This is a genomic window from Nocardia sp. NPDC005746, assembly GCF_040630785.1.
Classification (GTDB): domain Bacteria; phylum Actinomycetota; class Actinomycetes; order Mycobacteriales; family Mycobacteriaceae; genus Nocardia.
Genome location: NZ_JBEXYE010000009.1, coordinates 167371 through 222892 on the forward strand (window position 1 = coordinate 167371; position 55522 = coordinate 222892).

A 55522-nucleotide genomic window follows, 5' to 3' on the forward strand; every position below is an offset into this window, starting at 1 on the left:
ATGCCCAGCGCGATCAGGATCATGGCAGGCAGCAGGGCGGTCGCGTAGCTGTCGCCGTACTCCAGCCGCGACAGCCACACCAGGCCCGCCGCGCCCAGCACCGAACCCGCCAGCATGAGCGGCCGCGGCCCGATCTTGGGCAGCACCGCCGAGGCGATACCCGCCGACACCACGATGCCGGCCGGGAACGGCAGGAACGCCACACCCGTCTTCAGCGCCGAGTAGTGCTCCACGATCTGCAGGTAGAAGCTCAGGTTCAGGAACATGGCGAACATGGCGATCGGCACCAGCAGCGCGATCAGATACGACCCGCCGCGGTTGATCTCACCCGGAATGCGCAGCGGCAGCAGCGGATTCGCGGTCCGGGCCTCGATGGCCACGAATGCCGCCAGCAGCGCCACACCCACCACGAACAGGGCCAGCGTGGTGGAGGCGGTCCAGCCGTCGGAGGCCGCGCGGCTGAAGCCGTACACGATCGAGATCAGGCCGAGGGTGACGGTGACCGCGCCGGGCAGGTCGTAGCCGCCGGTGCGGGGCGCCGGCACGTCCTTGACCACGAAGGCGAACGCGCCGACCAGGGCCAGCAGCGCGACCGGGGTGTTCACCAGCAGCGACCACCGCCAGTTCGCGTACTCGACGAGCGCGCCACCGGCGATCAGGCCCAGCGCGGCGCCCGCCGCCGACACACCGGCGAACACGCCGAAGGCCCGGGCCCGTTCCTTGGCTTCGGTGAAGGTCACCGAGACCAGCGACAGCGCGGCCGGGGCCAGCAGCGCGCCGAACGCGCCCTGCAGCGCGCGGCCCGCGAAGAGTTCGGCCTGGTTCTGCGCGAGACCGGCCAGCGCGGAGGCCGCGGCGAAGCCGATCAGGCCGACCATGAGGATCCGGCGGCGGCCCAGATAGTCGGCGAGGCGGCCGCCGAGCAGCAGCAGACCGCCGAAGATGAGGGTGTACGCGGTGAAGATCCACTGCTTGTCACCGTCGCTGATGTGCAGATCCTGCTGCGCGAACGGCATGGCGATGGTGACGATCGTGGCGTCCAGGACCACCATCAGCTGCGCCATGGCGATCACGCCGAGCGCCCACCAACGCCTGGAATCTTTTGCGGGACTTGCTTTTACGTCTGTACCGAGAGCGTCCGTCGCTACGGTCATGAGCCTCTCCTCTGGAGTTCGAAGGCAGCATCACCATAGTGACCCCCACTGACAATTGGCGTCAAGGGAAAAATGTCGCACCGCGACAGTTGTCATACTGGGACAGGAAAACGCATCAAGGATCTACGATGGAGGGATGTCGGAGTTGTCAAGTCACATCGGTGTGATCTCGCGTCACCGCCCCGGCCTGCGTGAGCGCAAGAAGCAGCAGACCCGGACCCGGATCATCGACGTCGCCCTGCGGTTGTGCGACGAACAGGGCTTCGACGCCACCACCGTCGAGCAGATCGCCGACGCCGCCGACGTCTCCCCGCGCACCGTGAACCGGTACTTCGAGAGCAAGGAGGCGATCGTCATCGCCCCCATCGAAGGCTGGGGACAAGCCCTCGCCGATCAGCTGCGCGCCCAGCCGATCACCGGCGACGAGATGCAGGCGCTGTTCGGCGCGTTCCTGGCGGTCGTGGACCAGATCATCGACTCCGACACGCCCGTGCCGTTCCGCTGGTTCCAGCAGATGCAGCGCATCACCCGCGACAGCGTCGCCGTGCGCGCGGTCAGCATGGAATCGGCCGACACCAAGACCCGGGCCGTGTCCGCGGTGCTGGCCGAACGCCTGCGCCTGCCCGAGGACCACCTCACCGTGCGACTCATCGCCACCACCTGGCACGGCATCGTGCGGGTCGGCATGGAGTGCGAGACCGACGAGGACGAGTTCCCGGGGTGCACGACCGCCACCAGCGCCCGCATGCTCGCCGACAGCGTCCAGGCGGCATTCGACGAATTCCGGCGGGTCTGTTGCGGTGCGGCAACGGTATTTCCCCCCGTAAACGGGGGAAATCCCACGAAGAATGCGACAAACCCCACTGCGTAGATCGGGCCGGACGGCCGCTAGAATCCCGCATTAGGTCAAGAGCATCAGCGTTAAGGCCCCGGCTTGCTGATCGGCAACCCTCCAGCTGCGGTGGGGTGCTCCGGGTGCAGACCGGGCGTTCGAGGGCCGAACGCAAGCGCAACTAGGAGGTCTACCGAAATGTGTTGTTGTCGAAGCCCATTCGCTTCTCGATAACGTCAAACTTCCGCCATTCGGCGACCTTGTTTTTGGAGCAGAACACATGAGTGACTCGACCGCGCCCGCGGCCGTCTCGGCTGACGACACCCTGGATCCGGCCAACTGGTCCTTCGAGACCAAACAGATTCACGCCGGCCAGGCTCCCGATTCCGCCACCGGAGCCCGCGCCCTGCCCATCTACCAGACCACGTCCTACGCGTTCCGCGACACCGACCACGCCGCCGCGCTGTTCGGACTCGCCGAGCCGGGCAATATCTACACCCGCATCATGAACCCCACCCAGGACGCGGTGGAACAGCGCATCGCCGCCCTCGAAGGCGGTGTGGCCGCGCTGCTGCTGGCCTCCGGGCAGGCCGCGGAGACCTACGCGATCCTGAATCTCGCCGAGGCCGGGGACCACATCGTGGCCAGCCCGCACCTGTACGGCGGCACCTACAACCTGCTGCACTACTCGCTGCCCAAGCTGGGCATCCAGGTCAGCTTCGTCGAGGACCCGGACGACCTCGAGCAGTGGCGCGCGGCGGTGCGACCCAACACCAAGGCGTTCTACGGCGAGACCGTCGCCAACCCGAGCAGCTCGGTCCTCGACATTCCGGGCATCGCCGAGGTCGCGCACGCCGCCGGGGTGCCGCTCATCGTGGACAACACCGTCGCCACCCCGTACCTGATCCAGCCGCTGGCGCTGGGCGCGGACATCGTGGTGCACTCGGCCACCAAGTACCTGGGCGGGCACGGTTCCGCGGTCGCGGGCGTGATCGTCGACGGCGGCTCCTTCGACTGGACGGTGCAGAACGAAGCGGGCGAATCCCGCTTCCCCGGCTTCACCACCCCCGACCCGAGCTACCACGGCGCGGTCTTCGCCGACCTCGGCGCTCCGGCCTACGCGCTCAAGGCCCGCGTGCAGCTGCTGCGCGATCTGGGCGCGGCGGTGTCGCCGTTCAACGCGTTCCTCATCGCGCAGGGCCTCGAGACGCTGAGCCTGCGCATCGAGCGGCACGTGGCCAACGCGCAGGCGGTGGCCGAGTTCCTCGCCGGGCAGCCCGGCGTCGAGAAGGTCTACTACGCCGGACTCCCCACCTCGCCCTGGTTCGAGCGGGGCAAACAGCTGGCACCGAAGGGCGTGGGCGCCATCGTGTCCTTCGAGCTGGCCGGCGGGGTCGACGCGGGCAAGAAGTTCGTGGAGGCGCTGGTGCTCCATAGCCATGTCGCTAACATCGGGGATGTGCGCTCGCTCGTCATCCATCCGGCATCCACCACGCATTCCCAGCTGACCCCCGCCGAGCAGCTGGCCTCCGGTGTCACGCCTGGCTTGGTGCGGTTGGCCGTGGGCATCGAGGGCATCGACGACATCCTGGCGGACTTGCGTGCCGGACTGACGGCGGCGGCAAGTTGACCGTGAACATCGAATCGCGAACGTCCCGGCACGCGGCGGAGCTGTTGCTGCCGCCGCCCGACGGGACGCTCGGGAGCATCGCCATCGGCGATGTGGAACTCGAGAGCGGGGCCGTGATCCCCGACGCCACGCTGGCCGTCCAGCGGTGGGGCGAACTATCGGCGAACGCGGACAACGTGGTGCTCGTGGAGCACGCGCTGACCGGCGACTCGCACGTGGTGGGCCCCGCCGACGTGCACCACAACCAGGCCGGCTGGTGGGACGGCATCGTCGGCCCCGGCGCGCCCGTGGACACCCGCGAATGGTGCGTCATCGCCACCAACGTGCTCGGCGGCTGCAAGGGCAGCACCGGCCCGTCCTCACTGGCCCCGGACGGGAAGCCGTGGGGCACACGGTTCCCCGCGCTGTCCATCCGCGACCAGGTGACCGCCGAGGCCAAGCTGTTCGACCTGCTCGGCATCGACCGCCTGGCCGCCGTGATCGGCGGCTCCATGGGCGGCATGCGGGTGCTGGAGTGGATGATCGGCCGGCCCGAACGGGTCGGCGCGGCCCTGGTGCTGGCGGTCGGCGCGCGCGCCACCGCCGACCAGATCGGCACCCAGACCACCCAGATCGCCGCCATCCAGGCCGATCCGGACTGGCAGGGCGGCGACTACCACGGCACCGGGCGCGCGCCCATGACCGGCATGGGCATCGCCCGCCGCATCGCGCACCTGACCTATCGCACCGAGGGCGAGCTCGATCACCGCTTCGAGAACCACGGCCAGGGCGACGAGGATCCGCGCGCGGGCGGCCGCTACGCGGTACAGAGCTACCTGGAGTATCAGGCGGACAAGCTGATCGCGCGTTTCGATCCGGCCACCTACGTGCTGCTCACCGAGGCCATGAACCGCTACGACGTCGGTCGCGGCCGCGGCGGCGTGGCGGCGGCGCTGGCCTCGACGCCGGTGCCGTGCGTGATCGGCGGGGTGGACTCGGACCGGCTCTACCCGCTGCGTACCCAGCAGGAGCTGGCCGATCTGCTGCCCGGTTCCAAGGGGCTCGAGGTCATCCACTCCAAGGACGGGCACGACGGGTTCCTGACCGAGACCGAGGCGGTCGGCAAACTCATGCTGGAGACCATGGAACTGGCCCGCGCCCAGCGCGTGTCGGGTCACTGAACCAGCGCTGCCCGAACGGCGGCGCCACCGCTGCCACTGTGCCGGTGTCGCCGCTGCCCGAATGCCGTATGTCCGCTGCCCGGCCGCTGCCACAGCCGACGGCGCGTTACGCCACGTATCGCGCCTGTTTCCAGTGAATTGTCCTGACGCGCTTTCGGTTTCGCGCGCATGACGCCTCCGTAACCGGTGTTCCGGAATACGTGTGCAGCGGGCATATCAGCCGTAATGTATTCGGCATGACCGCCGCATTCGATGACATGGATCTCCGCGATCTCGTCGATCTGCTCTCCGAGGACGAGCAGCGTGAACTCCGCCCGGCCATACTCCGTGTCCTGCACAGACTCCCGGACCAGGAAGTGCTGCGGCGCGAACTCGGCCGCCGCATAACCTCGGTCTAGCTATCCCCCAGCGCCGCCGGTTCACCCCGGCGGCAGAACAACTCGCTCATCTTTCCAGCGCCGCGACTCCGGTCGCGGCCCCGGCCCCGCGACCCGCGAGGCCCCACGGCTCCGGCTACGTGACGCCGAGACTGCTGATGGTCGCCGCCAGCACGATGATGGCGACACCCAGCACCGTCAGCCAGACGACATCGAAACCCTTGCTGCGCACCGCGAGCAGACCCACCCGATCAGTGGGCAGTGCCAGCCGCAGCGCCGCCGCGAGCAGCGTCGCGCCGCCGAAGAAGAACGTTCCGCGCCGCCAGCGGTCCCAGGCCAGGAAGACCACGGCCACCACCAGCACCGCGCCCACCAGCAGCATGGGCAGATTCTCGCGGGCGAACTCCCCCGCACGACTGCTGCGACTCTGGGGTGCGGCATGGGCTGGACTCACCGCACGAGCTTAACCGCCGCTCTGCAATGCTGGATCCCGTGTTCCATCTCGTGTTCTTCGAACCCCGCATCCCGCCCAATACCGGCAACGCCATTCGACTGGCCGCCGGTACCGGCTGCGCACTGCACCTGATCGAACCGCTCGGCTTCGACCTATCCGAGCCGAAGCTACGCCGGGCCGGGTTGGACTATCACGACCTGGCCGTCGTCACCGTGCACGAGAGTCTCGACGCCGCCTGGAAAGCCATCGTCCCCGAACGGGTCTTCGCCTTCACCGCCGCCGCGACCACCCGCAACACCGATATCACCTACCGCGACGGCGATGTCCTGCTCTTCGGCCCCGAACCGACCGGCCTGCCCGACGAGGTGCTCGCCGATCCGCGCGTCACCGACCAGCTCCGCATCCCCATGCTGCCCGGCCGCCGCTCCATGAACCTCTCCAACGCCGCCGCGGTCGCGGTATACGAGGCCTGGCGGCAGATGGGCTTCCCGGGCGCGGTCTGACTAGTCGTCGACCTCGAAGCGTTTGAAGCGGGAGGTCGCGCCACCGGTGAGGCGGACCGCGGACTTGGGGACGCCGAAGTGGGCGGCCAGCAGTTCGATGGCGGCCTTGTTCGCCTTGCCCTCCACCGCCGGGGCCCGGACGTACAGCTGCAGCGCGCCGTCGTCGAGGATCTCGACGAGCGGGCCCTTCTTGCTGCCGGGTTTGATGGTCGCCCGGACCACTGTCACGCCACTCTCCCTTCCCCCGCTCCCGCCGGTGATTCTCCCGTAGCGCCGCGGCTACCGCGGTGCCGGGGCACCTCAGCGGAAGTCGCGGGAGCGGCCCTCGATGCGCAGGTCCATGCGTTGCAGATGGTCGGCGACGATGGTGACCGCGCCCTCCGCGTTCTGCACCCGTCCGCGGATGAGCAGGGCGGGGGCGGTGGTGGCCAGGCGGCGGTAGCGGGCCCACAGGCCGACCGAGCAGACCACGTTCACCATGCCGGTCTCGTCCTCCAGGTTGAGGAAGGTGACCCCGCCCGCGGTGGCCGGGCGCTGCCGGTGGGTGACCGCGCCGCCGACCAGCACCCGGGTCCCGTCGCGAATGTCGAGGAGCCGGTCGGCGGGGACGACGCCGAGCGCGTCGAGCCGCTCGCGCAGGAATTCGGTCGGGTAGCTGCCGGGTGAGACGCCGGTGGCCCACACGTCGGCGGCGGCCAGTTCCAGCGCGCTCATACCGGGCAGGGCGGGGGCCGCGGTGGCCGCGCCGGTGCCGGGCAGCCGGTCGGACCGTTCCCCCGCGGCCGCGCCCGCCGCCCACAGCGCCTCGCGGCGAGTGCCGCCGAGACTGTCCAGCGCGCCCGCCGTGGCCAGCGACTCGGCTTGCGGCACGGTCAGTTCCACGCGTCCGGTGAGATCCAGGAACGAGGTGTAGGACCCGAGCTCGCGGGCGGCCACGATCTGCTCGGCCAATTCGGTCCCGATGTGCCGGACCGCGGCCAGCCCCAGCCGGATCGCCATCCCCTTCGCCTCCAGGGTCGCCTCGGCCAGGCTGTGGTTGATGTCGGGACCGTGCACCGTCACCCCGTGCCGCCGCGCGTCGGCGACCAGCGACTGCGGCGAATAGAACCCCATCGGCTGGGCGCGCAGCAGCCCGGCGCAGAAGGCCGCCGGGTGATGCAGTTTGAACCACGCCGAGTAGAACACCAGCGAGGCGAAACTCTGCGAATGGCTTTCCGGGAACCCGAAATTCGCGAAGGCGTACACCTTCTCGTAAATGCGGTCGGCGACTTCCCCGGTGATGCCGTGCAGGTCGCGCATGCCCTGATAGAAGCGGGCCCGCAGCCGCTCCATCTTCTGCGTGGACCGTTTGGATCCCATGGCGCGGCGCAACTCGTCGGCTTCGGCGGGGGTGAATCCGGCGACGTCCACGGCCATCTGCATGAGCTGTTCCTGGAACAGCGGCACGCCGAGGGTGCGTTCCAGCGCGTTCTTCAGCGACGGATGGTCGTAGTCGGGTTTCTCCCGCCCGTTGCGACGGCGAATGTAGGGGTGCACCGATCCGCCCTGGATCGGTCCGGGCCGGATCAGCGCCACCTCCACCACCAGGTCGTAGAAGGTGCGCGGCCGCAATCGCGGCAGGGTCGCCATCTGGGCGCGCGACTCCACCTGGAAGACGCCGACCGAGTCGGCGCGGCACAGCATGTCGTAGACGGCGTCCTCGCCCAGGTCCAGCCGGTGCAGTTCGACGGTCTGGCCCTTGTGCTCGGCCACCAGGTCGATCATGTAGTGCAGCGCCGACAGCATGCCGAGTCCGAGCAGATCGAACTTGACCAGCCCGGCGGACGCGCAGTCGTCCTTGTCCCATTGCAGGACACTGCGATTCGCCATGCGCGCCCATTCGGTCGGGCACACGTCGGCGATGGGCCGGTCGCAGATCACCATGCCGCCGGAGTGGATGCCCAGATGCCGGGGCAGCCCCTCCAATTCCCCGGCCAGCGCGAGCACGTCGTCCGGGATGTCGGTGTGCTGTTCCCCCGCGACCCCGCTCCAGCGGCTCACCTGTTTGCTCCAGGCGTCCTGCTGCCCGGTCGAGAAGCCCAGCGCGCGTGCGGCATCGCGCACCGCGGAGCGCCCGCGATAGGTGATCACATTGGCCACCTGCGCCGCGTAGTCGCGCCCGTATTTGGCGTAGACGTGCTGAATGGCCTCCTCGCGCCGATCCGATTCGATGTCGACGTCGATATCGGGCGGCCCGTCCCGCTCCGGCGACAGGAACCGTTCGAACAGCAGCTGGTTGGCGACCGGATCCACATTGGTGATGCCGATGGCGTAGCAGACCGCCGAATTCGCCGCCGAACCCCGGCCCTGACACAGGATGTCGTTGTCACGGCAGAAGCTGACGATGTCGTGCACGACCAGGAAGTAGCCCGGGAAGTTCAGCGTGGCGATGACGTTCAGCTCGTGTTCGAGCTGCCGGTAGGCGGCCGCGTTCCCGGCGCGTGGGCCGTAGCGGCGGGCCGCGCCCGTGAAGGTGAGCTCCCGCAGCCACGAGTTCTCGTCGTGCCCGTCGGGCACGTCGAAGGGCGGCAGTTGCGGCGCGATCAGCCGCAGGTCGAACGCGCAGTCCCGGCCCAGCGCAACGGCATTGGGCACGGCCTGCGGGCAGGCCGCGAACAGTCGTGCCATCTCGTCGCCGGAGCGCAGGTGCGCGCCGCCGGTGGGGGCCAGCCAGCCCGCCATGTCGTCGAGGCTGGAGCGGGCTCGCACGGCGGCCAGCGCCATGGCCCGGCGGCGGTGCGGCGGGGCCGCGAAATGCGCTCCGGTGGTGGCGATCACGGGCAGCGCGGCCCGGTCGGCGAGGGCGAGCAGCCGGGCATTGCGCTCGTCGTCCTCGGGGATGCCGTGGTGGGTGAGTTCCACGCTCACGTGGTCGCGGCCGAAGCGGTCGATCAGTTCGCGCAGTGCCGCCTCGGCTGCCGCGTCGCCCTGTCGCAGGGCCTGTCGCACAGTGCCTTTCCGGCAGCCGGTGAGGATGTGCCAGTGCCCGCCCGCGGCCTCGGTGAGCCGGTCCAGGTCGTAGCGCAGGATGCCCTTCTCCCCCGCCGCCATGTGCGCGGCGGCCATCTCCCGCGACAGCCGCCGGTAGCCTTCCTGCCCGCGCGCCAGCACCAGCAGGTGCGGTCCCGCAGGATCGGGGGTGCCGGTGCGGGGTTCGGAATTCAGTGCGTCCGCGTCGTTTTCGCGACCGCGCCGCCGAGAACCCGGGCCGCGTCCGCGCGGCGCGAGATGCGCTCCGGCGCGGGCGGCGGTGCCGATGGACAGCTCGGCGCCGAAGATGGTCGGCATCCGCCATTCCCGGGCCGCTTCGGCGAACCGGACCACCCCGTAGAACCCGTCGTGGTCGGTGAGCGCGAGGGCTTCCAGCCCGAGCCGCACCGCCTCTTCCACCAGTTCCTCGGGCTGGCTGGCCCCGTCGAGGAAGCTGTAGGCGGAGTGGGTGTGCAGTTCGGCGTAGGGCACGGTGGACCGGGCGGTCCGCTCGATGTCCCCGGCCTCGTACTTCTCGCGTTTCCGCGACCAGGCCGGGCTGTCGCCGCCGTCGCCCTCGACCTGTTTGCGCGCGGGGTCGGGTCGCCCGGACAGCACCCGTTCCATCTCCGCCCACGTCGGCGGGCCGTTGCCCCAACCCATCGGCCCACCTCCTCCACAATCCGACCGGTCTCGAGTATCGAACATACATTCGAAACCGATCGGTCTCTACGGCGGCTCGCCAATCCATCGTGGCGCAGTAACTTACTTTGGAGTAAGTTCGAGGCAATTCCACCTGCAAGGGAGCAGAAATGGCCGACCAAGACACCGGTTACCTGGCCCGTCGGCGCGCCCGCCGCGATCTGACCGGCAAGCACGTCGTGATCACCGGCGCCTCCTCGGGCATCGGACGCGCGGCTGCGCTGACGGCCGCGCAGAAGGGCGCGCTCGTCATCCTGCTGGCCCGCCGTGCCGAAGAACTGTCCACCGTGGTGGACGAGATCACCGCCGCGGGCGGCGCCGCCTTCGCCTACCCGTGCGACGTCACCGACCAGGACTCCGTCGACCGGACCATCGAGACCGTGCTCGCCGCCCACGGCCACGTCGACATGCTGGTCAACAACGCGGGCCGCTCCATCCGCCGCGCCGTGCACCGCTCCACCGACCGCATGCACGACTTCGAACGCACCATGGCCGTCAACTACTTCGGCGCGGTCCGCATGACCCTGGGCCTGCTGCCCGGCATGCGCGAACGCAAGGACGGCCACATCGTCAATATCTCCAGCGCCGGCGTGCAGGTCGCCACCCCGCGTTTCGCCGCCTACCTGGCCAGCAAGGCCGCCCTCGACAAGTTCGCCGAGGTGACCGCCGCCGAGATGCGCTCCAGCAACATCACTTTCACCACCATCCACATGCCGCTGGTCCGCACCCCCATGATCACCCCCAGCGGCGACCAGGGCACCGGCACCCAGTCCCCGGAATGGGCCGCCGCCCTCATCGTCCGGGCCCTCACCGAACGGCCCCGCCGCATCGACGTCCCGCTCGGCACCCTCGCCGAATACGGCAACCTGGTGGCCCCCGGCATCAAGGAGCGGGTCCTGCACCGGTACTACCGCGCCATCCCGGACTCCCCCGCCGCCAAGGGCGAGACCGCGCCCGAGCCGGCGACCACCGACGTGGAAATCGTCGTCCCGCAACGCCATCGCCGCACCGTGCCCCCGGCCGTCCGCGCCACCGGCACCGCCCTGCGCCGCGCCGCCCGCCTGGTCCCTGGAACGCACTGGTAGTTCTCGCCCGCAGCGGCCCCTATTCCGGCCGGATCGATCGCCGCGCGGAGTAATTCGAGCCCGCCGAAACAATTGCACTCACAGCGCAGTACCTGGGCAGGAACCATTGCCGCTCAGGCGAGTTGCCGGAGACGGTCCAGTACCACCGCGGTGGCGGGTTTGGGGGCCGCACCGCAACTGGCCTGCCGCGGCGAGTAGGCGGCGGTACGGGCGGTGACCAGCCAGCGGCGACCGTCCCGATGCGTCACCATGGCCGCACCCGCGAACGTGGCCGGATCGGTCGGGCTTCCGGCGTCGGCCGGGGCGGCCTCGACGACGAGGTCGTCGATGCCGGCCGTCGGGTCGACATCGCCGGACACGACGGTCCGGCCGGTGCTGTCGCCGGCCGAGGTGACCCGGGTGAACGTAGCGTCGGCGATGCGCTGTCGGACCGCTATTTCCGCCACCTGCTCGACCGGGCCGTAGCAGCTGCGGCCGCGCAGGCCGGTGAGCGAGACCTCACCCTGGTCGGCGGCGGCGAGCATGGCGTGCGCCGAATCCTCGTCCAGGCGGCCGTAAGTGAGACCCGTGGGCAGCACGATGACCGCCGGGGCGAAACGGTGGCCGCCGGTGTGGGAGCACTCCCACACCCGCTCGGGGTGGGCGGCGGACAGGCTCGCGGCGATGGGACGGCCCAGCAGGGCACAACACTGGTCGCGCTTACCGTGCGCGCAGACCAGCACCAACGGATCCGTCACGGCCGCACCGATTCCCGGCGCGGGCCCGTCGACCAGATGCAGATCGATATCCAGCAGTTCCCGCAGGTCGGTGATCTCGAGCCGCTCGCACCACGACCCCTCGGGCCGCGAACTGGCGAGCAGAACCGTTCGGACACCGGTGAATTCCCGCCGCCCCGCCCGCCGGATCAGGGTGGGCCGCACATGCGCCGCCTTGGTGCGCGCGGCCAGTTCGGGGGTGATGTGGGGCCCGAGCACCTGGTCGCCGATCACGTCGCGTCCCCACGCCCCGGGCTGTTCGACGCACAGCCAGCCGGTGATGCGGGTCGCGCTCCCGGGTAGGGGAACCTCCAGTGCCGCAGCCGAACACGACAATCCTTCGAACCCCGTCACAGCCGTCCCTCGGTCACAGTGGCTTCCCGTCGATCAGTTTCGCGATCACCTGCTCCAGCCGCCGCTGCCGGGCCTCCGGCCGCACCGCGCTGCCCAGGTGGTAGCCGACCGCGATGCGCGACTGCATGGGCAGGGTCTCGAAGAACACGGCCGCCTCCGGATACCGGGCCAGCGCGTCCAGGAAGTCCTGCGGCAGGTCGTGTCCGACGGCGTTGTCCCAGCGCCCGTCCGCCTTGGCCCGGTCGATCTCGGCCTGCCCGGCCGGATGCACGATCCCGGCCTCGACCAGTTCGCCCGCCAGCCCCACATCGCGCTGCGACCACTGGCTGCGCGGGCGGCGCGGGGTGAATCCCATGACGAGGAAATCGTCGTCGAGTTTCCTGGCCTGCCCGTCGATCCAGCCGAAGCACAGGGCCTGTCGCAGCGCGCCGTCATGGTCGAGTGAGGCGTAGGCCGAGCCCTTCCTCGCGAACTTCAGCCAAATGCCGTCCACCGCCGCGTGATTGGCCGACAGCCAGTCCCGGAACGCGGACTCGTCGGGAAACCACAGCGTGGGTCGCTCGGATGCGGACACCGTTCAACTCTAGATACCGGCAGCTCAGTGCCCCAGGAAGGGGAGCACTTGGGCCTCGAAGGCGGGGTAGCGGTCGCGGTGGATGCTGTGCCCGCAGTCGAAGGCGCGGACGGTGCAGTCGGCGAGGCCGGCGCGCAGCTGTTCGAGCTTGTCGGGGTCGACCATGCCGCCGGGGCCGCCGCGCAGGAACAGGGTGGGCGCGGTGATGTCGGACAGCCCGTCCCACCATTCGGGGTAGGGCTTGCGGAACTGTTCGAGCGCTTCGCCGGTCATGGATCGGTCGAAGGCCAGCACCGCGCGCGGGTGCCGCAACAGGCTGGTGGTGGCGTGCCAGAGTTCGGGGATCGATGGCAGCCTGCGGGTGAAGCTCACCTGTTCGTCGCCGGAGCGCAGAGGCAGCGGCTGTTCCTCGATCACCAGGCGCCGGACCAGTTCCGGGCGTTGCATGGCCACCCAGGAGATGGCGTAGCCGCCGAGGGAATGCCCGACCAGGTCGACGGTGTCGAGGCCGATCCGGTCGCACAGCGCGAGGATGTCGGCGCCGAATTCCTCGAACCGGTAGGACGCGGTGTGCGCGCTGCGCCCGTGCCCGCGCAGGTCCGGAATGATCACCCGGCGGCCGCGGCGCACCAACTGGGTCGCGAACCGATCCCAGGTGTGCCCGTCGCCGCCCATGCCGTGCACGAGGACCACCGGCGTGTCGCTGTAGAGATGTCCACCCGTGGCGCCGGAATCGCGATAGGCGATCGACACGTCATCGAACTCGACCCGGGTGACCGTTGACTCCACGATTGTCCAGAGTACGGATCGCTGGGTGGTCGCCGCCGCAATTTGTGCGCTCCGCCATATCGAATACAGATACGGTTGCCTATTCATTCACTTGACGAATGAATGCGGAACTGCGCAGGTCCAGGCGTGATACCAACCGGTTTGACCTGTGAAATAGATCACTTTCACATTTTTCGGTAATCGGTCAGCCCTGACGGTAGCGTGATCCCCGATTTAGCAATACTTGTTTGTCGGGGAAATATGGTTCTCAATGCTGCCGCCCCCGCGGTCGAACTCGATGAACCGAGCCCGCCGCGGCCGACCTTCGCTACCGCCTGGGTCCTCCTACTAGCCGCGCTCTGCGGGACCTTTCTCGCCGTCCCGACACTGCGCTACGACTTCTTCGGTGACGAACTGTATTTCATCGCCGCCGGAGCCCACCGTAGTCTCACCTACGCCGACCAAGGCGTCCTGATCCCACTGGTCGCCCACCTGGCCGACGCCGTCGCCCCCGGCTCCGCGCCGATGCTGCGATTACCCGCGGTCCTGATGACCGCCGCCGCCGTCGTGATCAGCGCCGCGGTCGCCTACGAACTCGGCGGCTCCCGCACCGCCCAACTGATCGCGGCCGCCGCCTACGGCATCTCCCCGCTCGCCGCCACCCAGGCCGTACAGCTGAGCACCTTCTCCTTCGACGCCACCCTGCAGGCCGCCATCATCTGGCTGCTCATCCGCTGGATCCGGACCCGCGAGGACCGGCTGCTCATCGCGGTCGGCGTGGTCGCGGCCATCGACCTCCAGGTCAAGTGGTTCATCCCCACCATCCTGCTCACCCTGGCCGCGGGCATCATCGCCGCCGGACCGCGGGAACTACTGTGGCGGCGCGGACTCTGGATCGGCGCGGGCATCTTCGCCACCTCCGCCCTGCCCGGCCTGTGGTGGCAGAACCAGCACGGCTGGCCCGCGCTGGCCATGAGCAAGGTGATCGGCGCCGAACAGGACGCCGCCGGCGGCGGACCGCTGGCCTGCCTGCCGCAGATGATCGGACTGGCCGGACTGCTCGGCGGCCTGCTCGCGGGCTGGGCGTTCTGGAGCCTGGCCCGGGAACGCTGGCTGCGGCCCTACATGTTCATGCTCGTCTCCTCCGGCCTGCTGGTGGCCGTGGTGCTGTTCGGGCACGGGCGGCCGTACTACACCGCCGGATTCCTGCCGGTGCTGTTCGGCATCGGCGCGGTCGCGCTGCCCTATTACCGCGGCGAACGCGGCAACCGGGTGCTGCGGGTGGTCGCGCTGCCGGTCATCGGGTTGTCGCTGGTGATCATCGCGGCGCTGGTGGCGGCCCTGCCGCAGCCGCCGTCGCGGGTGCACACAGCCATTCGCACCCAGGCCGACTTCGCCATGCGGACCAGCATCTACGGCTACTCGGGCTGGTCCGAGCTGACCGCCGAGGTCGCCGACGCCTACCGGCAGCTGCCCGAATCCGAGCGGCCCAAAGCGATCGTCGCCCAGAACTATTGGCAGGCCGCCGCCCTCCAGAACTTCGGCCGCGACTACGGCCTGCCGCCCGTCTACAGCCCCAACCGCGGCTTCGGCTACTTCGGCCCGCCGCCCAGCGACATCGGCGCGGTGCTCTACGTCGGCCTCGACAGCACCGAACCGACCCTGCGCCGCCAGTTCGGCAATGTCCAGATCCTCGACCACCTCGACAACCCCAACGGGTTCCCCGGCGTGAACACCGGCATCGCCATCGCGATCTGCCGCGGCCCGCTGCACCCCTGGCCGGAACTCTGGCCGGACATGATGGATCTACACCTGCCGCTCGGCATCTGAGACCACTACTCGTACAGCCCCTCCACATGCCAGACGTTGTCGTAGCCGATCAGCAGTAGCGCGCGCAGCCGTGCGGCGTCCTCCGCGTCCAGCTGCACCTGGGCGCGCGCGGCGAAACCGTCCTCGAACCGGTGCGTCCACCACCGGTCGTCCACCGGCCACGGTCCCGCCCAGCCCGACAGCCGCCACGAACTACTGCCCCAGTGCAACTGGACCGGATCGGCCGTGAACATGCCACGATCACTGACCCAGACCGGCGACCCGTCGGCACCTTCCAGCCGCACCTCCGGATGATGCGTGAGCACCAGCGCCGGAGCGGGCTCGGGCAACCGCCCCGGCCACGGCTGCGCCGGATCGTTCGCCGGCACCGGCTCGTCCCCGAGCGTCACCATGGTGATCCGCTCCTCCGGCCCCCGCCCGCCACTGAGCACCCCCATCCGCACGGCGTCCCCGCCCAGCAGCCCCTGCACCCGGATCAACGCCCGCCGCGCCCGCTCCTCGTCGTCCCCGACCCCACCCCACAGCCCCAGCTGCAAGGCCCCGGCCGACACGACTTCGACGGGTTCCAGCCGCAGCAGCACGATGGCCGCGTCCGCCCCGGAATCCCACGCCTCGATCGGATCCGGCTCATACGCATCGGCCTTCGCACCGCCCGGCCGCCACGCACCACGATCGCCCCGATAGACGGTGCGCCCGTCTCGCTGTGTGCCGCGCCCGTCTCCGCGCACGGCACGACCGCCCCGATGCTCGGCCCGGCCGTCGCCACGCGCGCTACAGTCCCGATCGGCCGCGCGGTAAGCCCGGGCGCGGTCCAGGGCGCGGCGGGTGAGCCAGCCGTCGAGCTGCCAGCGGATACGGTCGGCGGTGCTGTCGGGGGTGAGGGGTTCGGCGCAGCGCCAGATGCGTGAGAACTCCTCGCCCGACTCGGTTTCGGCGTGGATCACCAGGCGGGTGCAGGCCACCGCGGTCGCGGCGAGCTTGGTGTGCAGTTCGGCGGCGAGCATGCGGCCCGCGAAGGCCGCCATGTCGACGCGTTCGATCGGCGGGTCGCAACGCTGTTCCACGGTGAGGTCGGCGGCGGGCAGGCGAGCCGCGGGCGGCCGCTCCGGCAGCGCGCGGGCACACCGGTGCGCGACGATCGCGTCCGCCCCGAACCGCGACGCCACCTCGGCGGGCGTGAGCGCCGCGAAGTCGCCGATCCGGCGCAGTCCCAGCCGGTGCAGCAGATCCACCAGTTCGACCCGCTGCGGCGCGGCCAGCACCGGCTCCCCCGCCAACTCCGAGATCGGCATGGGCGCAAGGAATTCCGCCCCCTCGCCGGACGGCACCAGGGTGGCGCGGCGGGCGGCGAAGACCGCGGTGGACAACTCGTCGGCGATGCCGATCTGGCATTCCACCCCGACCGCCGCCACCGCGTCCACCAGTCGTTCGGCCGCGGCCTCCTCCGATCCGAAGAACCGCGCCGCGCCGCGCGCCGACAGCGCCAGCATGCCCGGCCGCAGCACCTCGACGCCGGGCACCGTCGCGTCCACGGCCGTCACCACGGGCTCGAACAGCCGCGCGTCCCGATCCGGATCGTCCTGCGCCACCAGCAGTTCCGGGCACCTCCCCTGCGCCTCCCGCTTGCGCAGCCCGCGCCGGATCCCCTCGGCCCGCGCGGTGGCGGTACACGCGATCACCCGATTGGCCGTGAGCACCGCCACCGGCCGGGTGGCCTCCGCCCCCGCCTCGGCGGCGGCCGCCACCGCGGGCCAGTCCGGGCACCACACCACCAGCACCCGCCGCGGCTTCACGACCTGCCCCCTCTCCCGGCACGGCCACATGATCCAAAACTCTTGTCACGTGGGCGGTTCCTCGCGGTCCGGTCAGGACGCGGCATGGCGGGCGAGGCGCAGCGGCGGTTCGGCCGGGGCGGCGGGGTCGGCGGTGGAGACCCATTCGACGCGGCCGTCGGCGGGGCTGAGGGACAGGTGGCCGAGGCGGGGTTGGGCGGAGCGGCCGCGCACGGAGACGTCGAGGCGGACGGTCCGCAACCGGCCGCAGCCCCGGCCCAGTCCGCTGTACCCGGCGACCCGGGTGTCGATGTGCAGTGCGGACCCCGACCAGGAGCCGTTGGTCACCATCAGCGTGGAGTTCTTGCCGCGGGCGCGGGCGGCCAGGACGCGGGCGCGGGACATCGGCACCGCCAGCCCGCTCAGCCCGAGAACCACCAGGTCCAGGCCATCGAGCAATACCGAGGCAACTTCGAGGGGATCGGGCCCGGGATCGGAGACCACGGCCAGCCGGTCCAGTCGCGCTCCCATCTCGGCGGCGGCCAGCAGGCCCAGCCGCGGCAGCCCGACCACGGCGGCATGCCCGCCGGCGCTCGTCACCGCGGCCAGCAGCCCGGAGATCAGCGAGCCGGCGCCGTTGTAGACGACCACCGACCCCTTGGCCAATCCGCCGTCGGGCAAAAGGTTTTCGAGTGCCGCGGGCACCGGCAACGGCTCCCGCCGCGGCTCCGGCGCCACCGGTACGCGCGCCGTGGCCTCGGCGCCGCGCGCCGGGACCGCGGCCATTCGCCGCCGCAACTCCGCCAGCTGTTCCCGCCTGGCTTCCGCCGCCGCACCCATCCAGTGACCACCTCTCCCAGTCGACGGGCTAGCACCGATCCAGCTACCTGACATAATCGAACTCATGTTCGATCAATGCACAGTAGAACTCGAGTCTCGGGACACGTCAAGAGTCAGTGGCCCCCACCACGGCCGCACAACCCGCACGACCCCTCCCCGCCCGCCGCCCGGCCCGGCGGCAACCGGCTGTCCAGAAGGGAGCGCGGGCGGGTCACGTGTCGTTTCGTCCGGAAGATCCCCGGACCTCCGAGAATCTCCCACCGCTCCCCCAGGACCGGAGGGCGTGCGAAACACGGTGTGTCCGTATAGGTCTGGAAAGGAATCCGCGAGACCGCGCCGCAAGACCCAGCAAACCCCGGGTTTCGAACCAGGCCAGTCAGGATGGTTTTCCGATACCCTGCACCCGTGACCGAACGCGCTCGTCCCATTGTCGGCCCCGATTATCTGGTGGCCGGCCGCTACCGTCTGCAATCCAAGCTCGGCGGCGGCGGCATGGGCGCCGTCTGGCTGGCGACCGATCGCCTGTTGCACCGCGATGTCGCCATCAAGCAGGTCCTCACCACGCAGGGCCTGAGCGAGGACGAGGCGCGCGAGGTCCGCAGCCGGATCATGCACGAGGGCCGGGTCGCGGCCAAGCTGTCGCACGAGCACGCCATCGCCGTCTACGACGTGGTGCTCGAGGCCGGTGAACCCTGGCTGGTCATGGAGTACCTGCCCTCACGCAGTGTCGCCAAAGCCCTTGCGCTGGTGGATCAGTTGTCCCCGATCGAGGTGGCGCAGATCGGCGCGCAGGTGGCCGACGCGCTCGCGGCCGCGCACGTCGCGGGCATCGTGCACCGCGACATCAAGCCCGGCAATATCCTGGTCGCCGACCGCGGCGACGAGGTCGGCATGGTCAAGCTCTCCGACTTCGGCATCTCCAGCGGCGCCAACGACACCAGCGAGGAGATCGGCGACGTCATCACCGGCACCCCCGCCTACCTGCCGCCGGAGGTCGCCCGCGGGGCCCGCCCCACCACCGCCAGCGACGTATTCTCGCTCGGCGCAACGCTGTACACCGCCATCGAGGGTCAGCCGCCCTACGGTTTCGACGAGGACAGCAATGTCATCGTGGAGCGCGCCGCCATGGCTCAGATCACCCCGCCCGCCCGCAGCGGCCCGCTCACCGAGGTCCTGCTGCACATGATGGAGCCCGCCCCGCAGCGCCGCCCCACCATGACCGAGGCCCGCAACGAGATCCTCACCGCCGCTTTCGGTCCCGGCACCGCGCCCTACATCCTGAACGCGCCCGTCCGCACCGAGGACGGGACGATCCCGGCGTGGGCGGCCCGCAATTCCGCGGCCGGACTGCGCAGCCCCAATTCCAGCCCGCTGCCGCGCCCGCAGCGCACCACCCCCGCGGCCCCGGTCGCGGCGCAGCCCAAGCCGAAGGGCTTCGAGTTCGATTTCAGCAAGCTGGGCCCGAACGCGGGTCCGCTGGCGGTGGCGATCGGCCTGCTCATCGGTCTGCTGATCATCATCGTCGTCGTGATCGCGCTCTAGCCGCCTCCGCGCGACTGCCGAACAGATTTCAGACGTCCCCGAGGAGTTACCCTCGGCGCACGAAATCAGTTGTCACCGTGGATATCTCAATCGATCCGGCGGCGGTGCGCCCACCTGGTCAGGGCGTTCCGGTTCGACTGCTGGGTCTTGCGCAGCACGTTCGAGGCGTGCGTCTCCACCGTCTTCACCGAGATGAACAGCGTCTCGGCGATCTCGCGATAGGTGTAGCCGCGCGCCAACAGCCGCAGCACCTCGAGTTCGCGCGGGGTCAGCGAATCCAGTTCCGGATCCAGCGGCGGTTCGGGCACCTGCGACTTGCCGGTGAACGAGTCCAGCACGAACCCGGCCAGCCGCGGCGAGAACACCGCGTCCCCGCCCGACACCCGCCGAATGCCGTCGGCCAGCTCCGGCCCGGAGATGGTCTTGGTGACGTATCCGCGCGCGCCCGCCCGGATCACCGCGATCACGTCCTCGGCCGCGTCGGACACGCTCAGCGCCAGGCACACCGGCCCGGCGTCGATGCCCTGCAGCACCGCGACCCCGCCGCCGTCGGGCATGTGCACGTCGAGCAGCACCACGTCCGGCGCGGTCGCCTTGATCCCGGCAATGGCCTCGCCGACGCCGCCCGCCTCGCCGACCACCTCCATATCGGATTCGCGGCTCAGCTCCGCCCGCACCCCGGACCGGAACACCGCATGGTCGTCGACCAGAAAGACCCGGACGCTCACCTAGTTCTCCTCACCCTGACGAACCCTGCCCCCATCGGTACCACAATCCCCAGCCCACGGCCCGCCCACGACTCATGGTTCACGGGCGCCCCGGAACTCACAGCTGCGCGGCGTCTTCCGGACTGTCGGTCTGCACCACCAGCCGCTCGTCGCCGCCGTCCTTGCGCGGCATGAAGATTCGCACCTCGGTGCCATTGCCGGGCGACGACTTGATCTCCACGTGCCCGCCGCGCCGGTCGATGCGGGCGTGAATGGACTTGGCCACGCCTTGACGGTCCTTGGACACCGCGTCCGGGTCGAAGCCCTTGCCGCGGTCGCGCACGAAGACACTCACCTGATGCGGCTCCACTTCGGCGTACAGGTCGATGGTCGGCACCCCCGCATGCTTGGCGGCATTGACCAGCGCCTCCCGGCTGGCCCCCAGCACCGCGGTGAAATGCTCCTTGGGCAAACCGATTCCGCTGTCGTCGAGGTCCATCGACACATCGCCCACGGTGACCGGGGTGACCTTCACCCCGTGCTGATCCTCCACCTCACCCGCGATGGTGCGCAGCGCCGCGGCCAGGCTCGACTGCGCGGGCCCGGCATCCTCGAACAGCCACTTGCGTAGCTCGCGTTCCTGACTGCGAGCCAGCCGCACCACTTCCTGCGGATCGTCGGCCTGGCGCTGGATCAGGGCCAGCGTCTGCAGCACCGAATCGTGCAGATGCGAGGCGATCTCCTCGCGTTCGTCATTGCGAATCCGCGCCGCGCGTTCGGAATTCAGCGCCCGCACCATGCGCAGCCACAGCGGCACGGTCAGCAACCCGGCGCCCACCAGGGTCACCGCCACCGCCAGCAGCGCCGACCCGAGCGAACTCAGATTGATCCGCCCCAGCACCACCACCCCGAGCCCCACCACGATGAGCGTGGCCCCGCCGACAATGCGCGCCCACGTCACCACCGACGGTTTGGCGGGCAGCCCGATGACCGATCTCGGCCCGTCCGCATCGAATTCGCGCCACACCAGCGCCGCGCCGACCGCCACCACGATGATCGGCCCCACCACGTGCGCGGCCGTCCCATTGAACAACCACGCGGTCGATACCGACAGCGCCATGCCGAGCAGCGCCATACCGATGGCCTGCCGTCGTTCGGAACCGGTCGGCGGGGCCGCGTCGGCGCCCGCGGGCGTGAAGATCCACAACATGCCGTAGGCGACGATCCCGGCCCCGGCGAGCGCGGACAGCAGCACGAACGCCATCCGCACCTTGAAGACGTCGATCCCCAGATGATCCGAGAGCCCGCCCGCGACCCCGCCGACCACGCGCCCACCCGTGCGCCGCACCAGCTTGGGCTGGGTCGCCACGGTGGCGGCCCCCCGGGCAGGGTCGTACAAGGGCGCGGACGGATACATGCCTTCGATCCTGGCACGGGTATCCGACACCCCGCATCGGGAAACACCCCGATTCGACCCCTGAGCGTGACGGCAGGTTTCTCAAACGGCGGGTTCCGCAAGCATCGGCACGATCGGGGTACCGGCGACGTCGAACAGGTTCCGACCGCACGAGTCGCACTCGCCCGCATCCGGCTTCGGGTCCGACGCGGGTAGCTGCCACACGTTCATGCCACCGCACGGGCAGTCGAGGATGTAGAGCAATTCGGAAGATGGCCGATCCAGACCCCATAGGTGACTCGATGCCTCCGTGCGACGCATGACGCCGACGCGGTATGTGTCATCGCCGGAGCGCAATTCCCCAAGCGCCAACCCCGCAGGAGCCAAGGCATCGTCCACAGCACGCAGAATCGCCGGCACATGTTCACCACGCGCCAGGTCAGCCCCGGCCGCGTCCCTGACCGCGGACTCGACGGCAACGACAACCGCTCCGTCCTCCCCGAAAGCTTCCACCCGACGGCCCACGAACTGTGAGATCTGCCCGGACCACTCCTCACCAGACCAGTCGACCGCCAGGAGAACCCCCTTCCCGATCAAGAAATCCACCACATCGTCCATCTCGAGCGGAAACCCCCGCTCAGCCGCCGCAAGAAAATGCGCAATATCGCTCACGCTGCCAGCATATGAAGCTGCCTTCGAGCTCACACTGAGCCGCAGAATTGTCCGGACCGGAAGGAGGATAGGCGCTGACTTGGGCTGCATCACCGACCCGACCCACCCCGCCCCCACCGATGCCCTGGCCGAATCCGGTCCCGCCTCCATCACCGCCACCTTCTCCCCCGACAACCGCCACCTGGCCATCACCACCGCCTACGGTCCGATCAAGTTCTGGGACACCGACCTCCCCCACGCCGTCGCCCGCGCCTGCGACACCACCTCGGCCGGCTGGACCGAAGACCTCTGGCGTCACCATCTCCCCCAGCTGCCCTATCGTCCGCCCTGCTGACGCCGCCGGCGGAATACCGGCCGGCCCCTGACCGGTTGTCGTCCACGACATTCCGAACAGGACAGGTGAGATGAACGCATTCAACGAATCCGTGATCGCGGAGTTCCGCGCCAACAACGGCAAGGTCGGCGGCCCCTTCGAAGGCCGCACCAACATGGTGCTGATCACCACCACCGGTGCGAAGTCCGGCCGCCCCACCACCAATCCCCTGGTCTACGTCCCCGACACCGACCGCATCGTCCTCATCGCCTCCAACGGCGGCGCCGACAAACACCCCGCCTGGTACCACAACCTCCGCGCCAACCCGGAACTCACCGTCGAACTCGGCACCGAAACCTACACCGGCAAAGCCGAATTCCTCCCCGCTCCCGAATCCGACGCCCTCTACGCCCGCATGATCGACCTCATGCCGGTCTTCGCCGACTACCGAGCCAAGACCACCCGCCACATCCCGGTCATAGCGGTGTACCGCCAACCCGCGTAAGGGTTTGCGCCCGAATCAGCCGTTCGACGGTTGAACCCGCAGCCCATCGGACAACAAGGTGAGCAATCGGCGCCAGTCGCCGCTGCCGGAGCGAATGGTGGCGGACAGTGCGCCGACAACCATGTAGACATCGGCGACGGTCAAGTCCGGTCGCACTGTTCCAGCGGCCCGATCGGATTCGATGAGCGTGCCGATGATCTCGGCGAGCTGTTCCAGCGCGGCGCCGCGCGGTTCACTACCGCGCGATTGACGGGTGGATTCGATGGCGGCGGACAATCCACTGTCGGCCGCCAGGATTTCGCCGACATGGGTCAGGTAGTCCAGCACCGCCCGGCCGGGCGCGGCGTGGTCCAGACATTCGGTGCGCGCGTATTCCTCGATCTCGGCGAAGCGTTGCGCGGCCGCGGCTTCGATCAGGTCGGCCTGGGTCGGGAAGTGCCGGTACACGGTGCCGATCCCGACACCGGCGGCCCGCGCCACCTCCGGAAGTTGGACCTGACTTCCCCTCTCCGCGAACAAATTACGCGCGGCTTCCAGGATGCGGTCGCGATTGCGGGAGGCGTCCGCGCGCGGCTTGCGCGACTGCGACGATGGGCTTGACACTCGGGTTCCCTTCCGGCCTACACTCGAAACGGATCCGGATTCCGGTTCCGATTCTTCTGATTCGAAAGGGTACCACCATGTCCCACAATCGATTTCTGCTGCTCGAAGCCGGCGCGGCCCGCCCCGGCCGCCTCCCTCTACCGCCCGCGTTCGCAGTGAAGGCCACCACCGCCGATACCGAAGACCGCTTCTCGCTCCTGGAAGTCACCCTCGCCCGCGATATCCCCCGCCACACCCATGACGTGGCCGACGAATCCATCTACGTGCTCGACGGCACCCTCGAGGTGGAATTCGACGACCGCGTCGAGCACGCCACCGCCGGGATGTTCGTCCTACTCCCCCACGGCATTCCGCACGCCCTGCGCTGCGCCTCGACACCCCCGCCACGCCTCATCCAGATCTCCTCACCGGGCGGCTGGGAGTGCTACCTGGAGGATCTGTTCGAGGCGGGTCCGGCCGTACTCACCGCAGGCGCCCTCGACCCGGCCAAGATCAACCCGATCGCCGCCAAGCACCACATCCGCTACGAGGAACCCACGGTGGCCTAGCACGGCCCGGGTCCAGCCACCGACGTGACAGGCTGAACCAGCCGGCGCAGCAGGCGAAGACCACCGACTACCCGAGCCGATCCGACGTCGCGGAACGTCGCGCAGGGATGCCGATGAATTTCGGGTGGGCCCACCGTCGATAACTCTGGATGCACCGACGGCGGTGGGTCCGGGCAGGAGCACACGATCCGGGCAGTGATCCGGGCGGGCGAGAGGGAGGCGCAATGAGTGGGATCAAGGTGTTGGTGGCGGGGGCGAGTGTCGCTGGGCCCGCGTTGGCGCATTGGTTGCGGCGGCGGGGAGCCGAGGTGACCGTCGTGGAGCGGGCTCCTGGGTTGCGGCCCGGTGGCCAGGCGGTGGATGCGCGCGGGGTGGCCAAGGAGATCATTCGGCGGATGGGGCTGGATGCGGAGGTGCGGGCGGCGCGCACCCGGACCGCGGGGGCGTACACGGTGGACGCGGACGGGAAAGTGCTGGAGACGTTTCGCGCGGACGATCATGACGGGGACGGGTATATCTCGGAGATCGAGATCCTGCGCGGGGACCTGTCGCGGGTGCTGCACGATGACACTCGCGACGGTGTCGAGTACATCTTCGGCGACCGGATCGCGGAACTCACGCAGGACACGGACGGGATCGACGTGGTCTTCGAGGGCGGTGACCGGCGGCGGTTCGATCTGGTGATCGGGGCCGACGGGCTGCATTCGGGGCTGCGCGCCATGGTTTTCGGCCCGCACGAGCGGTTCGTCCACCATCTCGGGCACGCGCTGGCTTTCTACACCGTGCCCAACGAATTCGGGCTGGACGGCTGGCTGATCGACTACCAGACGGCCGGCCGTTCGGCGGGCCTGCGCCCCATCCAGGACGCCACGCAGGCGATGGCCCTGTTCTCCTTCGTCGCCCCCGACCTCGACGTCGATTACCGCGACATCGCCGCCCAGAAGCGCCTGCTGCGCGCGAAGATGACCGGCATGGGCTGGCTGACCCCGCGCATCCTCGCCCACCTGGACGACACACCGGACTTCTACCTCGACCAGGTCGCCCAAGTGGTGATGGACCGCTGGTCGAGCGGACGCGTCGGCCTGCTCGGCGACGCGGCCTTCAGCTCGTCCCCCTATTCCGGACAGGGCACCGGCCTGGCTCTGGTCGGCGCGTACATCCTGGCCGGAGAGCTGGCCGCCGCCGACTGGAACCCCGAAGCCGGATTCGCCGCCTACGAGCGGCGCATGCGCCCGTTCGTCGAGGCCAACCAGGAAATCGGCCGCCTGCACGCCCACAGTCGCGACATCCCCGACCCGAACGCCGAGCCGAGCCCCGAACCCGACTGGGACCTCGACCTGATCGACCGCGCACTCAATGGCATCGAACTGCCCGACTACGCGGAACTGCCCGACTCCCGCCCTGCCGCCGAACCGCCGATCACCTCATCGGCAAGCAATTAGGCGTCCCAGCACATTTCACGCTTCACGGAACGATGGCTGGTAGGGGGCCAAGTTCAGGTGGGGGTTCAGGGTGATCCCCGATGTGCCTGAACAGCCGTCGACAGCACGATGGATGGCATGACGAGAACGAGCGACTGGTCCAAGGGTGCTGGGCGTACCGGCTTCTCCGATCAGATTCAGGATCTGTGGCAGACGCGGCCGGTGCGGTTTCCCAAGGACGGGCCGATCGCCGGCGTCGCTGTCGGGTTCGGCCGGCGCTACAACGTGGACCCGGTGCTGGTGCGGGTGGCGTTCGTGGTGTCGGCGCTGTTCGGCGGGGCGGGGGTGGTGCTCTATCTGCTGGGGTGGCTGCTGCTGAACCAGGCCGGAGACCAGTCCTCGGCGGCGGAGTCGCTGTTCGGGCGCGGCCAGGCGTCGCAGCCCTCGTCCAAGACCATCGTGCTCATGGTGGCGTTGGGGATCGCTGTGAGCACGATGGGTCCCGTCGGGGTGGGACTCGGCGGGTCCGGGGTGATCAGTTTCGCGCTCATGCTGGGCGGGTGGTGGCTGCTGTATCAGCGCCAGACGCAGCCGCCCGCAGGTCATTTCGAGCAGTCGGCGGTCACCGATCCGTTCAACACCGGGTATCCGGGCACCGCGAGCCCGTACTGGACCGGGTACCCGGGCACCAATGCGGTGACCTTCCAGACGTACGGGCCGTACACGACACTGCCCGATCACTACGAGCCCGACCCCAACCAGCCACCCGCCGCCGCACCGGAGCCGGAACCGGTTGATACGCAGAAGATTCCGAACACCGAGCAGGTCACCGAGGTGCTGGAGACCCGGTACGCGCCCGCATCGTCGGTGTCCGACACCGTGGTCCTGCGGAAGTCCGAATCCGCATCGGGCCCCGGCACGCCGGAACAGCCGGACGAACCGGCGGACACACCGGCGACAGCTGTCGATCTCACCAAGCCGAAGACCGGCGGCGATGACGGCGGCGCCCCCGAGACCCCGTCGACCCCACCGAGCGACGTCGAACCCCCTACCCTGCACCGGATTCCGCCGGCCACCGACCGCCCACGCGCCGGATTCGGCCCCGCCCCCATCTCCCCCGACTTCGGCCCCACCCCGCCCGGCTGGGATCCCCTGGGTGTGGCCCCGCTGGCCTGGCAGCTGCCCGAGCCGGCCGCGCCGGTCCAGCAGCAAGTCGTCCAGGCTCCCCCGGCCCGCCCGCGGTCCCGCCTGACCCCCGTCACCATCGGTCTCGCCATCCTGGCCGCCGCCGCGGCGGGTTCCATGGCCGCGGCGGGCGTGGAGTGGATGACGCCCGGCCGGATCGGCGCCGCCGCACTGGCCGTGGTGGCCGTGGGCCTCATCGTGGGCGCGTTCCTGCGCCGCGGCTACGGCCTGATGGTGGTGCTGGCCCCGCTGGCCGGTTTCGTGATCCTGGCCTCGCTGATCGGCCCGATCCAGTTCGACGAGGGCGCGATGGGCGACCACAAGTGGTCCGCCGCAACCGATTCCGAGCTGCTGCCCGTCTATCACATCTCGATGGGTTCGGGCACCCTCGACCTGAGTCAGCTGAAGCTGACCGAGGATCGCGCGGTCGAGGTGAAGGTACGCATGGGCGACGCCCGCGTGATGCTGCCGCCGAACCTGCGCGTCAATACGACCTGCAATGTCCGCATGGGTGATTCGAACTGCCCGAGCGGAATCTCGGGCCCGGCGACGGGCCCCGTCCTGAACCTGACCGTCGACGTGCAGATGGGAAACGCGGAGGTGAACCGTGGCTGAGAACAAGAACCGCCGACCCTCGTTCGCGCTACTGCTGGCCGGCCTGCTGGGCTTGGGCGTGAGTGTGTGGGCCTTCATCGGCCCCCACTTCTGGCCCGTCTCCGGCGGTCTGTCGCTGGGCTGGATCGTGGTGATCGCCGCCATCGTGGTCGGCGTGATCCTGGTGCTCAGCCCGAAGAAACACCGGGAGTAGACCGCACGCGCCGCCCCCACCCCCTCGCCGGGGACGGCGTCCCTCCTTCCCGGAACTGCCCTTCCGAGAAGGCCGAAGGCCCCGCACCTTTCGCAGGTGCGGGGCCTTCGCGTTCAGCGGGGAGTGCTCACTCCCATTCGATGGTGCCCGGCGGCTTGGAAGTCACGTCCAGCACCACGCGGTTGACGTCGGCCACCTCGTTGGTGATGCGGGTGGAGATCCGCTCCAGCACCTCGTAGGGCAGGCGGGTCCAGTCGGCGGTCATGGCGTCCTCGGAGGAGACCGGGCGCAGCACGATCGGGTGGCCGTAGGTGCGGCCGTCACCCTGCACGCCGACGCTGCGGACATCGGCGAGCAACACCACGGGGCACTGCCAGATCGACTTGTCCAGCCCGGCGGCGGTGAGCTCCTCGCGCGCGATGGCGTCGGCCTGGCGCAGCAGCTCCAGCCGGTCGTGGGTGACCTCGCCGATGATGCGGATGGCCAGTCCCGGACCCGGGAACGGCTGGCGCGCAACGATTTCCTCGGGCAGACCCAGCTCGCGGCCGACCGCGCGCACCTCGTCCTTGAACAGCAGCCGCAGCGGCTCGACGAGCGCGAACTCCAGATCGTCGGGCAGACCGCCGACATTGTGGTGCGACTTGATGTTCGCGGTGCCCGCGCCGCCGCCGGACTCGACCACGTCCGGGTACAGGGTGCCCTGCACCAGGAACTCGACCTTGGTCTCGCCCTGCTCGCCGACGACCTCGGAGACCGCGTCCTCGAACGACCGGATGAACTCCCGGCCGATGATCTTGCGCTTCTCCTCCGGATCGGTGACGCCCTTCAGCTCACCCAGGAATTTGTCGACCGCGTCGACGGTGACCAGCTTGGCCCCGGTCGCGGCGACGAAATCACGCTGCACCTGCTCGCGCTCGCCCGCGCGCAGCAGACCGTGGTCGACGAACACGCAGGTGAGGCGGTCACCGATGGCCCGCTGCACCAGCGCGGCCGCGACCGCGGAGTCCACACCGCCGGACAGGCCGCAGATGGCGTGGCCGTCGCCGACCTGCTCGCGCACCTGGGCGATGAGCGCCTCGGCGATATTGGCGGGCGTCCACGCGCCCGGGATGCCGGCGATCTCGTGCAGGAACCGGCTCAGCACCTGCTGGCCGTGCGGCGAGTGCAGCACCTCCGGGTGGTACTGCACGCCGGCGAGCTTGCGCGCCCGATCCTCGAACGCGGCGACCGGCGCACCCGCGGAGGTCGCGGTCACCTCGAACCCGGCGGGCGCATCGGTGACCGCGTCGCCGTGGCTCATCCATACCGGCTGCCGGGTGGGCAGGCCGCCGTGCAGAATGCCGCCGTCGACGCTGAGCTCGGTGCGCCCGTACTCGCGAGTCCCGGTGTGCGCCACCGTGCCGCCGAGCGCCTGCGCCATGGCCTGGAAGCCGTAGCAGATACCGAAGACCGGCAGGTCCAGATCGAACAGCCGCGCGTCCAGCTGCGGCGCGCCCTCGGCGTACACGCTGCTGGGTCCGCCGGAGAGGATCACGGCGAGAGGCTGCTTCTCCGCGATCTCCTCGACGGTGATCGTGTGCGGCACCACCTCGGAATACACACTCGCTTCGCGCACCCGGCGCGCGATCAGCTGCGCGTATTGCGCGCCGAAATCGACAACAAGGACTGGTCGCTGGGTTTCTGCCACCCGCACAGTCTAGTGAGCGAGATAGGACACACTCTCCCCGGGCGACCGCCACCCCGCCTCCCCGGAACTCGGCGGACAGCTACGTGCCGTTGGCCGTCGAACACCCGTGCCGGCGGTCGGTGCCGAACCGATTTCGGCCGTCCCCGACGAGTTACCCCGACCGGCACGAAATCAGGCGGCACCCAGAGGATCGGGTTCACCGTGGACCGCCACCCCGGGCCAGGGTGCGCCGCGGCCTCGGAAGCGGTTGCCCGCCCGGCCCGGAAGTGGTGGCATCGGGACGGTATTCGCGTCGGAGTTGTCCCGGATAGGGACTTCCGCCCTCGCGTGGACGGTAATTCCTACCCGGCCGAATGGGCCGAGCGACACCCGGTGTGCCGGTGGGCAGGAAAGCTCGCCGGTTTGTCACCGGTGCTGGCTATCCTCTACCTCGTGCCATTCGCCCGTGCGATCGATGCCGAGATCCACTACGAGGACAGCGGGGGCGAAGGTCCGGTTGTGCTGTTGGGGCACGAATTCCTCATGGACCGAACGATGTTCGCGTCGCAACAGGCGGCGTTGACTCCGGAGTTCCGGATCGTGACCTGGGATGCGCGCGGACACGGCCGCACCCGCGACGAGGGGCTGCCGTTCACCTACTGGACCTCCGCCCGCGACGCGCTGACCGTACTGGATCAGCTGGGCGCGAAACGGGCCGTGGTGGGCGGAACCTCCCAGGGCGGTTTCATCGCTCTGCGCACCGCGCTGCTGGCCCCCGACCGGGTCGCCGCCCTGGTGCTGCTCAGCAGTGAGGCGCACGAGCCCACCACCGCCGAACTCACCAATGCCCGAAAGTTTCTGGACAAGTGGCACGAGGACGGCCCCCGCCCCGCACTCGCCGAATACCTGGCCCGCTGGCTCATCGGCGACGACGACTGGTACCGCGCCGTCTGGGTGAAACGCTGGCTGGCCCGCGACCCGTCGGCCACCGAGATCGCCGCGGGCGCGCTGCTGGGCCGCGACTCGGTGCTGGAGCGACTACCCGAAATCACCTGCCCCACTTTGGTCATCCACCCGACCCGCTCGGGCGTGCCCCGCTCGCACGCCCGGGAACTGGCCGAACGCCTCCCCCGCGCGCACTATCTGGAGATCGACGGCGCCCGGCAGACGGTGAACATGACCCACCCGGTGGCGGTGAACTCCGCGATCCGAGAGTTCCTCCGCGATATCGCGGTACCGCCGCTGCGCGATTTCAGTGCCCGGCCGGGCAGCCGCTGACCGACCCGGATACGACTCGCGCCCTTGCGCATTCGAGTGAATGCCCAAGGGCGCGAGTGCAGGGTCTGATCGCTAGCCGCGCACGTTCAAACCGACCTTCTGGAATTCCTTGAGGTCGCTGTATCCGGTCTTGGCCATCGAACGACGCAGGCCGCCAACCAGATTCAGCGAACCGAACGGGTCGTTGGACGGGCCGTTGAGGACCTGGTCCAGCGGGACCCGCTCCTCGTCGACCGCGTACGGCAGCACCGCGCCGCGCGGAACCGACGGATGCGCGGCGGCCGAGGGCCAGTACCAGCCATTGCCCGGGGTTTCGCGGGCCATGGCCAGCGGCACGCCCAGCATGACCGCGTCCGCGCCGCAGGCGATGGCCTTGGCGACGTGCCCGGAGGTCAGGGTCTCGCCGTCGGCGATGACGTGCACGTAGCGGCCGCCGGTCTCGTCCAGGTAGTCGCGCCGCGCGGCGGCGGCGTCGGCGATGGCGGTGGCCATCGGCACGCCGATGCCGAGCACCTCACCGGTGGTGGTGGAGCCCTGCATCGAGCCGTAGCCCACGATGACGCCCGCCGCGCCGGTGCGCATCAGGTGCAGCGCGGTGCGGTGATCGGACACGCCGCCCGCGACCACCGGCACATCCAGCTCGGCGATGAAGGTCTTGAGGTTCAACGGCTCCCCGTCGCCCACGTGCTCGGCGGAGATGATGGTGCCGTGCACGACCAGCAGGTCGATCCCGGCCTGCACCAGGCTCGGAGTGAGCGCGCGCGCGTTCTGCGGGCTGACCCGCACAGCGGTGGTGACCCCGGCGGCGCGCACCTCGGCGACCGCGGCGGCCAGCAGGTCGGCCTTCATCGGCGCGGCGTGCAGCTCCTGCAGCAGCGCGACCGCCGCCTCGGTGCCTTCCTTCTCCGCGACCTCGGTCAGCTGCTGCACCTTGGCGTCGACGTCGGCGTGCCGGGCCCACAGGCCCTCACCGTTGATGACGCCCAGGCCGCCGGCCTTGCCCAGTTCGATGGCGAACTTCGGCGAGACGAGCGCGTCGGTGGGATGCGCGAGGAACGGGATCTCGAAGCGGTACGCGTCGAGCTGCCAGGCCAGCGACACCTGCTTGGAGGAGCGGGTCCGGCGCGAGGGCACGATGTCGATATCGTCCAGCTCGTAGGTGCGCCGAGCCGTCCGGCCCATGCCGATCTCGACCATATCGCGCATCGTGTTTCAGTCCTCTCTGGAGTTCGGTTGCCAGACATGACAAAACCGGTCCGCGGCCAAGCGCGAACCGGTTCGGTCCGGCTACGAACGGGTGGTGTAGTTGGGAGCCTCGACGGTCATGGTGATGTCGTGCGGGTGCGACTCCTTCAGGCCCGCCGCCGTGATCTGCACGAACTGGGCCGCCTGCAGATCCGGAATGGTCTGCGCGCCGGTGTAACCCATGGCCGCGCGGAGACCGCCGACCAGCTGGTGGATCACCTGGTCCAGCGGGCCGCGGAACGGCACCCGGCCCTCGATGCCCTCGGGCACCAGCTTCTTCTCCGACAGCACGTCGTCCTGGAAGTAGCGGTCCTTGGAATAGGACTTGGCCTCGCCGCGACCCTGCATGGCGCCCAGCGAACCCATGCCGCGGTAGCTCTTGAACTGCTTGCCGCCCACCAGGATCAGATCGCCCGGCGACTCGGCGGTACCGGCCAGCAGCGAACCCAGCATGACGGTGGAGGCGCCGGCCGCGATGGCCTTGGCGATGTCACCGGAGTACTGCACGCCGCCGTCGGCGATCACCGGCACACCGTGCGGCTTGCACGCCGCGGTGGCCTCCAGAATCGCGGTGATCTGCGGCGCGCCGACACCGGCGACCACGCGGGTGGTGCAGATGGAGCCGGGGCCCACACCCACCTTCACCGCGTCCACACCGGCTTCGACGAGCGCCAGCGCGCCCGCGCGGGTGGCGACGTTGCCGCCGACGATCTGCACGCGGTCGCCGACCTCGGCCTTGATCTTGGAGACCATCTGCAGCACGCCCGACTGGTGGCCGTGCGCGGTGTCCACGATGAGCACGTCCACGCCGACCTCGGCCAGCGTCATGGCACGCGACCAGGCGTCCTCGCCGACACCGACGGCCGCGCCGACCAGCAGCCGACCGTCACGGTCCTTGGTGGCGTTCGGGTACTGCTCGGTCTTGACGAAGTCCTTGACCGTGATGAGCCCGCGCAGCTTGCCGGAGCCGTCGACGATCGGCAGCTTCTCGATCTTGTGGCGGCGCAGCAGGCCCAGCGCGGCCTCGGCGGTCACGCCCTCCTGCGCGGTGATCAGCGGCGCCGGGGTCATCACCTCGGCGACCTTGCGGTCCTGGTCCACCTCGAACCGCATATCGCGGTTGGTGATGATGCCGACCAGCATGCCGCGCTCGTCCACCACGGGCAGACCGGAGATGCGGAAACGAGCGCACATGGCGTCGACCTCGGCGAGGCTGTCGTCGGGGCGACAGGTGACCGGGTCGGTCACCATGCCCGCCTCGGACCGCTTCACGGTCTCGGCCTGCGCGGCCTGCGCCTCCACCGACAGATTGCGGTGCAGCACGCCCATACCGCCCGCTCGCGCCATGGCGATGGCCATGCGCGCCTCGGTGACGGTATCCATGGCCGAACTCACCAGCGGGGTCCGCAGCGAGATGTCGCGGGTCAGCTTGCTGGAGGTGTCGACCGAACTCGGGATCAGATCGGAGGCCGCGGGAAGCAGCAGCACATCGTCGAAGGTGAGGCCGAGCATGGCGATCTTGTTGGGATCGTCGCCGCCCGTATGGGGGCGGCCTGCGTTACGTTCGCCCGTCACGGGACTGCTCATTCGGATCGACCCCTCCTGGACCTCGGCAACACCCACCGGGCCGGGTCCCGGCGGATGCGTAGATGAATGGCAATGCCGGCGATTGCTACCCGGCCTTTGGTCAACCATGGTATCCGTCCATGATGCTGTGCCGGATTTGCCCTCCGCTTCGCTCCGGCCTGTTCGCGGATGTCATTGGCGCTGCGAATTGTCGGCTCTGCCATTAACGTGTCGGCTGTCACTACATCACTGTCCGCCGTACCACCAGCGAAGTGGAGGCAAATCCCCTTCAGCGCTGGCGCACAGGGGGTGGTTCTGCGTACCGTGGGACTGTGCGTGACCATCTACCACCTGGCTTGCCGCCGGATCCATTCGCCGGAGACCCCTCCGACCCGTCGGCCGCGCTCGATGCCATCGAGCCGGGGGAACCGCTGGATCCTCACGAGCGCCTAGCGGTCGAAGAGGATCTCGCCGACCTCGCGGTATATGAGGCACTGCTGGCCCACCGCGGCATCCGCGGTCTCGTGGTCAGCTGCGAGGACTGCCGGCAGGATCACTACCACGACTGGGACATGTTGCGCGCCAACCTCCTCCAGCTACTGGTGGACGGCACGGTGCGACCGCACGAACCCGCCTACGACCCGACGCCCGAGGCCTACGTCACCTGGGACTACTGCCGCGGCTACGCGGACGCTTCCATGAACGAGGCGCTGCACGGCGACGGATTCGACGGATTCGACGTCTGATTCATCGGAAAGGGCCTGCATCCCCTGGGGATGCAGGCCCTTTCCGTTTTCGACTGATGAAACACCGATGGCCGCAGGGCTATCGGGAACCGCCTAGTGGGTTCCCGGCACCGAGGGGATTCCGGGCGGCACAGCGAGCGACGAAGGCAGCACCGGCGGAATCGTGATCGGCTGTTGCTGGGTGGGCGGCTGGTGCTGAGTGGGCGGCTGCCCCACGCCCGGGGTCCCGGGCTCAGGGTTGCTGACGGTCGGCACCACGACCGACGTCGGATTGCCCGCGGTCGGGGGCGCCGTCTGCGGCTGGGTCTCCACCGGCGGCACGGTCGGCACCTGGGTCACCGGCGGCACCACGGGCTGCGTGGAGATGCCGCCACCGGTGGCCGGATTCGGGTTCGGGTTGGTGCCGCCGAGGACCGACGAATCGATCGAGGTCGGCGGATTGCCATCCGTCTTGGTCGGCGGATTGACCGGCGGCACCGACACATTCGCGGTGCTCGGCACGACCGGGGCCTTGGTCGTGGCCGGGGCCACCGCCGCCAGCGACTCGGCCACCTTGGGCGCCGTCGCCTGCAGTTGGGTGTAGAGCTGCTGCCAGCGATCGGTCAGGCTGTCCTTCTTGCCCGAGTCGTTGACCTGCGAAGCATTGTCCGCGGCCCGCTCCATCAACGGCTTGGCCTCTTCGGCCTTGCCCTGCGCGATGAGCTCCTTGGCCTGCTCCAGGTCGCTGTCCGCCCGCGAGACCACGGTGGACTGGGCCTGCTCGCTGAACACGACGGTCTTCATCCGCCAGAGCGGATCACCGGGGCTCGCGTTGTAGGAGAACGCCGTCAGGCCACCGAAGATGAGCGCCAGGGCCGCCGCGGAACCCAGGATCGGCCGGACGAGCCGCAGTCGCCCGCGGTTGCCCGCGCCGATTCTGGCCTGTCGTGCACCGATCTCCTGATTGACCGCGGCGACGATGGCATCCAGGTCCGGTCCGGCCGGCAAAGGCTCGGCCATGATCTCCGCACGCCAGTCGGCCAAGAGGGCCGCCAGCTGGTATTCCTCCGAAGTACCCGTCTGCACGGGACCGTCACCGGAGATGGCGTCGATCAGCGCATCGTCGCGTCGCACCGCGGCGATATCGACCGGCCCGGTATCACCGGACGCCTCGGCGTAGGGACCGCTGTTCTGCGATCCAGGTCGCGCCTTGAAGTCGCCCTGACCGCGCTCGCCATCCCTAGCCATACATTTCACCTGCCCTCGCCACTTGAGACTTGAGTTTCGCGAGTGCCCGGTGCTGGGCGACTCGTATAGCACCCGCCGTACTGCCCACGGCGACTGCGGTTTCTTCAGCCGACAGACCCATGACCAGGCGAAGGATCAGGATTTCTCGATGCTTCTCCGGCAAAGTCGCCAACAGTGCGTTCATCTGTCGGCTCGTTTCGGATTCGAGAGCTCGCTGCTCCGGTCCCTGGTCGGTGGATATGACATCCGGTACTTCGGCCATGGCGTCCGCCTTGTTACGGGCGGAATTTCTGTGGGCGTCCGCGACCTTGTGCGAGGCGATGCCGTAGACGAACGCCATGAACGGTCGACCCTGATCCTGATACCGGGGAAGAGCGGTCATGACGGCCAGACAGACCTCCTGCGCGACGTCGTCAGCGGAGAGTTGGCCGCGTTCGGCCGTTCCGATGCGCGCACGGCAATACCGCACCACGAGGGGGCGGATGCTCACCAGTACCTGGGAAAGGGCCGCCCGGTCGCCCTGCGCTGCGGCAGCGACGACAGCGGGATCCAACTCCTCACCCGTGTTGTTCATCGTCAGAGCTGTTCCTGGCGTTTACGAGAGTGGCACGGCGGCGGGAAGGCGAGCCGGTGCTTCCGCGGAGGGGCGGAACGGTCCAACAATAGCGGCTGGCGTACCGGCGCCAATCGTTACGGGGTCGTTCTCGGGGCAGTCTCAGGGAAGTGCCGGAGATCACTCGAGGACGGCTCATGGATGACTCAGGGACGTCCGAGAAGCTCGCTCGCCGAACGCAATCGCCCGCCGCGAGCGGCCAGCAACCGCGCGCACTCCGCCGCCACGGCCGCGCCGTCACCACCGGGTTCGACGCCGGAGCGGAGCATGGCGCAGGCCCAGCGCAGCGGGAGCAGCTCATGTTCGGCGCAGGCCCGATCGACTTCGACTGCGAGAGCGCGGGATCGATCGAGGTCGCCGGCGGCGGCGCTGGCGGCGGCCAGCAGTAGCCGGGATTTCACTCGATGCCGCAGCGAGGGCGAGTTTTCCGCGAGCGCGACCGCGGCCTCGGCGTGGGCCAGGGCGGGATCGGCCGGGACCGGCCGATCGCCCGCGGCGGGATCGGCGGCAGGGGCGGAGATCAATCCGGAGCCGGGGGCCGACAGCGCCGTCTCGGCACTCACCCAGTGCAGCCGCACACGCGGCCGCCACGCCGCGTCGGCGGTGGCCAGGTGAACGTCGAGATAATTTCGGCAACGATTCAGCAGCCGGGCGGCAAGCGCCGGGCGGAGGGTGCCCAGGGCATCGGCGGCGAGTCCGGTCAACGCATCGCAAACGGCTTCCGCGGATCGGATGTCCGCGAGCGTCGCGGCTGGCGCGGGAGCGGCGGCGGCGAGCGCGGGCAGTGCCAGCGCGGCGGCGCGCCCGTCCACGACAGCGGCGTGGTTGTGCCAGCCGAGCTGGCGCAGCAACGATGCCTCGGTGCTGTGGGTGAGCGACAGCAGGGCGGGGTCGGTGGTGCCGCGCCGGGCGTGGCGGAGTTCGGCGCGCGCGGCGGCGTAGTAACCGATTCCACTCAGCGAGACCGCGCGCAGCCAGGATCCGGCGGCGTCGGGCGCGGCCGGCAACCCGGCGGCAGCGCCCTCGGGCGTGGAACCGAAAGCGGTGTCGGCGAGTACGGAGTTCACTTCGAGCACAGGCACAGCCGCACTGTATCCAGTGGCCGGACAAGTGACGGCAGCCGCCATAGCATAGTTCGCCAGCTATCAGCCAGCATTCACCAGAGCCTTTGTGTTTCCACTCCGTAAATCTGTCCTCGCTATCGACCAGCACGCCCGTAAGGAATTCGTATAGCGTTTCGCGCTATTAACCCGGCGGCCTCGAGGCGGCCATCTCTACCCTACTCAGCGCAGGATGTCCAATGGCTGAGATCACTCTGATCGAGAGCCTTGCATAGCTCACGGCATCGGGATTCGGGTCCAAAAAGCCTGTGCTACCAGCGGTTTTACCCAGTCGGATGGGCTATCACAACCAGGTCACGGCGCTGGGCAACCGATCAGTATCACCACAGGCACCCCATCTTGTAAATAGCTCGGATGTTAATTCTCTAATGTGCAGGTATTCGGCTCGAGTCGAATGAAGCTATTGACTCGAATTCGTTTCGCGACCTAACGTACGTCATCGCCGTCGTTGGCGTCGTGCTGAATTGCGGCGCCGATGAAGTGCGATCGCCGGGCCACGGCGATGCGGCCACCTGTTTGCCACCAGCACCGCTCGACAATGCCGACGAGCTCGCACCAAGAGGAGTTCACCATGCCGATGCCAACCCACCTCCCCGGGCCGAACGCCGATGTATGGGATTGGCAGATGCGCGGATCCTGCCGCGGTCAGGACTCCGCCGTGTTCTTCCACCCGGACGGCGAGCGCGGCCGGGCACGGGCCCAGCGCGAGCTGCGGGCCAAGGAAATCTGCAAGGCCTGCCCGGTGCTGCTGCAGTGCCGCTCGCACGCGCTGAAGGTCAGTGAGCCCTACGGCATCTGGGGTGGCATGTCGGAGACCGAGCGCGAGTTGCACGCCCGCCGCAATCGCCGCCGTATCGTCGCGTAATCCGGGCGCCCGCAGGCACTCTCGGCAAACGCGCGGGACTCGTGTTCACCAGCGGTGTCCCTGATACGACAGCGGGCCGGGCTCGAGATTCTTCCCATCCTTTCGGGGTGGCGCGCCGAATAGCTAGCAAACACCCGGCACCGCCCGGCGGGGTCGGCAACCTCCGGCGCGTCACGGCGTGTCTTCGATGTCACGATTGCGACGTTTCGGTCAAATCGGAAAATCGCTGTGCCACAGTCGCTTTGCCGAATACCCCCACCCGAGAGGAGGTCATAGCGGCACGCTACCCTCGTGGCCGATGACACAGAACGGAGCGTTGTGACAACGCGGCCGCCTGCCGCAGAGGGCGACTCGTTCCAGAGCTCGAGGGACGGACGAGGGGTGGATGCACCCAGCGTGGACTCTGCGGTGACGGCGCGCGCAGCCGAAAGTCTCGAACTCGCCGCACTTCTCGAGCGTTGCGGGCAGTCCGATCAGCAGGCCTTCGCCGAGCTGTACGACCGCACCAGCGCGCGAGTGTTCGGCCTGGTCCTACGCGTGCTCCACGATCCGGGATACGCGGAGGAGACCACTCAGGAGGTCTATCTCCAGATCTGGCGCACGGCCGCCAATTTCGATCCCAACAAGGGATCGGCTGTCACCTGGTTGATGACGCTGGCCCATCGCCGCGCGGTCGACCGAGTCCGCGCCGAACAGGCCCACGCCCAGCGTGAGGTCGCGTACGGCACCAGTACCCTCGGTAATGAGTTCGACGAGGTCACCGAAGAGGTAGGGCGGCGGCTGGAACAGCAGGCGGTGCTCGCCGGGCTGGCCACCCTGACCGAGACGCAGCGGGAGGCGATCTCTCTCGCGTACTTCGGCGGTCGGACATACGCCGAGGTGGCGGCCTATCTGGGCGTAGGGTTACCTACCGTTAAGTCCCGTATTCGGGACGGACTGACACGACTCAAGAAAAGTTTGGGAGTGACGTGAGATGAACGAAAGCCAGATCGATCTCGCGCACACTGTCGCGCTCGGATCGATCGGCGACGAAGATCAGCGCGCAGTGGCGGACCTTCTGGATACCGACGACCCCGTACTGCGCGCCGCCTTCACCCTGGAAGTGCAGCAGACCCGAGAAGCGCTCGCGCTGGCCGCGTCCGTGCCGGCCATCCCGCCGCCGCCCGCCCTCCGCGACCGCCTTCTCGCCGCGATAGCCACAGACCCGGCCCCGCCGACCACGATTCACCATTCGCACACCGCTCTCGGCAACGGAAACGGCCGTTCGTCCTTCCCCGTGAGAGATTGACCCAGCGCGCGCCCCGGAGCACTCTCCGGGGCAATCTCCCAATTCCGCCCCGCCCTCACCCTTTCAACTGGTAGAGGACCCCGGGTAACACCCGAACCAAATGGGACGATTCGGACACCGTAACTCCGTCCGCGCCATGAGCATTCATGCCGCCCCTCGAACGGATCCGGCATGTACCTGCTCTCCACCCTCACCCGCGTCACACTCCGCGTCCTCGCGGGCATCGCCGCCGTCGCCCTCATCGGCATCGGCTGCTTCGTGGCCGCTCACTCCCCCGCGGCCGCGCCGGACGAGTACCCGGCCGTTCCACTGCCGCCGATCACCGCGCCACTCGATCCGGCGTCGCCGGTTCCGGCCCCCACTGCGATCCCGCCGTCGAAATGACCTGCCCCACAGCCTGAAACGCCGAGGCCCCCGGACGGAATCCGTCCGGGGGCCTCGGTTCACCGATCGATCAGTGGGAGTGGCCGGCGTGGGCGTCGGCCGCTTCCTCGACGGGCTTGTCGACGATGGCGGACTCGGTGGTCAGCACCATGCGGGCCACCGAGGTGGCGTTCTCGACAGCGGAGCGGGTGACCTTGACCGGGTCGATGACACCCTCGGCGACCAGGTCGCCGTAGGTGAGGGTGGCGGCATTGAAGCCGTTCTCGCCCTCGGTCACCTTGGAGACCACGACCGCGCCGTCGACACCGGCGTTGCTGGCGATCCAGAACAGCGGGGCCAGCAGGGCCTGGCGCACGACGTCGACGCCGACGGCCTCGTCACCGGTCAGGGTGTCGCGCAGGGCGTTCAGGGTCGCCGCGGCCTGGACCAGGGCGGTGCCGCCGCCGGGGACGATGCCCTCGGCGACCGCCGCCTTGGCGGAGGAGACGGCGTCCTCGACGCGGTACTTGCGCTCCTTGAGCTCGGTCTCGGTGGCCGCGCCGACCTTGATGACGGCGACGCCGCCGGCCAGCTTGGCCAGACGCTCTTCCAGCTTCTCGCGGTCCCAGTCGGAGTCGGTGTTCTCGATCTCCTTGCGCAGCTGCGCGACCCGGCCGTCGATGTCGGCCTGCGAGCCGGCGCCCTCGACGATGGTGGTCTCGTCCTTGGTGACCACGACGCGGCGGGCCTTGCCCAGCACGTCCAGGCCGGCCTCACGCAGGGTGATGCCCAGGTCCGGGTTGACCACGGTGCCGCCGGTGACGATGCCCAGGTCGTCCAGGAACGCCTTGCGACGGTCACCGAAGAACGGGGCCTTCACCGCGACCACCTTGAGGGTCTTGCGGATCGCGTTCACCACGAGGGTGGACAGCGCCTCGCCGTCGACGTCCTCGGCGATGATGACGACCGGCTTGCCCGACTCGGCGATCTTCTCCAGCAGCGGGAGCAGGTCCGGCAGCGAGCTGATCTTCTCGCGATTGAGCAGGATCCACGCGTCCTCGTAGACCGCCTGCATGGTCTCCGGGTCGGTGACGAAGTACGGGGACAGGTAGCCCTTGTCGAACTGCACGCCCTCGGTGATGGCGACCTCGGTCTGCAGACCCGAGGACTCCTCGATGGTGACGACGCCGTCCTTGCCGACCTTGGTCAGCGCCTCGGCGACCAGCGCGCCGATCTCCTCGTCCCGCGAGGACACGGTGGCGACCTGCGCGATGGCCTTCTCACCGTTCACCGGGGTGGCGGCGGCGTGCAGGGCGGCGGCGACCGCGTCGGCGGCCTTGCTCATGCCCTTGCCCAGGGTCATCGGGTTGGCGCCGGCGGCGATGTTCTTCAGGCCGCCCTTGATGAGCGCCTGCGCCAGCACGGTGGCGGTGGTGGTGCCGTCGCCGGCGACATCGTTGGTCTTGGTGGCGACGCTCTTGACCAGCTGCGCGCCCAGGTTCTCGAAGGGGTCCTCGAGGTCGATGTCGCGGGCGATGGTCACGCCGTCGTTGGTGACGGTCGGGCCACCGAAGGCCTTGGCCAGCACCACGTGCCGGCCGCGCGGGCCGAGCGTGACCTTGACGGCGTCGGCGAGCTTGTCGACGCCGCGCTCCATAGCGCGACGAGCCTTCTCGTCGAACTCGATCTGCTTTGCCATGTACCTACTCCTGTGAAGGTCGGGGGCGAACGCACTCCGCCCCGGGCCGGTTGCTGTATCGACAGCTGCGACTCCGGGGCGGTGTCTCTCGAAAGGGGTTCAGGGGAAGCCCCCTGGGGCCCCGAGAGTTGGTGCGTCGCTTACTTGGTGACGACGGCCAGCAGGTCGCGGGCCGACAGGATCAGGTACTCCGAGCCGTTGTACTTGATCTCGGTGCCGCCGTACTTGCTGTAGATGACGACGTCGCCTTCCTTGACGTCCAGCGGGATGCGCTTCTCGCCGTCCTCGTCCCAGCGGCCGGGGCCGACGGCGATGACGGTGCCCTCCTGGGGCTTCTCCTTCGCCGTGTCGGGGATGACCAGACCGGAGGCGGTGGTGGTTTCGGCCTCGTTGGCCTGGACGAGGATCTTGTCCTCGAGCGGCTTGATGTTCACGCTCGCCACGTTGAGCCCTCCACTTTCAGGGGATTCTTCTCGTCCGGGGCTGTTCCCCGGACGCACGGTTTCGGTCATGTGCGTGACCCTGTGCAATCAGCCCCGTCGTCGCGGGTGCCGGGACCCCTGCTCAGTAGTCATCAGCTGGCACCTGAGCACAAATACCAGTGCCACCTAGCACTCTATACACGGGAGTGCCAGCGCTCAAGGCAAGGGGCTGCCAGTGCGGCCTCCGGACCCGACTCTGACACGACTCGCCGACCCGACGGCCCGGGAATCTGAGGTCTTCCAAAGAAATCCGAAAATCTGTAACGTTCGGATAACGGATTGTGACACCATTGACGGCGGCCACGCGGCGAGACCGAATCGGTCGGGTCACGCGCGCCGTCGACAGTTACACATCTGCTTCACCCCGCTTTCCGTGCGGCAACCCCGCGCACGGGCTCGAGAAGAGAGCAAGACCGCAAGTGATCAGTGGCAGGTCCGGATGCCCCATCGGACGCGAGCCCGCCACGGTCCGTAGCTCGCCGGAATCGTCTGCTACCCGTTGGGCGCGTCCGGAGTCCGTTCGAGATGGTCGTCTCCACCAGGACCATCCGCTCGAAGGGAGGTGAACATGCGAACATCCCTCGGCATCTCCGCCGGGAGCGAAGTGGTGTGCTCGGCGACGGTCGCCACCGCGCCCAACGGCGCCCAGAGCTTCGACTACCGGGTCGTGACGGCCGATACCGCGCACTCCGACCTCGGCGATCTGGTGGCCTCCTCGATCGAGTTGATGACCACCCAGATCCCCCGTGACACCGTGCATCCGGTCGGCGCGGGCGCCCGGAACAACGGGCACCACGAGCCCGACTCCACCCCGCCCGGCGATATCGCGGTCGCCTACCGCGACCGCGAGCAGGCCCAGATCATCCGCTCCGCCATCGGGCGGCAGCGCCACGGCGTGCAACTGATTCCGGAGACCACCGCGGCCCTCGCCTACCTGCGGCACACCGGCCTGCTGGACCGCTGGGACACGGTGGCGGTCATCGACATCGGGGCCAAGGGCACCACGGTCTCGGTCGCCGACCACGCCGACGACACCGTGCTGCGTTCCGAGCGCATCACCACCATCAGCGGCAACGCCATCGACGAACTGATCCTGCAGCACCTGCTGGACTGCCACCTGTCGCGTCGCGGCATCCGCCCGAACCGCGGCATCCTGCTCAATCGCAGCCGCGCCGCCAAGGAGCACCTGTCGGTGGTCCCGGCGGTGACCATCGACCATGTGGCCGGGCAGCCGCTCAAGCTGACCCGGGTGGATTTCGAGGAGATCGTCGCCGACCTGCTGCACGATCTGGCGGTGTTCGCGCGCGGCGTGTTCACGCGGGCCCCGAAGTTCCCGGAGGCGGTCGCGGTGATCGGCGGCGGCGCGAACGTGCCGATCATGGTGGTGGGGCTGGAACGCCAGCTCGACATTCCGGTGGTCACGGTGCCGGAGCCGGAGTCCGCGATCGCGAAAGGCGCGGCGCTGGTGGCGGATTCGACCGTGCCGACGGCCTTCCCGGTGATCGGCCTGGGCGCGGACGCGCCGATCGGCACCTTCACCAAGCTGGCGGGCACCCTCGCCGGGGCGATCGTGGTGGTCGGCCTGATCGTCGGGTACGGGGTCAAGGAGTTCGTGATCGAGGAACCGCAGCCCGCGCACTACTCGCCGACCTCGGCGCAGCAGCCACCGACCACGCCGCCCGTGCCGGCGACCACCGTTCCGGCGCAGGGTTCGGTCAACCCGACCGCGAACCAGAGCCCGAGCCACCGCACCACCGTCGCCGTGCCCCCGGCCCAGACCGGTTCGGCGAACAGCACTCCCGCGGTCCCCAGCGTCACCTCGCAGCAGCCGCCGCTGCGACCGGACCCGGATCTACCCCAGATCCCGTTCCCGGCGGATCTGCCGCGCCTGCTGGGCCCGCTGCTGGGCACCACGCTGCCGCCGATCGATCCGGAGCCGCACGTCTCGCCGGCGCCGCGCGCCGACGCCGATGCCGCCTCCCCGCGATTTCAGCGGCCGGCAATGAGCCGTTGACCGTTGAGCACCCGCGCCAGCGGTCGAGTGCCCGACCGATCCCGGAAGTACCCGACGAGTTGCCCAACCGTCACGAAATCAGTTGTCGCGCTGAATTACGCGGAAATCCACGTCTCCGACCACCGCAGTCGGACTCTCACAGGTAGCTGGTGGAGACCGGCAGACCGGGATCGGTGGCCACGGTCAGTTCGGAAGGCTGTGCGCCGCCCGCGATCACGTGCGCGCCCAGGGTGGCGATCATGACGCCGTTGTCGGTGCACAGGCGCGGCTTGGGGACGCGCAAGGTGATTCCCGCGGCCGTGCACCGCTCTTCGGCCATCGACCGGATGCGGGAGTTGGCGGTGGCGCCGCCGCCCAGCACGAGGGTGTCGACGCCGACATCCTGCGCCGCCCGCACCGCCTTCATGGTGAGCACGTCCGCGACGGCCTCCTGGAAGGAGGCGGCGATATCGGGGATGGGCAGGTCGCGGCCTTCCCGTTGCGCCGCTTCGACATAGCGGGCGACGGCCGTCTTGAGGCCGGAGAAGGAGAAGTCGTAGCGGGGGTCCCGTGGTCCGGTCATGCCGCGGGGGAAGGCGATGGCCTTCGGATCGCCGTCGGTGGCAATGGAATCCAGGACGGGTCCGCCCGGGTAGCCGAGGCCGAGCAGCCGGGCCACCTTGTCGAAGGCCTCGCCCGCGGCGTCGTCGACGGTGCTGCCGAGTTCGGTGATGGGCTGTCCGAGGTCGGTCACCTGCAGCAGGTGGGTGTGCCCGCCGGAGACGAGCAGAGCGACCGCGGGCGGCATCGGCCCGTGCTCGAGGGTGTCGACGGCGACGTGCCCGCCCAGGTGGTTGAGCGCGTAGAACGGGATATCCCACGCCGCCGCATAGGCTTTCGCCGCCGCCACGCCGACCAGCAGGGCACCGGCGAGACCGGGGCCGATGGTGACGGCGAGCGCGTCGGGCTTGCTGATCCCGGCGGTGGCCAGGGCCCGGCGCATGGCAGGCACGATGGCCTCGAGGTGTGCGCGCGAGGCGATCTCGGGCACCACGCCGCCGAAGCGGGCGTGCTGGTCGACGCTGGAGGCGACCTCGTCGGCGAGCAGTTCGCAGCTGCCGTCGGGCAGCCGCCGCACGATGCCGACTCCCGTTTCGTCGCAGGAGCTTTCGATACCCATGACGATCATGACGAGACCTCGGCGTCCTTGGTGAATCCGTCCTGCGGGAATCCGGCCATGGCCGGTCGCCGCATGGTGTACGCGTCGGCCCCGCTGGGCTGGTAGTAGTTCTTGCGCAGCCCGATGATGTGGAAGCCGTGCTTCTCGTAGAGCGTGATCGCGGGCGCGTTGTCGGTGCGGACCTCGAGGAAGACGGGTCCGCCGCGGCGTCCGGCCTCCAGCAGCAGCGCCTCGAGCAACAGGGTGCCGATGCCGCGCCGGTGGTGGTCCGGGTCGACGCCGATGGTGTGGACTTCGGCCTCGGGGTGTTCGGCGGTGCCGAGCAACGCGATTCCGGCGTAACCCACCATGTCCCCGCCGGCGTCGCGGGCGGTGATGTAGCGGTTGTGCGGTCCGGCCAGTTCCGACAGGAACGACACCTCGTGCCAGGGATCGTCCTCGGGGAACAGCACCTGCTCGAGCTGTGCGCAGCGGGTGACGTCGGCGGGCCGCATCGGTTCGATGCGGATGGTCATCGGCCCACCTGCGCGTAACTCTTCTCGACGGCGTCCGGGCGGCGCAGGTACAGCGGCACCAGCGGGGCGGGGACGGCGCCGGACAGGATGTCGGCGGCGGCGCAGCGCACCAGCCCGGCCGGGGACGGCGTCTCGACCGGCAGCACGGGCAGGTCGAAATAGTCGACATGCGAGGCGGATCCGGCGATCAGGGTGGCGGCGGCCTGGTCCAGGTCGCCGGGCTTGCTCACCTCGGGGCCCTCGCAGCGTTCGAGGACGAGGCTGCCGGGGACGGCGCGGTAGCGCGCCCAGTACACCTCGCGACGGCGGGCGTCGGTGACGACCAGCAGTTCGACCGGGTCGGAGCTCTCACGCAGATAGCTCTCGGTGTCGGCGGCGATGGCGTCGAGGCTGCACACCCCGTACACGGGGATGCCGAGGGCGTCGCCGAAGGCGGCGGCGGTGGCCATGCCGACCCGCAGTCCGGTGAACGGCCCCGGCCCGATACCCGCCACGACCGCGGCGATATCCGCCCGCGAGCGGCCCGATTCGGCCAGGCAGGTCAGGATCTGGGGGGTCAGCACCTCGTTGTGCGCGCGTGCGTCCACGGTCACCTCGGCGGTGATCGTGGTGATGCGCGGTGCGTTCGACCCGGGTTGCGCCGGTTCCAGTTCCACCAGTCCCGCTGTGACGGCGGGAGTCGCGGTGTCGACAGCCAATATCAGCATGATTGCCTCAACAATACCGGGTGGTACAGCCCACTCGGCGTGGTGTCTGCCTGCGGGAATCTCGCGCCGGATCAGGTGGCGGCGACCCACTCCCATTCCGCGGTGCGGACATCGGACTCGGGTTCGCGGCGCAGCTGGATCCGCAGGTGGCGGTCGGCCAGGTGTTCGGCCACGCCGAGACCCCATTCCACCACCACGACGGCGTGGTCGAGATCCGTGTCGAGGTCGAGGGCGTCGAGTTCGTCGAGGTCGCCGCCGAGCCGGTAGGCGTCCACGTGCACCAGCGCCACCGCGCCCGGGTGCGCGCCGGCGCGGTGCTGGCGGGCGATGATGAAAGTCGGTGAGCTGACCCGTCCTTGGACGCCCAGCCCGGCGGCGATGCCGCGGGTGAGCGCGGTCTTGCCCGCGCCCAGCGGGCCGTCGAGGATGACCAGGTCCCCGGCCTGCAGCTGTTCGGCGATCTCGCGGCCCAGTGCCTCGGTGTCCTCGACGGTGGCGAGCATGCGATGGTCGTTCATCGGTCACCGCCGATGTGGTCGCGCACCACGCGGCCGCGCGGATTGCACACGATCTCGTAGTTGATGGTGCCGAGCGCGTCGGCCCATTCCTGGGCGCGCGGCTGTCCGGGTTCGCCGCCGAACAGCACCGCGGTGTCGCCCGCCTGGACTCCGGCCTCGTTCTCGCCGAGGTTCACCACGATCTGATCCATGCACACCCGTCCGATCTGGGTTCGGCGCGCGCCGCCCAGCCACACCGAGAACTTCCCGCCGAGGGTGCGCGGCACGCCGTCGGCGTATCCGGCGGGCAGCAGCGCGACGGTGGTGTCGTGTTCGGCGATCCAGTCGTGGCCGTAGGAGACGCCTTCCCCGGCGGCGACCCGCTTCACCCGCAGCACGCGGGCGCGGAAGGTCATCGCCGGGCGCAGCCCGAAGTCGGACAGTTCCGGAATCGGTGACAGGCCGTAGACGGCGATGCCGGGGCGGACCATGTCGAAGGCGAGGTCCGGGCGGGTCAGCGCGGCAGCGGAATTCGCGATGTGCACGAGTTCGGGTTCGAGGCCGTGTTCCTTGGCGGTGGCGATGAACTCGAGGAAGCGTTCTCGCTGCCGGTCGTTGACCGGGTGCTCGGGCTGGTCGGCGAGCGCCAGGTGCGAGAAGATCGCGCGCAGCCGGGCGGTCCCGTCGTCGACCAGCCGGCGCAGCAGCTCCAGGACCTCCGGGTATTCGGTGGCGGGAATCCCGTTGCGGTTGAGTCCGGTATCCACTTTCAGGCTGACGGTCGCGGTGCGCCCCAGCTGCCGGGCGGCCGCGGCCACCGCCTCCAGCTGCGCGAGCGCCGACACCCCGATCTCGATATCGGCGGCGATGGCGCTGCCGTAGTCGGCGTCGGAGGTGTTGAGCCAGCACAGGATCGGCGCGGTGATCCCGGCGGTCCGCAAGGCCACCGCCTCGGCGACCGTGGTGGTGCCCAGTTCCCGCGCCCCCGCCGCCAGCGCCGCCCGCGCCACCTCGACCGCACCGTGGTTGTACCCGTCGGCCTTCACCACGACCATGACCGCGGCGTCACCGGCGTGCTCGGCCAGAATGCGCACGTTGTGGGCGATGGCGTCCAGGTCGACGAGGGTTTCCACCTGTGGGTCGGGCTGCTTCACACCACCGATCCTGCCATCCGGGCAGGGGCGATTCGCGTCACACCCGAGTGGGGGCGGCCGCCGCGGGGCCGAATCAGATCGCCGCGGCGAGTGCCGCGGGCACGGCGGCCAGGGCTCCGGCGAGGGCTTCGGGGCTCGCCGGCAGCAGCGGCAGCCGCACGTTCGGGGTGGGGATGCGCCCCTGGGCGGCCAGAACCGCTTTCACCACAATGGGATTGGGTTCGCTGAACAGCGCGTCGGCCAGCGGGGCCAGCCGGTTGCCGAGGGCGCGGCCGGTGTCGAGCGCGCCGGTGCGCCAGGCCGCGACCAGGTCGGCGTAGGCCGCAGGTGCGACATTGGCGCACGCGAGAATCGCTCCGGTCGCGCCGAGCGCCAGCAGCGGGGCGGCGAACAGGTCGTCGCCCGCCAGCACCGAGACGTGCTCGGGGACGCGCGCCAGGAAGGCCACCGTGGTCTCGTCGATGCCGCCCGCCGTGTACTTGAAGCCCGCCACGTTCGGCAGTTCGGCCAGTCGGCACAGGGTTTCGGCGCTCAGGGTGCGGGAGGTGCGGTAGGGGATGTGGTAGATCAGCACCGGCACCGGGCTGGCGGCAGCGAGGACCCGGAAGTGTTCCACCACACCGTCTTCCGAGGGCCGGTTGTAGTAGGGGACCACGGCGAGGGCGGCGGTGGCCCGCGGGTCGAGCGCGGACAGGGCGCGCGCCGAGTCGTGGGTGGCGTTCGAGCCCGCGCCGACGATCAGAGTGGCGTCGCGGTCGGCGCAGACCCGGGCGCAGACCTCGACGACGCGCCGCTGCTCGTCGCGGGTGAGGGTGGTGGGTTCGCCGGTGGTACCCAGTGCGACGAGGCCCGCCGCGCCGGCGTCGAGGGCTTCGTGGGCGAGCGCCTCCAGGGCGTCCGCGGCCAGTTCGTCGTCGGCGGTGAAGGGTGTGACCAGGGGAACGTAGAGGCCGTTGAATGTCATGGCACCAGCCTGGTCGAGCGGATACGTCAGGTCTATTTCACGTTTCTATCCCCGAGCATAAGATCAACTGATGCTGGATGTCCGTCGCCTGCGTCTGCTCCGCGAACTCGCGCACCGGAAGACCATCGCCGCGGTCGCCGAGGCCCTCACCTACACGCCCTCGGCCGTCTCCCAGCAGCTGACCGCCCTCGAACGCGAAGCCGGGCTCCCGCTCCTGGAACGTACCGGCCGCAGCGTCGTCCTCACCCCCGCCGCGCTGCGTCTGGTCGAGCACACCGAGACCATCCTCGCCGTGCTGGAACAGGCGACCGCCGAACTCGCCTCCGCCCGAACCGAACTCACCGGCACCCTGCGGATCGGCGCCTTCCCCACCGCCGTCCACCACATCCTCTCCCCCGCCCTGATCTCCCTCAGCCGAGACCATCCCCTGCTGGAACTCCTGGTCACCGAACTGGATCCGGCCGCCGCCCCCGCCGCCCTGCGCGCCGAAACCCTCGATGTCGCCTTGCTCCAGGAATACGACTACGTCCCCCTCACCCCCGAACCCGGTCTCGACACCGAACCCCTCTTCGAGGAGACCATCCACCTCGCCGCCCTCAGCCCCGGCCCACTCGCCGTCCACTCCGATTCCCCCTGGATCGCAGGCACCCCCGGCACCCTCTGCTACGAAATGACCGTCCGCGCCTGCCTGGCCGCGGGCTTCACCCCGCGCATCCGCCACCACGCCGACGACTTCGGCACCGTCCTCAACCTGGTCGCCGCCGCCCAGGGCGTAGCCCTGGTCCCCGACCTCGGCACCCATTCCGCCCCCGCTGCCGTCACTCTCACTCCGCTCCCCACCCGCCGCCGCACCCGCCTCGCCTACCGCCGCGGCACCGGCGACCACCCCGTCATCGCCGCCGCCCGCACCGCCCTGCACACCGCCGCCAATACCGGTTGAGATAGTCCTCGCGCCCGAACATCGCGACTCCGGCAGCGAACATGATGATCCGGAACCACGCGCCCGCCAACAGTCACCCGTCGCCCGCCGAACCGCCGATGTCCGGAGAACCCTCCCCGGCGGGCCGTCAGATCGCGAGTTCCCGCAGCGTGCCGATGGCCTCGCGGACGTGGGAGAGCAAGGGGGAAGCGGAGATCGGGGCGCCCGCGGTGGTGGCGGAGTGGGCGGCGAGATTGGCGGCCAGAGCGTGGGCTCGGGCGGCGGAGGCGGCGGCGACGGCGGGGTGCAGGCCGCGGGCCAGGAGCGCGCCGATGATGCCGGACAGGACATCGCCGGAACCGGCGGTGGCGGCCCAGCTGCCTCCCGCCTCGCTGACCAGCACGGGGTGGCCGGGGCTGGCCACCAGGGTGGCTCGACCCTTCAAAAGGACTGTGACATGCCAGGATTCGGCGAGTTTGCGCACGGCGGCCACTCGGTCGGGTCCCGGTTCGGAGCCGGTGAGGCGGGCGAATTCACCAGCGTGCGGGGTGAGTACCGTCGGGGCGGTACGGCCGGTGATCAGATCGGGATCCGCGGCGAGCAGGGTGAGGCCGTCGGCGTCCACCACCACGGGGAGGTCGGTGGCGAGGATCTCGGCCAAACGGTCGCGGGCGGCGGAATCGGTGCCCCCACCCGGGCCGACCACCCAGGATTGCACCCGCCCGGTGGCGGAAATTGATTCCGCGGCAATCACTTCCGGAAAGTGGGCGAGCACCTGTTCGGCACCGGCGCCCGCGTAGCGCACCATGCCCGACGTGGCCGCGATCGCCCCGCCGGCGCACAGGACGGCCGCGCCCGGAAAGGTGGCGCTGCCCGCGCACACGCCGGTGACGCCCTGGGTGTACTTGTCGTCGGCGGGCCCTGGCACCGGCCAGACCGCTCCAACCGTCCGTGGCTCCAGCGCGATCATGTTCGCGTCCGGCAGCCTTAATCCGATGGGCACCAGCACGATTCGCCCACAGTACGGCGCGGCCAGCGCGTGCACCGGCTTGAGCGCGCCGAAGGCGACAGTGACATCCGCGCGAACCGCCGGACCGTTCACGGACCCGGTGTCGGGATCGACGCCGCTGGGCAGGTCGGCCGCGATGATCGGACACCGCACGCCCGCCACCAGTCCGGCCGCCACCGGACGCAAGGAGCCGCGTCCGGAAATGCCGACGATGCCGTCGACCACCAGGTCCGGCGTGCCGAGCAGGGCGGCCACGCGGCGGGGCGCGGCGGGAACGCCCGGCCGTAATCCGAGCCGCCGCAGCGTGGTCGCGGCGGCATCGGCTTCCGGCCCCCGCCGCCGCACCGCCTCGTCGGCCGCCCCTTCCCCGGCCTCGTCGACCAACCCTTCCCGCAGCTCCCGAACGGTAGCGGGAGCGGCGGCGATGTCCCCGCCCGCGCCGCGCAGCGCCGCCAGCCCGTCCGCGTGGGCGCGCTCGGGGACGAGCAGGATCGCACGGACCGCGACCCCGCGCCGGCGCAGGAAGGAGCCCGCCCACAGGGCGTCGCCGCCATTGTCGCCGGAGCCGACCAGCAGGGTGACGGCACGGCCCGCCACACCGCCGGTGCGTTCGCGCAGTTCGCGCGCCACCACCTGGGCGAGGCCGAACGCGGCTCGTCGCATGGGCATTCCGGCGGGTACGCGGGTGAAGAGTTCGGCTTCGGCGGCGCGTACCTCGTCGGCCGTGTAGTAGTCGAGCACCGCCGGTGCGGTCATGGGTCGCCTCCCGGATCCGGACTGCCTGCCGTTGTGGAGACTACGCCGGTCGCGGCCCGGCGCGGTGCAGGTCAGGGCGATGCCCGCGAATGGTCCGCTATCGGCGGGTACTAGCCTGGCTGACATGCCGATCCGCCAGTCGTCCTCGCGTGCCCTGCTTCTCGTCGCCGTCGTGGCGGCGCTGGCGGCCGCGGGCTGCTCCTCCTCGGACACCTCGAAGCCCGCCGCCACCTCGACGGCCGCGGCTCCGGCGTCCTCGGCGGCGACCTCGACCGGTCCGGCCGCGCCCGCCGCGGTCACCGTGAACGTCGCGGACATGAAGTTCTCCCCGGCCGACATCACCGTCAAGGCCGGGGACACCGTGACCTGGAAGTTCGACGACAAGGCCCCGCACGCGGTGCAGGGCATCGGGGATGTCGCGCTCGGCATCAACAGTCCGATCATCCGCAAGGGCGAGTGGAGCCACACCTTCACCACGCCCGGCACCTACCGCTACCTGTGCCCGCTGCACCCGGACATGAAAGGCACCGTCACCGTCCAGTGATAGCCCCACTGCGGGCGGTCCCTACTCGACGGTCACCGACTTGGCCAGGTTGCGCGGCTTGTCCACGTCGTAGCCGCGCGCCTGCGCCACCTCGGCGGCGAAGATCTGCAGCGGGACGGTGGACAGCAGCGGCTGGTACAGCGTTGGGGCCGACGGGATTTCGATCAAGAAGTCGGCGAACGGCCGCACCGTGTCGTCGCCCTCCTCGGCGATGACGATGGTGCGCGCGCCGCGGGCCTGGATCTCGCGGATATTGCTGAGCAGCTTGGAGTGCAGCACCGCCCGGCCCTTCGGCGAGGGCATGACCACGAACACCGGCAGACCGTCCTCGATGAGCGCGATCGGGCCGTGCTTGAGCTCGCCCGCGGCGAACCCCTCGGCGTGTATGTACGCCAGTTCCTTGAGCTTGAGCGCGCCTTCGAGGGCGACCGGGTAGCCGACGTGGCGGCCCAGGAACAGCACCGTCGGCACGTGCGCGAACTGGCGGGCGATCCCACGCACCTTCTCGGCCGATTCCAGCACCTGCGCAACGAGTTTCGGCATGGACTCCAGTTCGGCGAACTCGCGCGCCACCTCGTCCGGGTACTTGGTGCCGCGCGCCTGCGCCAGCGCCAGACCGACCAGGTAGTTGGCGGTGATCTGGGCCAGGAACGCCTTGGTCGACGCCACCCCGATCTCCGGGCCGGTGCGGGTGTACAGGACCGCGTCGGCCTCGCGGGGGATCTGCGCGCCGTTGGTGTTGCAGATGGCCAGGACCCGCGCCTTCTGATCCTTGGCGTGGCGCACCGCCTCCAGCGTGTCGGCGGTCTCGCCGGACTGGGAGATGGCGACCACCAGCGTGGAACGGTCCAGAACCGGGTCGCGGTAACGGAATTCGCTGGCCAGCTCCACTTCCACGGGCAGCCGCGTCCAGTGCTCGATGGCGTACTTGGCGAGCAGGCCCGCGTGATACGAACTGCCGCAGGCGACTACGAACACCTTGTCGATCTCACGCAGCTCCTGGTCGTGCAGCCGCTGCTCGTCGAGCACGATGCGGCCGTTCGCGAAGTGGCCGATGAGGGTGTCGGCGACGCCCGTCGGCTGCTCCTCGATCTCCTTGAGCATGAAGTAGTCGTGGCCGCCCTTCTCGGCGGCGGCCAGATCCCAGTCGATGGTGAACGGGCGGGTTCGCGCCTCGTCGGCCGTGCCCGCGAAGTCGGTGACCCGGTAGCTGTCGGCGGTGATGACCACGGCCTGGTCCTGGCCGAGTTCGACTGCCTCCCGGGTGTGTTCGATGAACGCGGTGACGTCGGAGGCGATGAACATCTCGCCCTGCCCGACCCCGACCACCAGCGGGGTGGAGCGACGGGCGGCGACGATGGTGCCGGGGTGGTCGGCATGGGCGAAGACCAGGGTGAACGCGCCCTCCAGGCGGCGCACCACGCTCAGCGCGGAGGCGACGAAATCACCGGCGGTGTCCCCGGCCGCGTAGGCCTGCGACACCAGGTGCACCGCCACCTCGGTATCGGTGTCGCTGCCCAGCTCGACGCCCGCCTCCTCCAGTTCGCGGCGCAGCGGGGCGAAGTTCTCGATGATGCCGTTGTGCACCACCGCGACCCGGCCGGTGCGGTCGCGGTGCGGGTGGGCATTGCGGTCGGTGGGCGCGCCGTGCGTGGCCCAGCGGGTGTGGCCCATGCCGGTCGATCCGGCGTAGCGTTCCGGACCCCGGTCGACCAGTTCGGCCTCCAGGTTGGCGAGACGTCCCGCCTTGCGTTCGACCGCCAAGCCGCCCGACCCGTCCAGAATCGCGACTCCGGCCGAGTCGTAACCCCGATACTCCATGCGGCGCAACGCATCGACCACCACGCCGAGCGCGTCCCGGTACCCCACATACCCCACGATTCCGCACATGGCTCACCAGCCTAGCTGTGTTTTTGGCCTCCGCTACGCTCCGGCTGGTTCGCGGCCCCTGGTCCCGTTTCTTCCCTTCTCCGCTCCTCCGCTTCGCTCCCGCTTCCGCTCCAAACGCGAGGAGGCCGGAGCGCGTCCAGAACCGAGACGGCCGCGAACCTTGTGCGCTGGAGGCATTCGGCCGCCGGACCGACTAAGTTCATCTCCGTGTCGGTGTCTGTGAAATCGCTCCTGAGCACTCTGACCCTGCGTGGCCCGCACGAGGTGCTGCGCGGGAATCTCGGCATCGCCGGGCTGCCCGGGGTGGTGTACACGCCCGGCAAGGGGCTGAACCTGCCCGCGGTGGCCTTCGGGCACGGCTGGCTGACCGGGGTCGGCAACTACCGCCGCCTGCTGGAACACCTCGCTTCCTGGGGTTATGTCGCGGCCGCGCCGGACACCGAACGCGGGCCCATCCCCTCGCATCTGAACCTGGCCACCGACCTGCTCACCACCCTCGACATCTGCGCCGGGGTACGGCTGGGCACCGGCAATATCAGCGTCCGCCCCGACCGCCTGGCCCTGGCGGGTCACGGCATGGGCGCGGGCGCGGCCGTCATCGCCGCCTCCCAGCGCGAGGTGGCCGCCGTCGCCGCCCTCTTCCCGTCCCCCACCGCGCCCTCCGCCGAGGCCCTGGCCACCAAGGTCGACGCCCCCGCCCTCATCCTGGCCGGCGCCGCCGACATCGACTCGGTCAGCTCCGACGCCCTTCCCCTGGCCTCCGCCTGGGGCGAAGGCGCGATCCTCCGCTCCCTCGACAAGGCCACCCACAACGGCATGGTCGAAGGCCGCCGCGCCCTCGCCGCCCTCGGTGCGGGCAAGCACGAGCCCAAGACCGAACGCCTCACCCGCGCCCTCCTGGTCGGCTACCTCAACTACACCCTCCTCGGCGACAAGAAGTACAAGCCTTTCGCCGACCCCGAAGCCCTCATCCCCCACACCCAGGTCGTCGACCCCGACGCCGTCGAGGACGAGCCGGAGCAGCCCCAGAAGCTCCCCGTCCTCCAACTCATCCAGGCCCTCCGCAAGTAGCCCGACGCCCGGCGACGGTCAAGGGATCTCCACACCTGCCTCCGGAATCTCCAGCGGCACATCGGGACTCCCGAGCCCCACGCCAGGATCGGCGGGTGACACAGGCACCGACGGGTCATCAGGCTGCGCCCCTCCGTCCCGTGGCGACTCGCCGCCGCCCAGCGGTGCGGTCGGCCCCGGGGTTTCGGGCACCGCCGGACAGACGGTGGACCCACCCTGCCCGACGCCGCCCAACCCATCGCACCCGGACAGGTCACCGCCGTTCGGGAACTTTCCGGCGTCCAGCTCAGGAGTTCCGGCGCACGTGGGCGGTTCGTGCCCGCCGGAAGGCGCTGCCGGAGTGGGCGATTCAGCTGATGGCGGAGCCGTGCAGGGGACCTGAACCGGAGTGAACCCGGTCGGGACCTCCGGGGCGCACGGTGAACCTGGCGGCGTGGCAGCCTCGACCGAGGGCGAAATACCTGGTGGGCGCGGGTCTGGCGCGGCAGTCGCCGGCTCGCGGTTTTCGGCAGCGGGGATGGACGAGTGTCCGACTGCGTTGTCCGGAGCGAGCGCGGGTTTGCCGGACTCGTCGGTTGTCAGGCTCCAGACCTGCGTCCGGCCGGATTCGTCGGCGACCGAGATGGACATGTCACCCGTTGGTTCGCGGTCGACTACGAAATGCC

At 69.7% G+C, this 55522-nt stretch carries 54 protein-coding genes and 1 riboswitch (2 of these 55 running past the window's edge); of the genes, 24 read left to right on the forward strand and 30 right to left on the reverse strand.

Features of this window, described 5'->3' with window-relative positions:
• Positions 1 to 1154: the 5' portion of an MFS transporter gene (locus tag ABZ412_RS19085; RefSeq protein WP_357282230.1), read on the reverse strand. 343 nt of this gene lie to the left of the window's left edge; only the first 1154 of its 1497 coding nucleotides appear in the window; its start codon is at positions 1152 to 1154; its stop codon lies off the left edge, out of view.
• A gap of 136 nt (positions 1155 to 1290) precedes the next feature.
• On the opposite strand from ABZ412_RS19085, the gene ABZ412_RS19090 reads away from it, so the two are divergent.
• The 4 genes from ABZ412_RS19090 to ABZ412_RS19105 all read left to right on the forward strand — a co-directional run bounded on the left by ABZ412_RS19090 (position 1291) and on the right by ABZ412_RS19105 (position 5174).
• Positions 1291 to 2025: a TetR family transcriptional regulator gene (locus ABZ412_RS19090; RefSeq protein WP_357282231.1), complete on the forward strand. Its 735-nt coding sequence runs from the start codon at positions 1291 to 1293 to the stop codon at positions 2023 to 2025.
• 33 nt (positions 2026 to 2058) lie between these two features.
• Positions 2059 to 2170, forward strand: a riboswitch (SAM riboswitch).
• 96 nt (positions 2171 to 2266) lie between these two features.
• Positions 2267 to 3616 (forward strand): bifunctional o-acetylhomoserine/o-acetylserine sulfhydrylase, encoded by a 1350-nt coding sequence (locus ABZ412_RS19095; protein ID WP_357282232.1) that lies wholly within the window; start codon positions 2267 to 2269, stop codon positions 3614 to 3616.
• Between the two features lie 8 nt (positions 3617 to 3624).
• On the forward strand, positions 3625 to 4776 hold the full coding sequence (locus ABZ412_RS19100; RefSeq protein WP_357282387.1) for a homoserine O-acetyltransferase: 1152 nt from the start codon (positions 3625 to 3627) through the stop codon (positions 4774 to 4776).
• 236 nt (positions 4777 to 5012) lie between these two features.
• Positions 5013 to 5174, forward strand: coding sequence for a hypothetical protein (locus ABZ412_RS19105; protein ID WP_167659831.1), 162 nt, complete (start codon positions 5013 to 5015; stop codon positions 5172 to 5174).
• A 115-nt stretch (positions 5175 to 5289) separates the two neighbouring features.
• Here ABZ412_RS19105 and ABZ412_RS19110 read toward each other — a convergent pair whose 3' ends face one another.
• Positions 5290 to 5535, reverse strand: coding sequence for a DUF3017 domain-containing protein (locus tag ABZ412_RS19110; protein ID WP_357282389.1), 246 nt, complete (start codon positions 5533 to 5535; stop codon positions 5290 to 5292).
• A gap of 110 nt (positions 5536 to 5645) precedes the next feature.
• Between ABZ412_RS19110 and ABZ412_RS19115 the strand changes: the two genes are divergently transcribed.
• On the forward strand, positions 5646 to 6110 hold the full coding sequence (locus ABZ412_RS19115) for a tRNA (cytidine(34)-2'-O)-methyltransferase (protein ID WP_357282233.1): 465 nt from the start codon (positions 5646 to 5648) through the stop codon (positions 6108 to 6110).
• Here the strand turns inward: ABZ412_RS19115 and ABZ412_RS19120 are convergent, their stop codons facing one another.
• Both ABZ412_RS19120 and ABZ412_RS19125 read right to left on the reverse strand, forming a co-directional pair.
• Entirely contained in the window at positions 6111 to 6338 is a 228-nt protein-coding gene (locus ABZ412_RS19120) for a DUF167 domain-containing protein (protein WP_357098257.1), read from the reverse strand.
• A gap of 72 nt (positions 6339 to 6410) precedes the next feature.
• On the reverse strand, positions 6411 to 9782 hold the full coding sequence (locus ABZ412_RS19125; RefSeq protein WP_357282234.1) for an error-prone DNA polymerase: 3372 nt from the start codon (positions 9780 to 9782) through the stop codon (positions 6411 to 6413).
• 149 nt (positions 9783 to 9931) lie between these two features.
• Between ABZ412_RS19125 and ABZ412_RS19130 the strand changes: the two genes are divergently transcribed.
• A complete protein-coding gene (locus ABZ412_RS19130) occupies positions 9932 to 10906 on the forward strand; it encodes an SDR family NAD(P)-dependent oxidoreductase (RefSeq protein WP_357282235.1) in 975 nt (324 codons plus the stop codon).
• A gap of 113 nt (positions 10907 to 11019) precedes the next feature.
• On the opposite strand, the gene ABZ412_RS19135 is transcribed toward ABZ412_RS19130, so the two are convergent.
• The 3 genes from ABZ412_RS19135 to ABZ412_RS19145 are packed head-to-tail and all read right to left on the reverse strand — an operon-like array spanning position 11020 to position 13342.
• On the reverse strand, positions 11020 to 12015 hold the full coding sequence (locus tag ABZ412_RS19135) for a sucrase ferredoxin (protein WP_357282236.1): 996 nt from the start codon (positions 12013 to 12015) through the stop codon (positions 11020 to 11022).
• A 13-nt stretch (positions 12016 to 12028) separates the two neighbouring features.
• Positions 12029 to 12589: a YdeI/OmpD-associated family protein gene (locus tag ABZ412_RS19140; protein ID WP_357282237.1), complete on the reverse strand. Its 561-nt coding sequence runs from the start codon at positions 12587 to 12589 to the stop codon at positions 12029 to 12031.
• Positions 12590 to 12613: 24 nt separating this feature from the next.
• Positions 12614 to 13342, reverse strand: a complete 729-nt coding sequence (locus tag ABZ412_RS19145) for an alpha/beta hydrolase (RefSeq protein WP_357282391.1) — start codon at positions 13340 to 13342, stop codon at positions 12614 to 12616.
• A gap of 276 nt (positions 13343 to 13618) precedes the next feature.
• Here ABZ412_RS19145 and ABZ412_RS19150 point away from each other — a divergent pair, with 276 nt between their 5' ends.
• Positions 13619 to 15187 (forward strand): glycosyltransferase family 39 protein, encoded by a 1569-nt coding sequence (locus tag ABZ412_RS19150; protein WP_357282238.1) that lies wholly within the window; start codon positions 13619 to 13621, stop codon positions 15185 to 15187.
• A gap of 5 nt (positions 15188 to 15192) precedes the next feature.
• Here the strand turns inward: ABZ412_RS19150 and ABZ412_RS19155 are convergent, their stop codons facing one another.
• Positions 15193 to 17010, reverse strand: coding sequence for a DNA polymerase Y family protein (locus ABZ412_RS19155; RefSeq protein ID WP_357282239.1), 1818 nt, complete (start codon positions 17008 to 17010; stop codon positions 15193 to 15195).
• Between the two features lie 42 nt (positions 17011 to 17052).
• Positions 17053 to 17799 carry a hypothetical protein gene (locus ABZ412_RS19160; protein ID WP_357282240.1) on the reverse strand — a complete coding sequence of 249 codons (747 nt, stop codon included), beginning with the start codon at positions 17797 to 17799 and terminating at the stop codon, positions 17053 to 17055.
• A 381-nt stretch (positions 17800 to 18180) separates the two neighbouring features.
• On the opposite strand from ABZ412_RS19160, the gene ABZ412_RS19165 reads away from it, so the two are divergent.
• A complete protein-coding gene (locus tag ABZ412_RS19165; RefSeq protein WP_357282241.1) occupies positions 18181 to 19341 on the forward strand; it encodes a serine/threonine-protein kinase in 1161 nt (386 codons plus the stop codon).
• Between the two features lie 86 nt (positions 19342 to 19427).
• On the opposite strand, the gene ABZ412_RS19170 is transcribed toward ABZ412_RS19165, so the two are convergent.
• From ABZ412_RS19170 to ABZ412_RS19180, 3 genes are all read right to left on the reverse strand, one after another.
• Positions 19428 to 20069, reverse strand: a complete 642-nt coding sequence (locus tag ABZ412_RS19170) for a response regulator transcription factor (RefSeq protein WP_213557894.1) — start codon at positions 20067 to 20069, stop codon at positions 19428 to 19430.
• 97 nt (positions 20070 to 20166) lie between these two features.
• Positions 20167 to 21465, reverse strand: coding sequence for a PspC domain-containing protein (locus ABZ412_RS19175; protein WP_357282242.1), 1299 nt, complete (start codon positions 21463 to 21465; stop codon positions 20167 to 20169).
• 81 nt (positions 21466 to 21546) lie between these two features.
• On the reverse strand, positions 21547 to 22116 hold the full coding sequence (locus ABZ412_RS19180) for a hypothetical protein (RefSeq protein WP_357282243.1): 570 nt from the start codon (positions 22114 to 22116) through the stop codon (positions 21547 to 21549).
• Between the two features lie 79 nt (positions 22117 to 22195).
• On the opposite strand from ABZ412_RS19180, the gene ABZ412_RS19185 reads away from it, so the two are divergent.
• A complete protein-coding gene (locus tag ABZ412_RS19185) occupies positions 22196 to 22450 on the forward strand; it encodes a hypothetical protein (RefSeq protein WP_357282244.1) in 255 nt (84 codons plus the stop codon).
• Between the two features lie 70 nt (positions 22451 to 22520).
• The gene (locus tag ABZ412_RS19190) at positions 22521 to 22934 is read left to right on the forward strand and encodes a nitroreductase family deazaflavin-dependent oxidoreductase (protein WP_357282245.1); all 414 of its coding nucleotides are present in this window, start codon (positions 22521 to 22523) and stop codon (positions 22932 to 22934) included.
• A gap of 15 nt (positions 22935 to 22949) precedes the next feature.
• On the opposite strand, the gene ABZ412_RS19195 is transcribed toward ABZ412_RS19190, so the two are convergent.
• Positions 22950 to 23537, reverse strand: coding sequence for a helix-turn-helix domain-containing protein (locus ABZ412_RS19195; RefSeq protein WP_357282246.1), 588 nt, complete (start codon positions 23535 to 23537; stop codon positions 22950 to 22952).
• Between the two features lie 77 nt (positions 23538 to 23614).
• On the opposite strand from ABZ412_RS19195, the gene ABZ412_RS19200 reads away from it, so the two are divergent.
• The 4 genes from ABZ412_RS19200 to ABZ412_RS19215 all read left to right on the forward strand — a co-directional run bounded on the left by ABZ412_RS19200 (position 23615) and on the right by ABZ412_RS19215 (position 27499).
• Entirely contained in the window at positions 23615 to 24085 is a 471-nt protein-coding gene (locus ABZ412_RS19200) for a cupin domain-containing protein (RefSeq protein ID WP_357282247.1), read from the forward strand.
• Positions 24086 to 24309: 224 nt separating this feature from the next.
• On the forward strand, positions 24310 to 25527 hold the full coding sequence (locus tag ABZ412_RS19205) for an FAD-dependent monooxygenase (RefSeq protein ID WP_357282248.1): 1218 nt from the start codon (positions 24310 to 24312) through the stop codon (positions 25525 to 25527).
• Between the two features lie 117 nt (positions 25528 to 25644).
• A complete protein-coding gene (locus tag ABZ412_RS19210; protein WP_357282249.1) occupies positions 25645 to 27306 on the forward strand; it encodes a PspC domain-containing protein in 1662 nt (553 codons plus the stop codon).
• Positions 27299 to 27499 carry a hypothetical protein gene (locus ABZ412_RS19215; protein WP_357098351.1) on the forward strand — a complete coding sequence of 67 codons (201 nt, stop codon included), beginning with the start codon at positions 27299 to 27301 and terminating at the stop codon, positions 27497 to 27499. Before ABZ412_RS19210 ends, ABZ412_RS19215 begins: the two co-directional genes overlap by 8 nt.
• Before the next feature lie 127 nt (positions 27500 to 27626).
• Here ABZ412_RS19215 and guaA read toward each other — a convergent pair whose 3' ends face one another.
• The gene (gene guaA / locus ABZ412_RS19220) at positions 27627 to 29186 is read right to left on the reverse strand and encodes a glutamine-hydrolyzing GMP synthase (protein WP_357282250.1); all 1560 of its coding nucleotides are present in this window, start codon (positions 29184 to 29186) and stop codon (positions 27627 to 27629) included.
• A gap of 432 nt (positions 29187 to 29618) precedes the next feature.
• Between guaA and ABZ412_RS19225 the strand changes: the two genes are divergently transcribed.
• Positions 29619 to 30443 carry an alpha/beta hydrolase gene (locus tag ABZ412_RS19225; RefSeq protein WP_357282251.1) on the forward strand — a complete coding sequence of 275 codons (825 nt, stop codon included), beginning with the start codon at positions 29619 to 29621 and terminating at the stop codon, positions 30441 to 30443.
• Between the two features lie 72 nt (positions 30444 to 30515).
• Here the strand turns inward: ABZ412_RS19225 and ABZ412_RS19230 are convergent, their stop codons facing one another.
• On the reverse strand, positions 30516 to 31649 hold the full coding sequence (locus tag ABZ412_RS19230; RefSeq protein WP_357098360.1) for a GuaB3 family IMP dehydrogenase-related protein: 1134 nt from the start codon (positions 31647 to 31649) through the stop codon (positions 30516 to 30518).
• Between the two features lie 81 nt (positions 31650 to 31730).
• Positions 31731 to 33275: an IMP dehydrogenase gene (guaB, locus tag ABZ412_RS19235; RefSeq protein WP_357282252.1), complete on the reverse strand. Its 1545-nt coding sequence runs from the start codon at positions 33273 to 33275 to the stop codon at positions 31731 to 31733.
• A gap of 311 nt (positions 33276 to 33586) precedes the next feature.
• On the opposite strand from guaB, the gene ABZ412_RS19240 reads away from it, so the two are divergent.
• Positions 33587 to 34000, forward strand: coding sequence for a DUF5319 domain-containing protein (locus tag ABZ412_RS19240; protein WP_029923780.1), 414 nt, complete (start codon positions 33587 to 33589; stop codon positions 33998 to 34000).
• A 93-nt stretch (positions 34001 to 34093) separates the two neighbouring features.
• Here ABZ412_RS19240 and ABZ412_RS19245 read toward each other — a convergent pair whose 3' ends face one another.
• The 3 genes from ABZ412_RS19245 to ABZ412_RS19255 form a co-directional block, all read right to left on the reverse strand.
• Complete coding sequence (locus tag ABZ412_RS19245) at positions 34094 to 35227, reverse strand: anti-sigma-D factor RsdA (protein WP_357282253.1); 1134 nt, start codon at positions 35225 to 35227, stop codon at positions 34094 to 34096.
• The gene (locus tag ABZ412_RS19250) at positions 35220 to 35801 is read right to left on the reverse strand and encodes a sigma-70 family RNA polymerase sigma factor (protein WP_154786124.1); all 582 of its coding nucleotides are present in this window, start codon (positions 35799 to 35801) and stop codon (positions 35220 to 35222) included. The genes ABZ412_RS19245 and ABZ412_RS19250 overlap by 8 nt, the downstream gene beginning before the upstream one ends.
• A 185-nt stretch (positions 35802 to 35986) precedes the next feature.
• A complete protein-coding gene (locus ABZ412_RS19255; protein WP_357282254.1) occupies positions 35987 to 36922 on the reverse strand; it encodes a hypothetical protein in 936 nt (311 codons plus the stop codon).
• 610 nt (positions 36923 to 37532) lie between these two features.
• Between ABZ412_RS19255 and ABZ412_RS19260 the strand changes: the two genes are divergently transcribed.
• From ABZ412_RS19260 to ABZ412_RS19275, 4 genes are all read left to right on the forward strand, one after another.
• Positions 37533 to 37826, forward strand: a complete 294-nt coding sequence (locus ABZ412_RS19260; RefSeq protein ID WP_357088823.1) for a WhiB family transcriptional regulator — start codon at positions 37533 to 37535, stop codon at positions 37824 to 37826.
• A 396-nt stretch (positions 37827 to 38222) separates the two neighbouring features.
• Positions 38223 to 38798 (forward strand): sigma-70 family RNA polymerase sigma factor, encoded by a 576-nt coding sequence (locus ABZ412_RS19265; RefSeq protein WP_357089901.1) that lies wholly within the window; start codon positions 38223 to 38225, stop codon positions 38796 to 38798.
• Position 38799: 1 nt separating this feature from the next.
• Positions 38800 to 39114, forward strand: a complete 315-nt coding sequence (locus tag ABZ412_RS19270) for a hypothetical protein (RefSeq protein ID WP_357282255.1) — start codon at positions 38800 to 38802, stop codon at positions 39112 to 39114.
• A 171-nt stretch (positions 39115 to 39285) separates the two neighbouring features.
• Positions 39286 to 39498: a hypothetical protein gene (locus ABZ412_RS19275; protein WP_357282256.1), complete on the forward strand. Its 213-nt coding sequence runs from the start codon at positions 39286 to 39288 to the stop codon at positions 39496 to 39498.
• Between the two features lie 70 nt (positions 39499 to 39568).
• Here the strand turns inward: ABZ412_RS19275 and groL are convergent, their stop codons facing one another.
• Together groL and groES are read right to left on the reverse strand one after the other, a co-directional pair.
• Positions 39569 to 41176 (reverse strand): chaperonin GroEL, encoded by a 1608-nt coding sequence (gene groL, locus ABZ412_RS19280; RefSeq protein ID WP_357282257.1) that lies wholly within the window; start codon positions 41174 to 41176, stop codon positions 39569 to 39571.
• Between the two features lie 140 nt (positions 41177 to 41316).
• On the reverse strand, positions 41317 to 41619 hold the full coding sequence (gene groES / locus ABZ412_RS19285; RefSeq protein ID WP_033086015.1) for a co-chaperone GroES: 303 nt from the start codon (positions 41617 to 41619) through the stop codon (positions 41317 to 41319).
• 607 nt (positions 41620 to 42226) lie between these two features.
• Between groES and ABZ412_RS19290 the strand changes: the two genes are divergently transcribed.
• On the forward strand, positions 42227 to 43672 hold the full coding sequence (locus ABZ412_RS19290; protein WP_357282258.1) for an Hsp70 family protein: 1446 nt from the start codon (positions 42227 to 42229) through the stop codon (positions 43670 to 43672).
• A 136-nt stretch (positions 43673 to 43808) separates the two neighbouring features.
• Here ABZ412_RS19290 and tsaD read toward each other — a convergent pair whose 3' ends face one another.
• The 6 genes from tsaD to dapA all read right to left on the reverse strand — a co-directional run bounded on the left by tsaD (position 43809) and on the right by dapA (position 48668).
• A complete protein-coding gene (gene tsaD, locus ABZ412_RS19295) occupies positions 43809 to 44840 on the reverse strand; it encodes a tRNA (adenosine(37)-N6)-threonylcarbamoyltransferase complex transferase subunit TsaD (RefSeq protein ID WP_357282259.1) in 1032 nt (343 codons plus the stop codon).
• A complete protein-coding gene (gene rimI / locus ABZ412_RS19300; protein WP_357282260.1) occupies positions 44837 to 45346 on the reverse strand; it encodes a ribosomal protein S18-alanine N-acetyltransferase in 510 nt (169 codons plus the stop codon). The genes tsaD and rimI overlap by 4 nt, the downstream gene beginning before the upstream one ends.
• A complete protein-coding gene (gene tsaB, locus ABZ412_RS19305) occupies positions 45343 to 46053 on the reverse strand; it encodes a tRNA (adenosine(37)-N6)-threonylcarbamoyltransferase complex dimerization subunit type 1 TsaB (RefSeq protein WP_357088841.1) in 711 nt (236 codons plus the stop codon). The genes rimI and tsaB overlap by 4 nt, the downstream gene beginning before the upstream one ends.
• Positions 46054 to 46124: 71 nt before the next feature.
• Complete coding sequence (gene tsaE / locus ABZ412_RS19310) at positions 46125 to 46571, reverse strand: tRNA (adenosine(37)-N6)-threonylcarbamoyltransferase complex ATPase subunit type 1 TsaE (RefSeq protein ID WP_357282261.1); 447 nt, start codon at positions 46569 to 46571, stop codon at positions 46125 to 46127.
• Positions 46568 to 47704, reverse strand: coding sequence for an alanine racemase (gene alr / locus ABZ412_RS19315; protein WP_357282262.1), 1137 nt, complete (start codon positions 47702 to 47704; stop codon positions 46568 to 46570). The genes tsaE and alr overlap by 4 nt, the downstream gene beginning before the upstream one ends.
• Positions 47705 to 47777: 73 nt before the next feature.
• On the reverse strand, positions 47778 to 48668 hold the full coding sequence (gene dapA / locus ABZ412_RS19320) for a 4-hydroxy-tetrahydrodipicolinate synthase (protein WP_357282263.1): 891 nt from the start codon (positions 48666 to 48668) through the stop codon (positions 47778 to 47780).
• 70 nt (positions 48669 to 48738) lie between these two features.
• Here dapA and ABZ412_RS19325 point away from each other — a divergent pair, with 70 nt between their 5' ends.
• Entirely contained in the window at positions 48739 to 49608 is an 870-nt protein-coding gene (locus tag ABZ412_RS19325; RefSeq protein WP_357282264.1) for a LysR substrate-binding domain-containing protein, read from the forward strand.
• Positions 49609 to 49735: 127 nt separating this feature from the next.
• Here the strand turns inward: ABZ412_RS19325 and ABZ412_RS19330 are convergent, their stop codons facing one another.
• Positions 49736 to 51352, reverse strand: coding sequence for an NAD(P)H-hydrate dehydratase (locus tag ABZ412_RS19330; RefSeq protein WP_357282266.1), 1617 nt, complete (start codon positions 51350 to 51352; stop codon positions 49736 to 49738).
• Between the two features lie 124 nt (positions 51353 to 51476).
• Between ABZ412_RS19330 and ABZ412_RS19335 the strand changes: the two genes are divergently transcribed.
• On the forward strand, positions 51477 to 51896 hold the full coding sequence (locus tag ABZ412_RS19335; protein ID WP_357282268.1) for a cupredoxin family copper-binding protein: 420 nt from the start codon (positions 51477 to 51479) through the stop codon (positions 51894 to 51896).
• 21 nt (positions 51897 to 51917) lie between these two features.
• On the opposite strand, the gene glmS is transcribed toward ABZ412_RS19335, so the two are convergent.
• Entirely contained in the window at positions 51918 to 53786 is a 1869-nt protein-coding gene (glmS, locus tag ABZ412_RS19340; protein WP_357282269.1) for a glutamine--fructose-6-phosphate transaminase (isomerizing), read from the reverse strand.
• A gap of 207 nt (positions 53787 to 53993) precedes the next feature.
• Here glmS and ABZ412_RS19345 point away from each other — a divergent pair, with 207 nt between their 5' ends.
• On the forward strand, positions 53994 to 54857 hold the full coding sequence (locus ABZ412_RS19345) for a dienelactone hydrolase family protein (protein WP_357282271.1): 864 nt from the start codon (positions 53994 to 53996) through the stop codon (positions 54855 to 54857).
• 18 nt (positions 54858 to 54875) lie between these two features.
• Here ABZ412_RS19345 and ABZ412_RS19350 read toward each other — a convergent pair whose 3' ends face one another.
• Positions 54876 to 55522, reverse strand: partial view of a hypothetical protein gene (locus ABZ412_RS19350; protein WP_357282273.1) — the final stretch only. Its footprint extends 1432 nt past the window's final position; only the last 647 of its 2079 coding nucleotides appear in the window; its start codon lies beyond the right edge, outside the window; it ends in the stop codon at positions 54876 to 54878.

What these genes read in the sequence shown, in the direction of transcription:
- ABZ412_RS19090 (WP_357282231.1), top strand. Translation starts at nt 1,291, where the DNA reads ATGTCGGAGTTGTCAAGTCACATCGGTGTGATCTCGCGTCACCGCCCC.
- ABZ412_RS19095 (WP_357282232.1), top strand. Translation starts at nt 2,267, where the DNA reads ATGAGTGACTCGACCGCGCCCGCGGCCGTCTCGGCTGACGACACCCTG.
- ABZ412_RS19105 (WP_167659831.1), top strand. Translation starts at nt 5,013, where the DNA reads ATGACCGCCGCATTCGATGACATGGATCTCCGCGATCTCGTCGATCTG.
- ABZ412_RS19110 (WP_357282389.1), bottom strand. Translation starts at nt 5,535, where the DNA reads ATGCTGCTGGTGGGCGCGGTGCTGGTGGTGGCCGTGGTCTTCCTGGCC.
- ABZ412_RS19125 (WP_357282234.1), bottom strand. Translation starts at nt 9,782, where the DNA reads ATGGGTTGGGGCAACGGCCCGCCGACGTGGGCGGAGATGGAACGGGTG.
- ABZ412_RS19130 (WP_357282235.1), top strand. Translation starts at nt 9,932, where the DNA reads ATGGCCGACCAAGACACCGGTTACCTGGCCCGTCGGCGCGCCCGCCGC.
- ABZ412_RS19150 (WP_357282238.1), top strand. Translation starts at nt 13,619, where the DNA reads ATGGTTCTCAATGCTGCCGCCCCCGCGGTCGAACTCGATGAACCGAGC.
- ABZ412_RS19155 (WP_357282239.1), bottom strand. Translation starts at nt 17,010, where the DNA reads ATGTGGCCGTGCCGGGAGAGGGGGCAGGTCGTGAAGCCGCGGCGGGTG.
- ABZ412_RS19160 (WP_357282240.1), bottom strand. Translation starts at nt 17,799, where the DNA reads ATGGGTGCGGCGGCGGAAGCCAGGCGGGAACAGCTGGCGGAGTTGCGG.
- ABZ412_RS19165 (WP_357282241.1), top strand. Translation starts at nt 18,181, where the DNA reads ATGGTTTTCCGATACCCTGCACCCGTGACCGAACGCGCTCGTCCCATT.
- ABZ412_RS19175 (WP_357282242.1), bottom strand. Translation starts at nt 21,465, where the DNA reads ATGTATCCGTCCGCGCCCTTGTACGACCCTGCCCGGGGGGCCGCCACC.
- ABZ412_RS19190 (WP_357282245.1), top strand. Translation starts at nt 22,521, where the DNA reads ATGAACGCATTCAACGAATCCGTGATCGCGGAGTTCCGCGCCAACAAC.
- ABZ412_RS19200 (WP_357282247.1), top strand. Translation starts at nt 23,615, where the DNA reads ATGTCCCACAATCGATTTCTGCTGCTCGAAGCCGGCGCGGCCCGCCCC.
- ABZ412_RS19205 (WP_357282248.1), top strand. Translation starts at nt 24,310, where the DNA reads ATGAGTGGGATCAAGGTGTTGGTGGCGGGGGCGAGTGTCGCTGGGCCC.
- ABZ412_RS19210 (WP_357282249.1), top strand. Translation starts at nt 25,645, where the DNA reads ATGACGAGAACGAGCGACTGGTCCAAGGGTGCTGGGCGTACCGGCTTC.
- ABZ412_RS19230 (WP_357098360.1), bottom strand. Translation starts at nt 31,649, where the DNA reads ATGCGCGATATGGTCGAGATCGGCATGGGCCGGACGGCTCGGCGCACC.
- guaB (WP_357282252.1), bottom strand. Translation starts at nt 33,275, where the DNA reads ATGAGCAGTCCCGTGACGGGCGAACGTAACGCAGGCCGCCCCCATACG.
- ABZ412_RS19245 (WP_357282253.1), bottom strand. Translation starts at nt 35,227, where the DNA reads ATGGCTAGGGATGGCGAGCGCGGTCAGGGCGACTTCAAGGCGCGACCT.
- ABZ412_RS19250 (WP_154786124.1), bottom strand. Translation starts at nt 35,801, where the DNA reads ATGAACAACACGGGTGAGGAGTTGGATCCCGCTGTCGTCGCTGCCGCA.
- ABZ412_RS19260 (WP_357088823.1), top strand. Translation starts at nt 37,533, where the DNA reads ATGCCGATGCCAACCCACCTCCCCGGGCCGAACGCCGATGTATGGGAT.
- ABZ412_RS19270 (WP_357282255.1), top strand. Translation starts at nt 38,800, where the DNA reads ATGAACGAAAGCCAGATCGATCTCGCGCACACTGTCGCGCTCGGATCG.
- ABZ412_RS19275 (WP_357282256.1), top strand. Translation starts at nt 39,286, where the DNA reads ATGTACCTGCTCTCCACCCTCACCCGCGTCACACTCCGCGTCCTCGCG.
- groL (WP_357282257.1), bottom strand. Translation starts at nt 41,176, where the DNA reads ATGGCAAAGCAGATCGAGTTCGACGAGAAGGCTCGTCGCGCTATGGAG.
- ABZ412_RS19290 (WP_357282258.1), top strand. Translation starts at nt 42,227, where the DNA reads ATGCGAACATCCCTCGGCATCTCCGCCGGGAGCGAAGTGGTGTGCTCG.
- tsaD (WP_357282259.1), bottom strand. Translation starts at nt 44,840, where the DNA reads ATGATCGTCATGGGTATCGAAAGCTCCTGCGACGAAACGGGAGTCGGC.
- rimI (WP_357282260.1), bottom strand. Translation starts at nt 45,346, where the DNA reads ATGACCATCCGCATCGAACCGATGCGGCCCGCCGACGTCACCCGCTGC.
- tsaB (WP_357088841.1), bottom strand. Translation starts at nt 46,053, where the DNA reads ATGCTGATATTGGCTGTCGACACCGCGACTCCCGCCGTCACAGCGGGA.
- tsaE (WP_357282261.1), bottom strand. Translation starts at nt 46,571, where the DNA reads ATGAACGACCATCGCATGCTCGCCACCGTCGAGGACACCGAGGCACTG.
- dapA (WP_357282263.1), bottom strand. Translation starts at nt 48,668, where the DNA reads ATGACATTCAACGGCCTCTACGTTCCCCTGGTCACACCCTTCACCGCC.
- ABZ412_RS19325 (WP_357282264.1), top strand. Translation starts at nt 48,739, where the DNA reads ATGCTGGATGTCCGTCGCCTGCGTCTGCTCCGCGAACTCGCGCACCGG.
- ABZ412_RS19330 (WP_357282266.1), bottom strand. Translation starts at nt 51,352, where the DNA reads ATGACCGCACCGGCGGTGCTCGACTACTACACGGCCGACGAGGTACGC.
- ABZ412_RS19335 (WP_357282268.1), top strand. Translation starts at nt 51,477, where the DNA reads ATGCCGATCCGCCAGTCGTCCTCGCGTGCCCTGCTTCTCGTCGCCGTC.
- glmS (WP_357282269.1), bottom strand. Translation starts at nt 53,786, where the DNA reads ATGTGCGGAATCGTGGGGTATGTGGGGTACCGGGACGCGCTCGGCGTG.